The 57,671-nt window shown below is 35.6% G+C and carries 52 protein-coding genes (1 of these 52 running past the window's edge); 11 read left to right on the forward strand and 41 right to left on the reverse strand.

All coding sequences use genetic code 11. From position 1 onward, the window contains the following. Positions 1 to 108 precede the first annotated feature (108 nt). From HHU12_RS13470 to HHU12_RS13490, 5 genes are all read right to left on the reverse strand, one after another. Complete coding sequence (locus HHU12_RS13470; protein WP_169657266.1) at positions 109 to 924, reverse strand: transglycosylase SLT domain-containing protein; 816 nt, start codon at positions 922 to 924, stop codon at positions 109 to 111. A gap of 225 nt (positions 925 to 1,149) precedes the next feature. After that, the gene (locus HHU12_RS13475; protein ID WP_169657267.1) at positions 1,150 to 1,353 is read right to left on the reverse strand and encodes a hypothetical protein; all 204 of its coding nucleotides are present in this window, start codon (positions 1,351 to 1,353) and stop codon (positions 1,150 to 1,152) included. Between the two features lie 454 nt (positions 1,354 to 1,807). Further along, positions 1,808 to 3,886: a hypothetical protein gene (locus HHU12_RS13480; RefSeq protein ID WP_169657268.1), complete on the reverse strand. Its 2,079-nt coding sequence runs from the start codon at positions 3,884 to 3,886 to the stop codon at positions 1,808 to 1,810. 13 nt (positions 3,887 to 3,899) lie between these two features. Then, complete coding sequence (locus HHU12_RS13485; RefSeq protein ID WP_169657269.1) at positions 3,900 to 5,717, reverse strand: RagB/SusD family nutrient uptake outer membrane protein; 1,818 nt, start codon at positions 5,715 to 5,717, stop codon at positions 3,900 to 3,902. 15 nt (positions 5,718 to 5,732) lie between these two features. Continuing rightward, the gene (locus tag HHU12_RS13490) at positions 5,733 to 8,843 is read right to left on the reverse strand and encodes a SusC/RagA family TonB-linked outer membrane protein (RefSeq protein ID WP_169657270.1); all 3,111 of its coding nucleotides are present in this window, start codon (positions 8,841 to 8,843) and stop codon (positions 5,733 to 5,735) included. A 730-nt stretch (positions 8,844 to 9,573) separates the two neighbouring features. On the opposite strand from HHU12_RS13490, the gene HHU12_RS13495 reads away from it, so the two are divergent. Further along, on the forward strand, positions 9,574 to 13,725 hold the full coding sequence (locus tag HHU12_RS13495; protein WP_169657271.1) for a hybrid sensor histidine kinase/response regulator transcription factor: 4,152 nt from the start codon (positions 9,574 to 9,576) through the stop codon (positions 13,723 to 13,725). A gap of 98 nt (positions 13,726 to 13,823) precedes the next feature. Here the strand turns inward: HHU12_RS13495 and HHU12_RS13500 are convergent, their stop codons facing one another. From HHU12_RS13500 to HHU12_RS13635, 28 genes are all read right to left on the reverse strand, one after another. Continuing rightward, entirely contained in the window at positions 13,824 to 15,815 is a 1,992-nt protein-coding gene (locus tag HHU12_RS13500; RefSeq protein WP_169657272.1) for a TonB-dependent receptor plug domain-containing protein, read from the reverse strand. Further along, positions 15,816 to 16,682 (reverse strand): FixH family protein, encoded by an 867-nt coding sequence (locus HHU12_RS13505; RefSeq protein ID WP_169657273.1) that lies wholly within the window; start codon positions 16,680 to 16,682, stop codon positions 15,816 to 15,818. A 238-nt stretch (positions 16,683 to 16,920) separates the two neighbouring features. Further along, complete coding sequence (locus HHU12_RS13510; RefSeq protein ID WP_169657274.1) at positions 16,921 to 17,310, reverse strand: hypothetical protein; 390 nt, start codon at positions 17,308 to 17,310, stop codon at positions 16,921 to 16,923. 89 nt (positions 17,311 to 17,399) lie between these two features. Beyond that, positions 17,400 to 17,951, reverse strand: a complete 552-nt coding sequence (locus tag HHU12_RS13515; protein ID WP_169657275.1) for a hypothetical protein — start codon at positions 17,949 to 17,951, stop codon at positions 17,400 to 17,402. An 11-nt stretch (positions 17,952 to 17,962) separates the two neighbouring features. Beyond that, positions 17,963 to 18,472, reverse strand: coding sequence for an RNA polymerase sigma factor (locus HHU12_RS13520; protein ID WP_169657276.1), 510 nt, complete (start codon positions 18,470 to 18,472; stop codon positions 17,963 to 17,965). Positions 18,473 to 18,826: 354 nt separating this feature from the next. Then, positions 18,827 to 19,138: a hypothetical protein gene (locus HHU12_RS13525; protein WP_169657277.1), complete on the reverse strand. Its 312-nt coding sequence runs from the start codon at positions 19,136 to 19,138 to the stop codon at positions 18,827 to 18,829. 2 nt (positions 19,139 to 19,140) lie between these two features. Further along, positions 19,141 to 20,007 (reverse strand): 23S rRNA (adenine(1618)-N(6))-methyltransferase RlmF, encoded by an 867-nt coding sequence (gene rlmF, locus HHU12_RS13530; RefSeq protein WP_169657278.1) that lies wholly within the window; start codon positions 20,005 to 20,007, stop codon positions 19,141 to 19,143. A gap of 106 nt (positions 20,008 to 20,113) precedes the next feature. Then, positions 20,114 to 21,052 (reverse strand): manganese-dependent inorganic pyrophosphatase, encoded by a 939-nt coding sequence (locus HHU12_RS13535; protein ID WP_169657279.1) that lies wholly within the window; start codon positions 21,050 to 21,052, stop codon positions 20,114 to 20,116. Positions 21,053 to 21,304: 252 nt separating this feature from the next. After that, positions 21,305 to 23,578 carry a sulfatase-like hydrolase/transferase gene (locus HHU12_RS13540; RefSeq protein ID WP_169657280.1) on the reverse strand — a complete coding sequence of 758 codons (2,274 nt, stop codon included), beginning with the start codon at positions 23,576 to 23,578 and terminating at the stop codon, positions 21,305 to 21,307. A 220-nt stretch (positions 23,579 to 23,798) separates the two neighbouring features. Beyond that, entirely contained in the window at positions 23,799 to 28,820 is a 5,022-nt protein-coding gene (locus tag HHU12_RS13545; protein ID WP_169657281.1) for an Ig-like domain-containing protein, read from the reverse strand. 503 nt (positions 28,821 to 29,323) lie between these two features. Next, on the reverse strand, positions 29,324 to 32,104 hold the full coding sequence (locus HHU12_RS13550) for a fibronectin type III domain-containing protein (RefSeq protein WP_169657282.1): 2,781 nt from the start codon (positions 32,102 to 32,104) through the stop codon (positions 29,324 to 29,326). A gap of 19 nt (positions 32,105 to 32,123) precedes the next feature. Then, the gene (locus HHU12_RS13555) at positions 32,124 to 33,110 is read right to left on the reverse strand and encodes a hypothetical protein (RefSeq protein ID WP_169657283.1); all 987 of its coding nucleotides are present in this window, start codon (positions 33,108 to 33,110) and stop codon (positions 32,124 to 32,126) included. Positions 33,111 to 33,112: 2 nt separating this feature from the next. Next, complete coding sequence (locus tag HHU12_RS13560) at positions 33,113 to 33,598, reverse strand: hypothetical protein (protein ID WP_169657284.1); 486 nt, start codon at positions 33,596 to 33,598, stop codon at positions 33,113 to 33,115. Then, the gene (locus tag HHU12_RS13565) at positions 33,591 to 34,421 is read right to left on the reverse strand and encodes a hypothetical protein (RefSeq protein ID WP_169657285.1); all 831 of its coding nucleotides are present in this window, start codon (positions 34,419 to 34,421) and stop codon (positions 33,591 to 33,593) included. Before HHU12_RS13565 ends, HHU12_RS13560 begins: the two co-directional genes overlap by 8 nt. Further along, entirely contained in the window at positions 34,421 to 35,209 is a 789-nt protein-coding gene (locus HHU12_RS13570) for a DNA adenine methylase (protein WP_169657286.1), read from the reverse strand. Before HHU12_RS13570 ends, HHU12_RS13565 begins: the two co-directional genes overlap by 1 nt. Before the next feature lie 69 nt (positions 35,210 to 35,278). Further along, entirely contained in the window at positions 35,279 to 35,683 is a 405-nt protein-coding gene (locus HHU12_RS13575) for a DUF5675 family protein (RefSeq protein WP_169657287.1), read from the reverse strand. 1 nt (position 35,684) lies between these two features. Then, complete coding sequence (locus HHU12_RS13580) at positions 35,685 to 36,350, reverse strand: DUF6549 family protein (RefSeq protein WP_169657288.1); 666 nt, start codon at positions 36,348 to 36,350, stop codon at positions 35,685 to 35,687. After that, entirely contained in the window at positions 36,347 to 36,631 is a 285-nt protein-coding gene (locus HHU12_RS13585) for a hypothetical protein (protein WP_169657289.1), read from the reverse strand. Before HHU12_RS13585 ends, HHU12_RS13580 begins: the two co-directional genes overlap by 4 nt. A 1-nt stretch (position 36,632) precedes the next feature. After that, entirely contained in the window at positions 36,633 to 37,196 is a 564-nt protein-coding gene (locus HHU12_RS13590) for a hypothetical protein (protein WP_169657290.1), read from the reverse strand. Next, entirely contained in the window at positions 37,196 to 38,191 is a 996-nt protein-coding gene (locus HHU12_RS13595) for a hypothetical protein (protein WP_169657291.1), read from the reverse strand. Before HHU12_RS13595 ends, HHU12_RS13590 begins: the two co-directional genes overlap by 1 nt. Further along, entirely contained in the window at positions 38,188 to 38,784 is a 597-nt protein-coding gene (locus HHU12_RS13600) for a DUF6046 domain-containing protein (protein ID WP_169657292.1), read from the reverse strand. Before HHU12_RS13600 ends, HHU12_RS13595 begins: the two co-directional genes overlap by 4 nt. Further along, positions 38,777 to 40,795, reverse strand: coding sequence for a phage tail tape measure protein (locus tag HHU12_RS13605; protein ID WP_169657293.1), 2,019 nt, complete (start codon positions 40,793 to 40,795; stop codon positions 38,777 to 38,779). The genes HHU12_RS13600 and HHU12_RS13605 overlap by 8 nt, the downstream gene beginning before the upstream one ends. A gap of 178 nt (positions 40,796 to 40,973) precedes the next feature. Beyond that, complete coding sequence (locus HHU12_RS13610; protein ID WP_169657294.1) at positions 40,974 to 41,531, reverse strand: hypothetical protein; 558 nt, start codon at positions 41,529 to 41,531, stop codon at positions 40,974 to 40,976. A gap of 34 nt (positions 41,532 to 41,565) precedes the next feature. After that, positions 41,566 to 41,973 carry a hypothetical protein gene (locus tag HHU12_RS13615; RefSeq protein ID WP_169657295.1) on the reverse strand — a complete coding sequence of 136 codons (408 nt, stop codon included), beginning with the start codon at positions 41,971 to 41,973 and terminating at the stop codon, positions 41,566 to 41,568. A 7-nt stretch (positions 41,974 to 41,980) separates the two neighbouring features. Beyond that, positions 41,981 to 43,165, reverse strand: a complete 1,185-nt coding sequence (locus tag HHU12_RS13620; RefSeq protein ID WP_169657296.1) for a DUF2586 family protein — start codon at positions 43,163 to 43,165, stop codon at positions 41,981 to 41,983. Then, entirely contained in the window at positions 43,165 to 43,788 is a 624-nt protein-coding gene (locus tag HHU12_RS13625; RefSeq protein WP_169657297.1) for a hypothetical protein, read from the reverse strand. Before HHU12_RS13625 ends, HHU12_RS13620 begins: the two co-directional genes overlap by 1 nt. Continuing rightward, a complete protein-coding gene (locus HHU12_RS13630; RefSeq protein WP_169657298.1) occupies positions 43,789 to 44,766 on the reverse strand; it encodes a hypothetical protein in 978 nt (325 codons plus the stop codon). It abuts the gene before it with no gap. 23 nt (positions 44,767 to 44,789) lie between these two features. Further along, positions 44,790 to 46,064, reverse strand: a complete 1,275-nt coding sequence (locus HHU12_RS13635; protein ID WP_169657299.1) for a head maturation protease, ClpP-related — start codon at positions 46,062 to 46,064, stop codon at positions 44,790 to 44,792. A gap of 189 nt (positions 46,065 to 46,253) precedes the next feature. Between HHU12_RS13635 and HHU12_RS13640 the strand changes: the two genes are divergently transcribed. The 9 genes from HHU12_RS13640 (at position 46,254) to HHU12_RS13680 (ending at position 53,026) form a co-directional block, all read left to right on the forward strand. Continuing rightward, positions 46,254 to 46,730, forward strand: coding sequence for a terminase gpP N-terminus-related DNA-binding protein (locus tag HHU12_RS13640; RefSeq protein WP_169657300.1), 477 nt, complete (start codon positions 46,254 to 46,256; stop codon positions 46,728 to 46,730). Between the two features lie 153 nt (positions 46,731 to 46,883). Further along, entirely contained in the window at positions 46,884 to 48,500 is a 1,617-nt protein-coding gene (locus HHU12_RS13645) for a hypothetical protein (protein ID WP_169657301.1), read from the forward strand. Next, entirely contained in the window at positions 48,497 to 48,907 is a 411-nt protein-coding gene (locus HHU12_RS13650; RefSeq protein WP_169657302.1) for a phage protein Gp36 family protein, read from the forward strand. The genes HHU12_RS13645 and HHU12_RS13650 overlap by 4 nt, the downstream gene beginning before the upstream one ends. Before the next feature lie 35 nt (positions 48,908 to 48,942). Next, the gene (locus HHU12_RS13655; RefSeq protein WP_169657303.1) at positions 48,943 to 50,124 is read left to right on the forward strand and encodes a phage portal protein family protein; all 1,182 of its coding nucleotides are present in this window, start codon (positions 48,943 to 48,945) and stop codon (positions 50,122 to 50,124) included. Beyond that, a complete protein-coding gene (locus HHU12_RS13660) occupies positions 50,124 to 51,371 on the forward strand; it encodes a PBECR2 nuclease fold domain-containing protein (RefSeq protein WP_169657304.1) in 1,248 nt (415 codons plus the stop codon). Before HHU12_RS13655 ends, HHU12_RS13660 begins: the two co-directional genes overlap by 1 nt. A 110-nt stretch (positions 51,372 to 51,481) precedes the next feature. After that, on the forward strand, positions 51,482 to 51,922 hold the full coding sequence (locus HHU12_RS13665; RefSeq protein WP_169657305.1) for a phage virion morphogenesis protein: 441 nt from the start codon (positions 51,482 to 51,484) through the stop codon (positions 51,920 to 51,922). Between the two features lie 3 nt (positions 51,923 to 51,925). Then, positions 51,926 to 52,432, forward strand: a complete 507-nt coding sequence (locus HHU12_RS13670; protein ID WP_169657306.1) for a hypothetical protein — start codon at positions 51,926 to 51,928, stop codon at positions 52,430 to 52,432. Positions 52,433 to 52,476: 44 nt separating this feature from the next. Next, on the forward strand, positions 52,477 to 52,674 hold the full coding sequence (locus HHU12_RS13675) for a hypothetical protein (RefSeq protein ID WP_169657307.1): 198 nt from the start codon (positions 52,477 to 52,479) through the stop codon (positions 52,672 to 52,674). Between the two features lie 136 nt (positions 52,675 to 52,810). Further along, positions 52,811 to 53,026 (forward strand): hypothetical protein, encoded by a 216-nt coding sequence (locus tag HHU12_RS13680; RefSeq protein WP_169657308.1) that lies wholly within the window; start codon positions 52,811 to 52,813, stop codon positions 53,024 to 53,026. 60 nt (positions 53,027 to 53,086) lie between these two features. Here the strand turns inward: HHU12_RS13680 and HHU12_RS13685 are convergent, their stop codons facing one another. Beyond that, positions 53,087 to 53,914 carry a hypothetical protein gene (locus HHU12_RS13685; protein ID WP_169657309.1) on the reverse strand — a complete coding sequence of 276 codons (828 nt, stop codon included), beginning with the start codon at positions 53,912 to 53,914 and terminating at the stop codon, positions 53,087 to 53,089. Positions 53,915 to 53,960: 46 nt separating this feature from the next. Next, positions 53,961 to 54,848 carry a DUF488 domain-containing protein gene (locus tag HHU12_RS13690; RefSeq protein WP_169657310.1) on the reverse strand — a complete coding sequence of 296 codons (888 nt, stop codon included), beginning with the start codon at positions 54,846 to 54,848 and terminating at the stop codon, positions 53,961 to 53,963. Between the two features lie 193 nt (positions 54,849 to 55,041). Here HHU12_RS13690 and HHU12_RS13695 point away from each other — a divergent pair, with 193 nt between their 5' ends. After that, positions 55,042 to 55,431, forward strand: coding sequence for a hypothetical protein (locus HHU12_RS13695; RefSeq protein WP_169657311.1), 390 nt, complete (start codon positions 55,042 to 55,044; stop codon positions 55,429 to 55,431). A gap of 67 nt (positions 55,432 to 55,498) precedes the next feature. Here HHU12_RS13695 and HHU12_RS13700 read toward each other — a convergent pair whose 3' ends face one another. From HHU12_RS13700 to HHU12_RS13725, 6 genes are all read right to left on the reverse strand, one after another. After that, positions 55,499 to 55,813 (reverse strand): hypothetical protein, encoded by a 315-nt coding sequence (locus HHU12_RS13700; RefSeq protein ID WP_169657312.1) that lies wholly within the window; start codon positions 55,811 to 55,813, stop codon positions 55,499 to 55,501. 182 nt (positions 55,814 to 55,995) lie between these two features. Beyond that, positions 55,996 to 56,331, reverse strand: a complete 336-nt coding sequence (locus HHU12_RS13705; protein ID WP_169657313.1) for a hypothetical protein — start codon at positions 56,329 to 56,331, stop codon at positions 55,996 to 55,998. Between the two features lie 104 nt (positions 56,332 to 56,435). After that, on the reverse strand, positions 56,436 to 57,044 hold the full coding sequence (locus tag HHU12_RS13710; protein WP_169657314.1) for a hypothetical protein: 609 nt from the start codon (positions 57,042 to 57,044) through the stop codon (positions 56,436 to 56,438). Next, entirely contained in the window at positions 57,025 to 57,309 is a 285-nt protein-coding gene (locus HHU12_RS13715; RefSeq protein ID WP_169657315.1) for a hypothetical protein, read from the reverse strand. The genes HHU12_RS13710 and HHU12_RS13715 overlap by 20 nt, the downstream gene beginning before the upstream one ends. Further along, positions 57,294 to 57,632, reverse strand: coding sequence for a hypothetical protein (locus tag HHU12_RS13720; RefSeq protein ID WP_169657316.1), 339 nt, complete (start codon positions 57,630 to 57,632; stop codon positions 57,294 to 57,296). Before HHU12_RS13720 ends, HHU12_RS13715 begins: the two co-directional genes overlap by 16 nt. Further along, positions 57,616 to 57,671, reverse strand: partial view of a hypothetical protein gene (locus HHU12_RS13725; RefSeq protein WP_169657317.1) — the 3' end only. Its footprint extends 238 nt past the window's final position; 56 of the gene's 294 nt are visible here — the last part of the coding sequence; the start codon falls outside the window, past its right edge — the gene reads right to left on this strand; it ends in the stop codon at positions 57,616 to 57,618. The genes HHU12_RS13720 and HHU12_RS13725 overlap by 17 nt, the downstream gene beginning before the upstream one ends.

Here is a 57,671-nt window from a genome sequence, read left to right on the forward strand (position 1 = left end):
GCGAATCAATTTTGCATCGATAAATTTGAGGAACCCGCGGTAGCGAAAAGAAAAAAACTGAAGGTTACCCATAAAAAAAGACCCAATAATTCTTAAAATTATTGAGTCTTATATCGAAATTAATTCACTAAAAAAACTGTATCGTTTTTTCAGGACATTACAATATTTCTCAATAACTTTGACAAGCAAATTGATACTTTCATCATAGTTTTTAATTTTTCTTTGATTTAGTGCTTTATCATATTCTAGTTGAGCATTAGATATCTTTGTAATTGATTTTGGTTGTTTCTTTAAAACGTCCTTAAATGCAAAATAGTAACTGATAAAATGTATCACATACGGGTGAGTGTTTTCATCAATTACCACTTGAGAAAAATAATTAAGCTTATTTTTCTTAATGAAACTTTTAGCACCTGAAAGACCATCATGGTAGGAAATTAACGTGTAAAACCAACTGCTTAAATAATAATTATTCTTTGATAGATAAAGAGCTCCAGCCATAGAAGATTTTCGAATATCCTTTCTTTCATCAATTTTATTGTTAATAATCAACCCTTTATCTTCGGCTGTAAAACTTTTCAGTTGCCAAAAACCGACAGCTGGCGGAGTCGCATTTGACGTCGCTTCACCATCCAATTGGGATTCTAGTAAAGGTAAAAAGACAAATTCAGCGGGGACACCTTGTTTTTTAAGCTCACTCTCTATTGCTGGAAAATACTTTACGCATCTTGCTTTAAGAAGTCTATAATTGCTCTCATCTCTTTTCAATGAGTTGTATTTTAATAAAACCTTTGCTTTTCCTTTTGTTGTTAGCTCAACATTTGAACCTAAAAGCACAAAACTATTAGGTATCTGAGCAAAAGAAGCAATACTCTGAAATGTCAAAAGTAGGATGATTAGTAAAGAAGATAATTTAGTCTGCACGATGATCACTTTAATATTTTTTTAATTCAATATGCTAATTTATAACATTATGAAAACAAATTGTTATTTCCTCAATTTATATTAGAACTTACGATCTCAACAATAATGTTTATCCTGTATTTCATTCAATAAATACTCAGGCATAAACTGTTTTCCCAAAAATCCGTATAAAAAACAAGAGCAGAAGTTATATCAAAATAATAACTTCTGCTCCTTTCTCTCTTATTAAATAAGTAACATTTGCACATATAAACTATGCCCAAGTAATGCCTCTTCCCCACTTACTTCTTCTGATATGCTTATTACCCCATCTTTTCCAAAATTTCTTACTCTTGCTACTTGAATATCTTTTTTGTAATCTACAACTACTGCAAAGACATCCATGTGCTTTGTATTTTTTTGGTGGATAAAGATTGATAAAATCTTCATTTGATGACTTAAAGTCATTAAGCGTATCAAAATAAAATAGAGTGGCTTTGTCTATTTTCATCTTAGTGTATTTAGACGTTAGCAAAATCGCTAACTTAATACACTGCGTGTTTTCTAGTTCTCATATCTTTTTTTATTGCTATTATAAAAATAGACTTTTTTTAAATCTAATGAAAAGAAATGGAGATTGTTTTTGGAAAGTATTTGTACATTTTTAGCAAAACAAAAAACCACCCCTTCATCACAAAATTAGGGGTGGTTGGAACATATTACTACTTAAGTACAAATTCAAAATTATCTAATACTAATTCTATTTATTATTTTGCGATTACTTCCTTCAAAAAACTTTCAATAGAACCACTATTAATACGTTTTTTAGCGTTGTACTCATAAAAAATAAATTAGAATTAACTATGATTTATTTTTGACTTAGTACTTATTTAAAATCCTATTTCTAAGGTCTTGCTTCAATTGAGATACAGCTGAAGTTATCCAAATAGAACTCTAAAGCACCTGTGGCTGGTACTGGGTCCACAACTTTCAATACTAATTGTCTTCTTGCTCCTTGTTGATCGAAGCTTACAATTTGTTTGATTGTTACCCATTTACCTTTCTCCACATTGGAAAGGTCTGGAGTGTATTCGCTTTTATCTCCTCCTTCAAGGGATGTATCTTGGAAACCTGTGATCAGACCGCTTGTGAAAGCTACGCCTTCTGGGATAAAGATATCAAAGGTTAGTAAATAATCTCCTGGAGGGTTTTTCATACCATTTGCCCATGTTTTACCTGCGTGAATGTTGTGGATTGAGAATAAAGTGGAAGTCTCAATTGTACGGTCATCACTTATGAAAGACATACTTGCATCTCCGTGTGAAGCGTAAGTGGTAGATCTCAGCCATTTTTTCTTCTCAGTTTCTTGACCGCCATCTTGGTACCAGCCTAATGCATTGGCGTTACCTAATGATGTTGTCTCTAATTCTACACTGATCATATCTGGATCTTCAAACTCATTTTCAGAAAGGTTGTACATCACCACTTTTTCTTCTTCAAAAGCTTCTAGTTGATTACCTGATGCTGAAACAATGTCACCCATACCGTCATAAGCAATTGTGATTTCATCTGAATTGTAAGTCGTTTCACCTACTGTTAAGAAGATAATTTGACTGTTATTTGGATCAATCGCAATCGCTGAGATTGATGAAGGGCTGTTGTAACCGTTCGGGTTGGTGATATGTGCTGTGAAGTGACTTGTTGCGTCAGCTCCAACTGATGTAACTTGGATTGAAGTTTCAAAAGAGATGATTTTTGATGAGCCTTCAATTAATGCTGATGTTTTCAATAATGCCTCATCTACTGAAATCAATAGTGGTATTTTTACTTCAACCTCTGCATCTGGCATACCTGCAACTCCTTTACGGATTGACTTGAATGTACCTGCTTCAAATGCCATTGCAATTGTTGGGTATTGAGCTTCCGCTGATTCTGTTGTGTAGGTTTCTTCTACCGTGTTGTTCAAAGTCCAAACTTTTTCGTTTGTTAAACCTCTTTCCGTATTGTCTACGAACGTAAGTGATTCATTGACTTTGATGGAAATTTTTGTCCAATCAGCAGGATTGGAAGGAATTTCGTCTCCATCATTGTAAGCAAATAACAATGTTTCTCCTTTGTAAACTTCATATTGTGGTCTTACTTCAGGTGCTTTGATATTCAGCTTTAATGGAATTGTCTTTTGAACAGTTTGTGATAAAGCTTGAGAAGAACCTTGACGGATCGACTTCATCGCTCCAGCTCTACCCTGCCCCGTTTTCATTGGAACTACTTCAAAAGCTCTTTCTTTGCTTGTTTCCTCTAAGTAACTCAAAGTCCACTCTGTATCTGTTGGTTTACCTACTGTCGTTGTATCAACAAAAGTCAGTACGTCTTCACTTGCAATAAGGTCTAGTGTAGGCCATTCAGAATCATCCGCACCATCTACTTCTTGATCTGCTGACACAAAAAGTACTGTATCAGTATGGTTTTTCAATACGTAAAATGCAGGTTGAACATTCGCATATACTTCCACATTAAACGTTGTATCAATCACCCAAATACCTGGCTGATCTGCCATTTCTACCGCCTCTAGTTTTCTAAGTGCTCCATTATGTGTCACCTTCTTATCATAAGAATTGTATAATTTTACTTGATGAACACCAGCATTCGGGAAATAGACATGAACCGTAGCATCCTCTGTTTTTAAGCCTTTAGAAGTATCAATAAATGGAGTAAAATCTTCTTCTCCTTTACTGAAATCTCCTGTAAGGTAATTGGATTCCTCACCGATTGTCCACTCATGGAATAACACTCCTTGTGAAGCATCCATAAATGAAATATAATCGTTGATCGAAATTTCCAATGTGTCTTTGTGCTCCTCACTAATGGCCCAAGAGACTGCTCTTACTTTTTGATCGTCTGCAATTTCGTCCTCTTTCTGACATGATGTAAAACCAAGAATGCCAATTAAAAAGAGTGCAACTAATTTATATGTATCTTTCATGATTCTCTTCAGTTTAGCCTTTAACACCTGGATTCGTTGATAACTCTGATGTAGGAATTGGATAGAATTCATGCAATGAAGGAATGAAATTCATCAAAGCCGCTTCTCCATCTACAATCTTGTAATTTGGTCTTGCTGTAAACTCCTTATCTGGGAATGGGTGTGTATCTCCACCAGGGATAATACTACTGTTCCAAAGTGTTTTCTTAGAGTAAGTTCTAGCATCTTTGAAGTGGATTACCCAGTAGTTTTGACTCGAAATACGCTGGAAGTTTTCTTGAATAATTCCCCATCTTCTTAAGTCAATCCATCTTGTCATGTGTCCTTCTACAGATAGCTCTAATGGTTTTTCAACATACATCAAATGATCCATTAATGAAGTTGCATTGTAAGTCACACCATCGTATGTTTTTGAACCATCAACCGGTGAACCAATCAACTCCAAACCCCAACGTTCTCTCACTTTATTGATCAATGAAATGGCTTCATTCACTTGACCCATTTTGATTTTACATTCTGCCAAATTCAAATACGCTTCTGACAATCTGTTGATCACTACGTTTTTAGCCGATCTTTGATTACCTAATGGAAGGTTTCTCTCAGTATCTAAAATATCATAGTTACTGAACTGCTTGTAGTATGCAAATTCTGGAGAACGAGCACCACCTGCTCTAAACGGATCAGCTTCTGATACAGAACCATTTTGATAGTAAGGTGTAAGATCGTCTTCTGCCAATGCCATCATTGCTGAAGCTCTCATAGAAAGGTTTCTTTGATAAGTGGCACCTTCTATCTCAACCGTATTTCTACCGTCCTGTGGATCCGTTTTTTCCGTTTTATAAGCATAAGCAATCCAACCTACAGGAATAGCTTGTCTGTTTCCTCCAAATGTTTGAGGTGAAAAGATTGCTGCCCATCTGTTTTGTCCATTGATTTCGTCCCAGTTGTTAAGGTCTGTTCTTACCTCATTTGAATAAGCAACTTCAAGGATTGATTCTTTATTATAAGCACCTGCAGTGGTGAAGATTTTACTAATATCTGTCTCCAATGCATATCCATATTCCCCATTATAAATCACATCAGAATAATAATAAGCTGCAGAATCATAATTCGTTCCTTCTACAAAATCAAATAAGAAAGAATTGGCCAAAATCATTGCCGCTGTCCCTTTTGTAGCTCTTGCTGTACCGCTAATATCAGAAGCGTCATGCTTAGCAGGAAGGTTGGCATAAGCATAATGAAGGTCTTCTCTTACAAATTTCAGAACTGAATCTGCTGAAGAAACTTTCTTATACATATCATTGGCATCAACCCATGTATCTCTAATAATCACTTCACCATTGTTGAATGCTTGGTGTGCATAGAAATGGAATAATCCTCTAAAGAATCTCGCTTCAGCCATTTGTAAAGCCCAGCGTGGATCATCTCTAAACTCAGACATTGATTCAAATTGTAATCCATGGATCACCTGATTGGCTTTGAAAATACCATTGTAAAGGGCTGCCCATTTTTTATTGATCTCATCACTTGTTTCAGTATAAGTATGCTGATAATAAGTGAGTAATTTACTTGTGGGAGTTGGACGGTCCATACCAGGATAACCTAAGTCTGAACGGCACGCCTCCTCTCCAAAGTTCCACATATAGTGGTTCATCATAGAAGCGTAAACCGCAGTCAGACCTGCATCAGAATCATCCAAGCTTTTATAAAAGTCTTTGATTGTCGTTTCATTGGGGTTGATCTCTGTCAAATAATCATTACATGATGTTAGGCCAAAGAAACTAACTAATATTATTATACATCTTACGATGTTTTTTGATAAGTAATTCATAGTTGTCAGTGTTGTTTAGAATTTTAATTGGAAACCTGTTGAGTACAATGCAGTAATTGGATAATTACCTTTATCTAAACCTCTTGAAGACACACCGTTACCACCAACTTCAGGATCATAACCTGTGTAATTTGTGAATGTCAATGCGTTTTGTGCTCTCACGTAAATTCTGAATTGATCAATTTTAGCCTTCTTCATCAATCTTTTTGGAAGACTATAACCTAAAGTGATGTTTTTCAATCTTAAGTATGAACCATCCTCTACCCAAAGGTCTGTATCACCTCTAAAGTTGGTTGTACCTTGTTTCAAATCACCTCTGTAAGCAGGGATGTCAGACGTTGGGTTATCCGGTGACCAAGTATGAATTTGATCACGGTGTCTACCTTCTGAATACGCCATCAATTTACTACCGTTCATGATTTCGTGCCCGATTGCAGCGTACCAGTTCATCATAAAGTCCCAGTTTTTATAACGAAGGCTGACAATAAAACCAGTTTCAAACTGTGGCAAACCACTACCAGCATACACTTTATCTGCTTCAGTAATCTGACCATCACCGTTTGTATCACGAATCATTAAGTCGCCCATTTTAGCGGCAGGATTCACTTGTTGGTATTGATCTAATTGCTCTGCTGTTTTAATCACTCCATCCGTTTTATAAAGGAAGAATGCTCCAGCCTCATATCCTTTTGCAAATACAGTAGCTCTTGATTGGTTCACAGCACCCCAAATCAAACCTTGATCGGCAGTGTAAACAAAATCTTCTGTATTCATATTCGTGATCTCATTGTAGTTGCTAGAGAAAGTACCTGTTATATTCCAGTTCAAATTCTTCACTCTTCCTCTGTAACCCAATGCCAGTTCATAACCTTTATTGATCATGTTACCGACATTCAATGTCACCAATTTATCATTGTTTCCACCTGTTGCTGTACCTGCTGATGAAGGCACTTCAATTGGGAATAACATATCTTGTTTCGTAGTATGATAAACGTCAGCGTTGAATGTTAGGCGATTGCCCCAGAATGCCATGTCTACACCAATGTTGTTCTGAATAGAAGTTTCCCACTGTACATTAGGGTTGGCAAAAGCGGCTTGTGCTGCACCTGAGTAAATCTTTCCATTGAAATCATAATCATAACCTCTTCTGATCGTTGGCAAGTCTGAGTAAGGCCTGAATGACTGACCACCTACATTACCATGAGAAGCTCTGATTTTAAAGATATTCATTGTTTCTCTAGCCCCTTCAAAGAATCCTTCTTCTGCTACATTCCATGCTACTGAAGCTGATGGGAAAAACTTGAATTTATTATTTTCAGCAAACTTCGAGTTACCGTTGTAGTTACCACTTAACGATACCAAGTACTTTCCTTTGTAATCATACTGCAAACGACCAATTGTACCAATCAATTTGTACACATAATTGAAACCTGGAATTACTGAAGTCTCTAAAGTTGCTGATCCAAAACCGGGTTTATTGTTGTCTACAATACCTCTTCTTTGTACCGTATGACCTTGTCCACCATATTGCTCAACAGAACCACCTAATAAGGCAGAGAAGTTATGATCTCCCCATTTTTTATGGAAATAGAATCTACCATCCCAGCTAAAAGATGTACTGCGTTCTGTTTGTTCTGAGTAATAAGAGTTGTTAGGGTCAGAGAATTCTTTTCCTGTATTTTCATTTACAATTTTGAAATAAGGATTGAAGCGAGAGCGGTTTCTATTCAAAATATTACCACCACCGTTTGTTGTAAATGATAACCAGTCTGTGAATTCGTATTTTACACTTACGTTACCTGATAAACGATCTCTGTCTTCTATATCTTGGAAATACAAAGATTGGTATAAGAAGTTAGCTTGTACTGCCTCTTGATCAGATGCACCAGCGTATACGTCTTTGTTTGGATCTACAGGAGCCATGTAAGGCTTATAACGGATTGTCTGTGTAAGTAAGTTACCTGATGGTCTTTGTCTTTCTTCTGTAGAGATAGCAATTGAAGAAGTGATAGTCCATTTTTTTGACTTATAACTTGAACCACCACGTAAATTGAAACGATCAAAAGATGAGTTGATCACACTACCTTCTTGATTATAATAACCACCCGTAAGATTGTAAGTAAATCCAGAACTAGAACCACCAGTGATGTTTAAGTTGTATTGCTGTGTTGGTGCGTAATCTACAAATACAAGGTCATCTAGGTTATTATCATTCAAGAAATTGTTTTTATTTCTTTGGATAAACATGTTGATTTCATCATCTGAAATACCCGGATTCAAAGCTCTTTGCTCTAAGATATCAAAGTAAGCTTGCTGTTGAGAATTCATCACTGCCGTATTTGATGTGATTTGTCTCACACCATAATTACCATCCACAGACACTTTTAATTTACCTTGATTACCCGTCTTAGTAGTAATCAAGATCACACCATTTGCACCTCTTGTACCATAAACCGCACATGACGCTAAATCTTTTAAGATATCAATGGACGCAATTTCGTTAGGTGCTAATCGAGGATCTTCATTCTGAGGAATTCCGTCAACAACGTATAACGGTTGGTTGGCCCCTTCTACATTAGATACTGTACTCACACCCCTGATCTGAATCACTGACCCTTCACCAGGAGAACCTGAAGCTGAAGTGACACTTACACCAGCAATTTGACCTTGTAAGGCATCTCCAATATCTGAAGTTACAAAGTTTTCAAGCGTTTCGGATTTTACATGGGCTACAGCACCTGAAATCTCCTTTTTCTTTTGTTCTCCATAACCAATCTTCACTACCTCGTCAAGCAACTCTACATCACTTTCCATCAAAACTGTGACTGTCGATTCTGAATTCACATTGAATGTTTTAGGTTTCATTCCAATAAAAGAAAAAACCAAAACATCTCCCTCGTTGACCAAAATAGAGAATTTACCGTCAAAATCGGAGACGGTTCCCTGCTTGGTTCCTTGTACCATAATGTTCACGCCAGGCAAAGGCAGATTATCATCTGCACCTAACACTTTACCATTAAGTACTCTGTCCTGTGCTAAAGTATCATTAGTAATAATTAGGATAGACAGCAGTGCAATCAATAGTATACTCCTATCAGAGAATAAGTTAGACAAGTAAGTATTCATGTTACATTTCATTAATAAATTACTTTAAGTACCCGAACTACGTTCTTGTACCATAATTGTAAGATCTCTTATAGACTTTCAATTATTTTGTTACAATTCATTTCACCTTCGATTAGATACAATAAATAGAGCATTCTTTTTTTAACTAGTATATCTAAAAAATTTTGAGTTGGCCACATCAATTAGAATAACTCAATATTGTTTTTCTAACCTGTTGCCTTTACAAGCTACGTTTGAAGTTGAAAAATCAAACTAAAAATTCATGGCTTGTGCTAAACAACAACCTAAAGGTAGATAGAGAACAAAATTTGAAGGTGACTATCAATCAAAAAAATGTTTTTTGAAGTAAAACACATGAATAAACTACTGATAATGTTCGTTTTAATAAGTAAATATATTCCATATAAATAAAGTGGTTAAGCTAGATAATAATCGTTTAAAAAAAAGTATGTGTTAAAAAGTGATGTGATAATAGCACACAAGTATAAAAAAATACGACCTATTTTCACAATTATTAAGATTTATAATAAATGGGTAAATATTGTATTTATCTTATGTAATTTCATTTTCAAAAAAATGCAGTGATTTAAAAAAAATAAACGCTTAAAAGCTTTGGTAAAAATAATGTATTTTTTACATTTATGGTAGAGCATTTTTTAAACTTATCTAATTTTTTTTAATATGAGTTGGGTCATCTTTTAATAGATTTTGTCCCAATAAGACCGTACACATGAGAAAAATTTACATTATTCAACTGTTTTTACTACTAATATTTTCACATATAAACGTAAGGGCTCAAAAAACTAATACCTCCAATAACGGATTAATCAATTATAGTATTAATGATGGTGTTTCACATTACGGTGTGACCGCTTTACTAAAAGATCATAAAGGTCTAATATGGCTCGGTTCTTATAATGGATTGGACCGATATAATGGATATGAATTCCAAAATCATAGAAATTCTGATTTCAAGAAGATATTAAGCGACAATAAAATCAGGTCACTGTATCAGGATAAGAAAAATAATATCTGGGTAGGTACCGAAAATGGTCTCAATGTTTATTTTTATGATCAACAACGCTTTGAAACCATCCCGACGGATAAGATTTCAAATCACTCGGACCGACCTTGTGTAGTTGCTAAAATCATTCCTTTGAAAAACCACATTGTTTGTATCACAGAGTATGATGGTTTATTGTTTTTCAATAAAGAAAACTATCAGCTAGAAAGGGTGCATCATATAGAGGTAAAAGACAAATCATTCCGTTATGTTTTTGATGCAATGCCACTGGGCGAGGATGTTATTTTAGTTTCTACAGCTAAAGGGCTCATTGCCTATAATTCCATTACGGATGAACATGATTATATTCTAAAAGATAAAATTTCTTCTTCAAAAGGGATCACTATAGATGATAATAACAATATCTTTTTGGCTGAATATAATGGTATCAGTTTGATTAAAACGAACCTGATCAATGGGAAATATCAATTTCATTATATTAAAAAATTCTTTCAGAATGCACGTTTCCTTCACTTAGACATGGATGACAATAATAACCTTTGGTGTGGTTTGCTATCTAAAGGTTGTGCCTTAATTAAAAATCCAAGCCGTCTGAAAGAAAAAGCGAGGTTTAGAAGAAATAAAGCCATTCGTTACTTTGATATTGGTAGAGTGAGCGATATTCTTTCGAGTAATAATGATAACGAAATATGGATCAGTTCTTTGAGCAATGGTCTTTATTCATTTGATAAAATAGCTTCTCCTTTTAAATATGCCGACTTAAACACTGCTGAACTAAGAGGAAGACATTTTAATAATAAGATTTTAGAAGGATGTGTTTGGGATGAGGATCATATTTTATTGAGTTCCTATTTAAGAGGTCTTGTCTATTTCAACCTAAAAGAAGGAAAAATTGAAAAGCTACCTGAAGAATTTAATGAAATTCCAGTGCCTGAAACCTGGTCTGCTGTGGTGAAAGATAATCAAGGTGGTAAGTGGCTTAGATTTACAAAAGAGAGAGGAAGCTGGTTTTATCAATCTCCTGATGAGAAAAAGAAATGGCATCGTATACAGTCGGAAGAAATGCCACGACTTACTTACTCTAAGTTGATTCAAGTGAATATAGATGAAAATGGTTTTTATTGGGTTGCGACCAACAACGGTCTATTCCGCTTTAAAATGTCACCTAAAGGTATTATAAAAGGCGGTGATAAATTGGATAGCAATCCTAATATTCAGCTCTCTGAAGCCAATCAATTTAAAACTTTAATGATGGATTCGCTCAATAATACAGTTTGGGTAGGAACTACATTAAATGGTTTGCTAAGAATCGATAACCGCAAAGAACAATCTCTTGATGAAATGAATATCAGCCAATACAAACATGAAGCTGATGCCAAAAATTCATTGCCTTCTAATCACGTTTCCAATATCATTTTATTGCCAAACGGTTCTATCTGTGTTGGTTTAGAAGGTAAAGGTATTTGTATCATTAAGGATGTTTATAAAGACAACTTAAAATACGACTGCTATTCTGAGAAAGATGGTTTGGACAATAATATCGTCAAGAAAATCATTTATGATGCAAATGACAAGTTGTGGATAACGACGGATAAAGGTTTGAATCTTTTTGACATGAATACAAAAGTGTTCAAAAGGTTTACAGTCGAAGATGGTGTACGTGCCTATGCTTTTGAGAATGTAGGTTTCCTTCAAAATGAAAATACGATTGTATTTGCTGCAGGTAATGGTATTTGTTACTTCGATCCATCAAAAACAGAAATCGAAAAGCCAATTCCTCCTTTCAGTTTTGGGGATTTAGTATTGCTCAATACCACCGTTCATGTGAATGACACTATTGACAATCGAGTGATTTTAGACAAACCCTTAGATCAAAAAGAGAAAATTGTATTACAGTATGATGAGAATATATTCTCAATAGAATTATTATTGTTGCACTACTCTAGTTATCCTTCAAGTTATAAATTAAAGTACCGTTTACTTCCTCAGGATGATGAATGGTTAGAAACAACTTCGGCTTTCAAAAACATCTCTTTCAATGGTTTAGCACCCGGTAAATATACGTTAGAGGCAATGGCATCTAACTCAAAAAACCGATGGACCGAACCTATGAAACTGAAAATTGAGATCAAGCCTCCACTTTGGAAAACATCGGTTGCCTATTTCCTATACTTCGTTATTCTTTGTATTACTGTTTACATTGTAATACGTTTTATGCTGAATCACACCCACTTAAAACATGAGCTGGAACTAGAGCATATTGAACGTTTGCGTGTAGATGAACTCAACAAAACGAAGGAGAGAATTTTCATGAATATTTCACATGAATTCAGAACACCAATCACTCTAATAACTGGCCCTATACAAATGCTTCTTAAAATGTTTGCTTCAAACAAAGATGCCTTTGTACACCTTGACCTAATCAACAGACAATCTAATAAGATGCTGCAGTTGGTCAATCAGGTACAGGACTTCCATAAAGCAGAACAGTCTATTTTAAAACTCAAATCCAAAAATTTTGATTTCACTGCTTTGATCATGGATATCAAAAAGGATTTCGAGTCTCTGGCAGAAAAACAAGAAAAACAATTGGAGATCGAAGGAGATGCTAATCAGCTGTTTATCACTGCAGATCGCTATAAAATAGAAATCGTTCTCAACAATTTATTGAACAATGCATTTAAGTTCACGAAGAAAGGTGACACCATCAAAATCAAATACGGTTATGATGAAACTTCATTGTTCTTTAAAGTAATTGATTCGGGTATCGGTATTGAAGAAGCTCAAATCCCTTATGTTTTTGACCGCTATTATCAATCTGAAAATTCAAACACCTACTCTATTGGGTCAGGTATTGGTTTAGCATTCTCTAAGCGTCTGGTAGAAATGCATTTTGGTAAAATCAGTATTGAAAGTGAATTGAATGAGGGGACCACTTTCTCTGTTTCATTACCTGTGGAAGTCAATGCTAAAGATGCCTTGAATGAAAACAGAATTCAGGATATTTTGAGTAATGAAACAGACGAAGAAAAACAAAAAATCCTTCCAACTACTTTAGAACTTCCAAGTTATTTACTGGATGAAAGTCTGAAAGAACTGAACGTTTTCTATGTAGAAGACAATGAAGAACTTCGCACGTTTGTAAGCGATGTACTCTCAGAATATTTCAATGTAACATGTTTTGTAAATGGTAAAGAATGCCTAGAAAAACTTGAAAATGAGTGGCCTGACCTGATTATCAGTGATATTTTAATGCCTGAATTAAATGGCCTGGAACTTTGTATGAAATTAAAAACCGACATCAGAACAAGTCATATCCCTATCATTCTTCTTACCTCAAGATCTTCGATAGATGATCAGGTAAAAGGACTAGAAGTGGGTGCAGATTTCTATATCTCTAAACCTTTCGATATGAAACATTTGATCGCTTCAAGTCAGATGTTATTGAAAAATAGAAAGCAACTGAGAGAGCGTTTTCAGATTGATTTCCCTGTGGAAGTAGAGAAGAAAAATACGAATAAGGACGATGCCATTTTCATTGAGAAATTCTATGAACTGATTGAGGAAAACCTTGAAAATGAAGATATTGACATGAATGTTTTCGCAAAAGGTCTCTACCTTAATAGAACGACCTTCTTCCAGAAAGTGAAAGCCATCACCAACTACACTCCTTATGAGTTATTGAAAGTATACCGACTGAAAAAAGCGGCTGAATTTTTAGTTCAAGAAAACCTTCCTGTGGCTGAAGTTTGTGTTAGAACGGGCTTTAAAAACCGTACGCACTTCAGTAGAATGTTTAAGGAATACTATGGGGTTTCGCCAAGTAAATATGGGAAAAGTTTGGAAGAGAAGTCTTAGTTTATAACACCGCTTTTTTCCTATTCATAAAGAAGGTACGAATATAATATGAGATATTACATTCGTGCCTTCTTATTTATAAAGAAACTGTTGAAACATTAAATTATAAATCGAATACTCGTCTTTATATTCCTGCCACTATTTGGAATCCCGTTCCAAGCGAATGGATCTATATAATATGAATTCAAAAGATTATGTACACCAAGTTCTAAGAACAAATGACTATTTTTCAACTCAATAGGATAAGAAAAATCAAGATTGATTAAGTGATAAGGATCTGTTTTCTGTTCCCCTAAAGCTTCACTCGGTGACTGCATCCCTAAGCTGTGTTCATAATAAAAAGAAGAAGTCAGTTTATGAAACTGATAATTCAATTTATTCTTGAGAGTCAATGGTCTTTGGTAAGGCATAGGCGAATGAATGGCATCAATATAGCCGTTTTCATACACCAAATTGAAATTATAATCCAGCTGTTTTGATAGTGAAACTCCTGCAAATAATTCTAGATGTGAAGTAGTAGCACTTTCAACATTTTGAAATCTTTTTACACCCAAAGCACCAATGGTCATCGGGTCATAATCTTCATCAATTATTCCCACTATATAATCATCAATAAAGCTCGCTTTCCCTCTAAAACCTATTTGCCAACTTTCCTTATGATACCTCAATGAAAAATCTAAAGATGTCGCTTTTTCATTTTTCAAATCAGGTGTTCCTACATAATCAAACCTATCATTGGCATTGAACAAGTAGAAACCATAAAGCTCACTTGCTGAAGGCATTCGTGATGTATAAGAAACCCCAAATTTTGATTCAATTGAAGAAGTCAACTTATATTTGAATAAGGCTGATAATGAGCCTGATAAATCACTTCTCGGACCATCTATAAAGTGATTTAGAGTTTCAAACTGCTTTCTTGCCATTTCATTTTGAAGATCAGTCGACGACCACTCTACTCTTGCATTGGTCAAAAGTGTCAGTCGCGGGTCCAATTTCCATTCATCTTGAAGATTAAAAGCAAAAGAGTTTCTTTGTATATCACCCCAAGTCAGCATGTACATGTTCACACCTCCTGTTGGAGAATACATGGTCATATCTGCAAAAAGGTGATTACTATAAAAGTCTCCTTTTAAACTTAATTGATGATTCTCCATTTGTTTCTTGACCAAAGCCCAAGCACCAAAAGTTTTACTTCTACCCGGCATATCCATATGCATTGCCACGTTTTCCCTTTTGGTATCATCCATCACGTGCGTGATATCATTGTAATAGACTTTAGCCTCAAAGTGATTGATAAAACCTTCATGATAATGTTTCGCATAACCTACATTTCCCATCACAGCTTTGGCAGAACTTACATCCATATTTAAAGCAGGATAACCAATATCCTTACCATGATCGTACATCAATAATGCAGTTAGTTTCTCATCAGAAGAAATTTTGTAAGTGGAAGTAAAAGTATGATTCATTTTTTCATACTGCGTATACCTTACCAACTCATTATTTCCGTCTGTATAACTATCATGCTTTCTGTAAGCTCCCGAATAACGAACGGCCCATTTCTTAGTAATACCTTTTTCTACGTAAACATTCCCATCAAAACCATTTGAATTACTGCTGTAAGCGGTTTGAACACCCACTTCCAACGGTTTTTTGAAATCAGGGTATTTCATTTCCGCCATCAAAGTACCTCCCAAAGCAGTGCCATACATCTGGGATTCATTTTCTTTCAGAACGGAAAGTTGTTTTAGGTTAACAGGTTCGAGATAGGAAGTTGCAGGGTCCATTTTGTCCGTACAAGCTCCAAAAACACGCATTCCATCAATAGAGACGGCAATTTGTCCATCCGTAAAACCTTCAATAATAGGCTCAAATGCAAATCCTCCTCTTTTTACTACTTGAAGATCATTTCTCTGATTCATATAATCATCTACTGAAAGTAAATAATTATCAGAGGGAATTGTATCAAAATTGATCGTGACCTCCTCTAGTTCATAAGTGGTGATTTCCTTGTCCTGTCCGAAGGTTTGAAACGTAATCAGCATACAAACTAAAAAAGCCTGTATGCTGATTATTTTATAACTTCTCATTTAGAATTCGAAGTAAAAAGTCTGTCCTTCTTCATCCAAATATGTTTGCTCTCCTTCAGAGACATTCAACATTAATTGCCAGTCACCTGTCATTGTGAAGTTGGCAATTCCAACATATTTACCATCTGAAGAGTGTTTTGGATCCGTATTATTTGAAGATCCATGGCCCATTGAAGGCATATATGGAGTCGATGTAATTGTCAATTCGTTTAAAGGCTCATAGGTTTCTAAGTGACCATGTCCCATTGAAGGTTTTCTTCTAAAAGCTAATACTTCATATTCATTACTTCCCATTGCAGGAGCTCCAGCAGTGAAATTATAACCCATCACTAAACGATCATCAGTTCCTTCAATTGGTGTCATAATCACCGTTTTGAAAGTTGGATCTTCCGTTAAAAACTTAATCGCATCCACTTGAATTTCAAACATCCAATTCGCTACAATTTCATCATTTAACAGGTAACTCACTTCTAAAGTCCACTCTCCCATTTCTACAGTAGGCATCACAAAAAGAATCTGTCCAATACCTGTCGATTTGTAGTCAGCATCCGAAAAACCAAGGAAAGGTGTAGAGTGCATATGCGTCATGCCTTCCATTTGCATGTGCATTTTTGGAAGTATTTTCCACTCACCACCAGCAGGTAATGTATCACCTTCTGTTACAAAAGCTACGTTGTTTACCCCTTCATGCAAGTTTACTTTACTTGAACGTAAATTCAAGCTATACACGTTTGCCTCATCCTTTACCGTTGCTATAGAATACTCTAAAATTGGTTCTTCAGGTTTTGGTGCTTCTTGAGATGAATTGTTATCGTTACAAGAAAATAAAACGATTGATAATAGGATAGATAAAAATATATTTTTCATTTGAATTATAGTTTAGACGTAAGCCATCAGCCATTTTTCAGAATAGTGTTAGAGCCATTTGAGTCTCAATCACTTTCTTTTAATGCGATGTACTTCAGTACTTATCTTTGATAAAAAAATTAAGATGTGGAGTTTAATATTCTCCCAAAAAAGACATAAAAAAGAGGGAACAAGATTGAATTGTTCTACAAAAAATATGTCATAAAAAGATAATGTGAAATTGACCTTTAGTGGTCTTCTAAACTATAGGAGGGCGAAATAGCTGTCCAACATCATCGAGGGGTTTTAACAAGCCAGTGTAGGCAAATGATGATGTGACTTGATCGACAAAACAAATCTCTTCAGGAAGAATCAATTCAGAGTGCATCGGTAAGTCTAGAACGACCTCTTTTTGCAATGTTTCTGAAGTTTCCTGTTGTTTCTCGGACTCTTTCTTGAGTTCCTTGTTGATAAAACACTGTCCGTGACAAGACATTTTAGCTTTGTCTTTATTGATACAGAATACCTCTGCTATAAAATCTCTTTGCATTTCGAGATCTAATTTTAATAAAGACACAGAAAATGCATTGAATAGGATTACTCCTGCACAGATCATGTTTAAGACAATATGTAAGCGTTCTGTTTTCAATACATCGATATTTGTTTCGATGCAAAACTAGGCTTTGATCTTATTAAAAACAAGCAATTTGACACAAAAGTATGACATTTGTCACTATTTTATTTCTGAGATATATTCCTTGAATACTGCTCTCCTTCTTGATCATAAAAATTTCGAACTTGAATAATATGGTATTTCATACAGAATTTATAATCAAGTTTACTATGATACAGATGATCGTCTTGTGCGTTTATTTTAGTGAGATACTGCTCTGATGTTTCAAAATCTTTTAAGCCTAATGAGGTTAAAGAAATAAACCAATCTTTATGGTGAGAGTGAGGCAACTCGTTTAAAATTTCTCTTGCTCCGCTATAATTCCCTTGTTTCAACTCTAAAGCAACACTTTCCAATGAATAAGTAATCAAACGTGATTTTTCATTCGATCGCATATTAATATATGCTTTGTTAACTTCTTCAGTAATAAATTGATGGACCTGAAGAGAGTTAGCTAAATGAAAACAAGCTAAGAGTATTACAATAGACAATGACTTTAGGGAAAAAGAGAGTAATTGTTTTGTATTATTTTCTCTATGAAGCTGCCTTTTAACTTTCTCTACAACTTCCTTATTTCTTTCTATTTTTACTCTGTTTATTACTTCATTAATTTCCATAGCCTAAAAAATTAAATAATTAGTTTTGATATAACAGAATTCAAATAATCAGAAAGCTTTTGAAGACTTTCTTCACTTTCTACATCAATTGGGGTATTTGATGCATATGCTTCCGAAAATTCACGATGAATGTACAGATCATCATCTTCAAACATAAATTCTTCTAACAATTGAGGATTAAAGTTTTCATGATAAGAATCTGAAGTATAATAAGTATAATTATTTTTCTTTTTCAATGTATTTACCCAAAGCGTTCTGGAAAAAGTATAAATATAAGTTTTCAATTCTATTTCTTCATCAATCTTCCCTTCTTGAATCAGCCATAATACTTTTGACAGAGAATACTTGAATACATCTTCTGCATCAGATTTTGAACCGTTCATTTTAAGCACCATCGTTTCTATCAGTTCAAAATTATCTCTGTATAGAAAAGCAACGCATTTTTCAAGGTTATTACCTTGTGAAATGAATTGAATTATATCTTTTGTTTTTAATTGTGACTGTGTAGTTAAAATAAACATGTTCTTTATCAGTTAGTCAGATTTAGTAGAATTTTAATCATCTTGGTTATAAAAATGAATGTTCTAATGTTTTTGAAAGTAATAAACAATTCGAGATGAGAACATTAGCAATCGTTGTAATTTTATCCGAAACCAATATACAGTATTTTAACGAAGTACTCAAACAAAAATAACCAATAGTAGTCACATTGTATTATTTACAACTTGCTGTTTTAATATCTTTTTCAGTAATTATTGTGGCTTTTCACATGAAAAACAATGTTCAAACATTTAAAAACAGGAATGAAAAGGCTTATTTAGAAGTATTATATATTTCTATCAAATTATCAATTACAATAAATAATTCTGAACTCTTCACTGATTTTCAAAGGTATTTTCAATCAAATCTTTCGCCATAACAGAAGGATCTTCTTCCTCTAAGTTCCTTAATTTTAATACCCCTCTGTAATATTCACCACCATCTTCCAGAAAACCCTGCCCTTTTGGTGTAAATACAGGAAAATTATCTGGAGTCGACACCTCATACCTTCCATCTTCAGCCACTGTCAGTGTGGTAGTGACCTGAAAATAAAACGCCTTTGTTCGTGTATACATATTTAACAACGCATTAGAGATGTTTCTCAATTGCTCCTCTAATAAATAATTTTTTAATTCTTCTTTTGTCATGATTACATAAATGTCCAAGCGATCAATCTACTTTTCTTTTGCCCCTGCCCCATATCAATGATTTTATGCGACGTTGGCTTTACTTTCTTGAGGTGCTTTAATAAAGGCACAACATTTTCTTGCTTTGAAATTAATGAGGTAAACCACACAACGTTACGTTTGTAGTCTACACTTTCATCCATCATCGTTTTAATGAATTGAATCTCACCTCCTTCACACCAAAGTTCATTGCTTTTCCCTCCAAAATTCAGCTTCACCTCACTTTTCCCTGTCAGGTTTTTGGCTTTTCGCATACTCCCTTTTTGTGCTTCTTCAGCACTTCTATGAAACGGAGGGTTACACATGCTAAAAGCATATCTTTCGTTTTCCCGAATAATTCCCTTGAAGATATTCTTGTCAGAGTTTTGCTTACGGATTCCTATTTTCTTAAGACTGATCTTATTCTTCTTTAAAATCTCCACCGCGTTATCAATAGACGCTTCTTCAATTTCAGAACCTACGAAATCCCATCCGAAAAGGCTATTCCCCAATAAAGGGTAAATGATATTGGCTCCTGAACCTACATCTAATCCTTTAATCTGACTGTCTCTTAGATTGGTATTTTCTGACAATAAATCTTTGATCTCTAAAATATAATCAGCCCTGCCAGGAACTGGCGGACAAAGATACCCTTGTGGCAAATCCCAATAATTTACATTATAATAGGCCTTCAGCAATGCTTTATTTAAGGCAATAACTGCTTTGGCATCAGCAAAATTTATAGTATCCTCTCCCACTTTATTTTTAATAACAAAAGCAGTAAGTGGCGGATAAGCCTTGATTAACTTGGGAAAAGAATAACCGTTTTTATGTAAATTATTTTTATGCATAGGAGGGGAAAAAGAAAGGTGGAACAACACTATGATTATTCCACCTGTATTTATATGTATGTCTTAAACTATAAGTACTTGGCTCTAAACATACACTAATTTATTTTTAGCTATTGTAATGCGCTGAAACTGGAGGAATGAAATCATTCTTACGAGAAATTTTTCCTTCCAAGCTTACACCCAAATCGCCTTTAGCAATACCAAATGCTTTTTCTAATACAGCGTAATCAGCATCATCTGCACCAATAACAACTGAATTGTTTGTTGTCAAATCAACATAAGCGAAGAAAATAGCCTCATAACCATTTTTCTTATTCTCTTGCATTGCAGCAGTAATTTCATCGTGCTTCGCAATTACTTTGTCGATCAATAAAGATTCACAAACACCAAAACCGATTTTGATATCACCGAAAATGAAGTCTTTATAGTCAAGGTTTAAGATCTCAGCCGCAGTGTATTTTGATAAGTCAGACTTTGCGATCAACATCTCTTGAGCAAATGCTTCGATATCTTCAACACCAGCAATTTTCGCTAATTTTGCTGCTACTTCTCTGTCAATATCAGTAGTGTGAGGAACTGTAAGACCCAAAGTATCAGATAAAATACCGCCTAACATCACACCTGCCATTTGAGCAGTGATCTCCACGTTCATATCCGCATAGTAATCCGCGATGATTGTACAGCAAGAAGCTACCGTACGCATGTCGATATGGATTGGTCCTTTTTGGAAGAAGAAGTTATCTTGAACTGCGTGGTGATCAATAATAGATAAGATATTTGCTTCAACAACTGAAGCTGCCGATTGAGTTGTTTGATTGTGGTCTACAATAACAACATCTTTTCCTGCGAAATTGTCCTCAAATGCTGGTTTTTCAACATTAAAATGCTTGAGTACGAATTCAGTTTCAGGGTTTAATTCACCTTGTACAATTGGAGTACCACCCCAAAGATTTGCTGCCGCAATAGCAGAACATGTACAATCTGTATCAGGGTTTTTATGCCCTACAAATAAAGCGTTACTTGGAAAAGATAGTTGAACACTCATTATCTTTTTTTAATTTTTGTTGATGTTAATTTTTAAAACACGCTAAAATAAAGGTTGAAAATAAGGTATCAAACTATTCTAATTGTTTTTTTGATAAGGAATGTTTTTACCGGTCGTTTTTTAAATGGAGGATGAAGAGTGAAAAATGAAGGTTGCTTATATATTCGCACTTGCAATACTTTGTATCTCAGATCAACTGCTCCTAAATTATTAAGAATACATATTGAGCATTTCATTTTTCACTCTCCATTCTTAATTCAAAATAAGTTTTCCAATCTCAGTACTACCATGATATTTTACTGTAATAAAATAGACACCTTTTGGCTGATGAAGCTGAAATTCTATTCGCTTTTCCGATACCAACATGTCTTGATAAACAATATCACCCATTGCATTATGAATTGTCACTTCTCTTCTTCCATCAGTTTCAAATTCAATATTGACAAGACCTTTACTTGGATTGGGATATAATTCCATTTCGGATATAACACCCAAATCATCAGAAATACTTGTGACAACTTTTGTGAATTTTGCGAATAACACTAAGTTTCCTGTTGTCCCTTTTGTGATGGTTTTGATCTCCTCCGTAAAGTTTTCATCAATAAACCAACCTTCAAAAATAAACCCTTCCTGATGTGCAGGTGCTAATATTATATCATCATCAGTCTTCTGGTAAGTGGAAGGATTTTCCAATGCATTCTCACCTTCTCCTACTTCATATTCGATGGTATAAAAACCGAAGTTGATAGAAAGGGTTTGATCTGGAATTACTTCCCCACCATAAGAGTCATTGATTTCGAAATTAAAGCGATCAGGTAAATTATGATCTGCAGTATACGTGTATTTTATCAGCCCAAGATTGACCTCTTCTTGAGTGAAATAATCACCTGTTGAAAGCTTTTTTCCTTCTAAATATAGATCTCCATACTGGGGTAATTCTGATAAAACATAATTGATCAGATTGGGTCCGTTCAAAGCATCTTGATAATCTATTATGGATGAAGATAGATAAAAGTCTTCAGTAGAAGTTAAGTTCACTTCCTCATGTTTCACCATTGTCAAACGGTTTCTAGCTTGGAAATATTCATACTTACTCCTTAATGAATCACAGATACTTCCCCCTCCACAAATACGTTTTAAAATATAAGATTTCCCTATCCACGACGGCATTTCCAAAGTTTCATACCATTGTTCATAGGCTTCAACTAAAGGGGCAACCTCCGCTTTATTGTCAACGTATACGTCATTCTTTTCAGAAATATCATTGGCTAAGTTATACATTATCGTGTCGTATTGCTGATTGACTAATAGTTCTTTTCCTGCATCAAAAATGATTTTATTTGTACCATCCGAAACTACCCCCCAAGTGAATTCTTTTCTCCAGAACAATGCATCATGAATGGGGTTATTTAAATTGTTGGCAGCAGTCACTAAATCTTGACCGTCTAATTCCTGATACTTTCGATCTTTTAAATCACCTCCTGCTGCTTTGATAAATGTAGTCAGCAAATCAAGAGAAATGACCTGATGATCGTATTTTTGATTTGATGGCACTCCTTGTTTCCAAGTTACAAAAAAGGGTACTCTTAGTCCTCCTTCATACTGACTACTTTTATTGCCTCTTAAAGCACCATTATTGGTCAATGACACACCACCATTGTCACTAAGGAAAACGAAAAGGGTATTTTCATATTCTCCTTTCTCCTTCAGCATTTCAACAATTCTTCCTACATTATCATCCACATTTTTACACATGCCATAGTAGTTCTTCTGGTTTTCTGATAATGCGGTGCCATTGGGTTTTAATACATTCTCAAAAATGGCTTTATCTTCAGGTTTCGCCTGGAATGGACCGTGTGGTGCCGTGTAAGACATAAATGCTAAGAATGGATTTCCTGCTGTAATTTCTCTTTCCATATACACCAAAGCACTATCCGTCAGCAAATCTGTAAGGTAAAAATTATTATCTTTTGGCTCCGCCAATGTCTTGTTATAATGCAACACTTTATCGTGGGAAGTTTCTCTTACATTATAATTTCTTGATCCTCCATATAAACCATAAAAGTGATCAAATCCTCTATTCTCCGGCAAGTGATGTTCTTCTTCACCAATGTGCCATTTCCCGAATAAAGAAGTGGAGTAACCTAACTCTTTCAAATAGTTACCCATTGTAGGTACATGAGCGTTTAAGCCGACATCATTATGGTCATGCCCAGGAGCATTGACATAAGTAACGATATTATGATCAAAACCTAGTTTTTCTTGGTATTGACCTGATAACATCCCTGCCCTTGAAGGAGCACAAACTGATTGGGTCACATAACCTTGTGTGAAAATTGTACCTTCTCCTGCTAACTGGTCTAAGGAAGGAGAATAATTGGCCATAATTTGAGAGCCTTGAAAACCCCAGTCATTATTTCCTGCATCATCTACTAAGATGACTACAATATTAGGTTTTTCTGTGGCATAGATGGAGCTTGTGAAAAATAAGGATAGCAGGAATAGCACACTTATAGAATTTTTCATATTTGTATTTTTTTTGGTGGTTGCCCAAAACTGAAATTGTGGGCTTATGGGAAGACATCCTATTTTCAACTTTCATTATAAACTTGATATGTATCAACGGTTTAAAGGTTTAAATACCGTTAAGCTAAATATTATAATCTAAAGTTGATAAATGAGTTATCTCCCCAAAAGCCCATAATTTCAATTATGGGTCTACGAAACACCCATTTTCTGTCTTATATTATTGCACTACAAATCGTTTTGTGACCAATGTGTCTTTGTACTCAATTGTCATAAAGTACATGCCCGTCGGTATTGAAACCGTTTCAATTTGTTTGTTTGTTGCATCCGTCACATTCTCAACATGCATCATTACACCTTGAGCATTAAAAACGGAAACTTTATATCCTTCAGAGATCTGACCCGACTGTATAACAAGATTCAATTTGTCACCTCTTACCACTGGATTAGGATAAACTGATACTGATTGGTTTTCTACATCATCAATGCTGGTAATATCATTTTGTTTGACGTAAACATAAATGAACATGCTTACAGTGTGTTCTCCATCATCAGCAGTCACTTCTACGATATAACTATTGTTTTGATTAGAATCTGTAGGATTACTCAATGATGGTGGATTGATAAATGAAAGTTGATCTCCTTCAAGCTTAAAATGATCCATATCAGATCCTCCAGTAATTGAATAAGTAACTTCAGAAATCAAATCCAAATCTGTTGTCTCTAATATCACAACAAACGTTTCTCCTTCAATAACATCAATTTCACTTTCGGTTGTAAATACAGGCGGATGTTCATTTGGATTGTCAATGACTATCACTTCAATAATTTGAGTGGTCATGTGTACACCATCATTAGCTGTCACCTCCACAATATATACATTATCGCCATTGGCATCTGAAGGGTTTTCAAAATCTACCGGAGCTTTAAAAACTAGTCGATCACCTGAAATTGCGAAAAAGGCAGCATCTTCACCTCCTGATATAGAGTAACTCACACTTCCTTCTCCATCGGCATCGGTAGTTACCAATTGTAAGACTTCAAGTACGCCTTCCATTACAGTTGCTGTGTTTGGAGATGTAAATACTGGAGGGTTTTCATTGAGAGATTCAACCAATATTTCAATTTTATCAATCAGCATTCCTGAGAGAGTAATTGTATTCTCACCGTTCTTGAAACTTTGAGTGAAATGATATTGGGCAGGAACACCTTCATCACACATACCACTTCCGCGTGTCATTAATATTTCTTCCGCTTCACCACCATTAATAGAATGTGTAAGAGCTTGCATTGTAGAAGATAAATAGTATACCTTCACAAGGTATTCCCCTTCCTCTTCTGGTGTAAATGTGAAAGTAAGATCAGAAGCATTGACTGCTTTTGAATTGGAGCTTGAAGTACATTCGATTACTGTAGAATTATTTAAAGTAGCCTCTTCAGCTTCAAAAACTTGAGGGAACAATGTCTTCGTAGAACCCGCTCCATTATAAGCTCCAATATTTGATGTTCCTGTTAAATCCACAGGGTTTCCATAATAATCGTTGGTTGCTTTTGATGTGACATCAGCAAAAATACCTTGCCCCGCTAATGGGAATTCTGGTTCTTCAAACGAAGTTGCAGTTCCAAGTGCTGGGCTATTTGCCGTAAGTACATAACCTGATCCATTTTGTGTACCGGCATTCAAGAATAATGGATTGGACTCGATTATTGTTTGATCCAATGCAAGGAAATCAGGATGAATTGTTCCCCCATAGAAAATATTTTTCTTGAAGTCTGATTGATCTATATTCTCCTCATATTCTACTATACCCATTTTAGCATCGGCTTCAAGATTGATGATGTTATTATAAAAATGGATATCTACTACTTCAATTTGCACACGACTATCTGACACTTCATTTTTCTGATCTGTGCCACTGTGAATGGTATTGTTGTAAATATAAACACCTTCACTCTTCAGATCTTTTTGAGAATACTTATTGATAAAGAATAATTTATTTTTACCACCACGATCTGTATCAGCATCATTTACACTAATGTTGTAGCGCCAGATTACATTTCTATTATCTCCAAGAATTTCACAGAATCCACCTGCTGCATCTTCAGAATAATTGTACTGGAATAAAATATTATCGTTGCCATAATCAACGTGCATACCACTCGAATCTCCATTACCTCTAGCATGCTTAGAAACGTTGTATTGAGCCACTACATCTTTACAACTGAAAACCCACATTCCACTTCCTCTTTTGGCCATTCTATCATCGCTATCCGAACCATTAAACAACATCAGGTTGTGCTCATACATCACTCTTCTTGAGTTAGAAAAAATCGCACCTGAACCGCCAATATCTGTAAACTCATTGTTTCTCACAATTACATCTGTTAGCCATTTTCTCATCCAAACCCCTACACGCTGAATGTTTGTGAAATAAGAGTTTTCGATAATAACATCAGAAACCAATGCTTCTTCAAAATAAATCCCCGATGTTCTTACAGCATTAAAATCAACTCCGTCAATACCCAATGAATAAACATTATCTACATATAAATTTCTCATATGGATATGCTTTGATAATTCTGCTTCTTCAAAATCACCCTCAATTGTTTTATTTGAAGTATATAAAATTCCGAATGCCATATCATCAGGAGCACCTGCAAAAGCATCAAAACGTTCATTCTGAATTCTTAAGTTTTCAAACTCCAAATAAGACTGATCCACAATATCAATCGTACTTAATGGATCTGGTACTCCGTCATTTCCTGTACTTGCCGTTAATAATGCTTTTTCACCATTGCCATAAGTAGTGTATAAAATAGCATTTCCTTCTTCACCAGAATATCTACATTTCAATTGTCCTACAAATCGATCTCCGTTTTTAAATAACACTTTATCTCCAGGAATCAAACGAATACCATTCAAGGCATTAATAGTTTGTAGAGGTGTCACTTCTGATAAACCATCATTTTTATCATCACCTTCTGAACTACTGATATAGATAGTTTGTCCTTCAGTAAGCACACTAATTTCACCTGAATCCTCACCATTCAAATACACACCTGATGATGGATTCTTGATCTTGATTTGACCACTTCCAGCATTTGCTAAGGCTGTAAATTCAACCTTACCTGTCTTTTGTCCTTTTGGAATGATGATAGAAGTTGATGATAAAGTATAATCGCTTTGAGCAAGTCCTGTCACTTCTAATTCCACTGATTCCTCTTCAAGAACTGGATGATCTACAGATACAATAATTTCAGAGACTTCACCTGATCTCAGTCTTAGCTTTTTCGTCACTAAAGCCACCTCATCAAGCTTTACTTCCACCAATTCAAAATTATCTAATAATGGAGCAGATAGGCCTTCCACAGGTGAAAAGCTTACTTGATTTGTTCCAGCTGTTAATTCTACTGCAAAATCAGCCATCTCACTTGCTCCTTCATAACACCATCTTCCTTTAGGAAAGGATACTTCAGAAGCTGAACCATTTACCGTCAACTTAGCGGTAGACTCTAGAGCATTATAAAAATAGGTTCTTAATCTATATTTACCTGCCTTCTCCACATCAATACTTAATGTCACACTATTTGCAGAATCATCAAATAATCTCACAAATTTACCTCCTGAAGCTGATTCACAGGCATCTCTAACTTCAGCAGTTGGGCCACTTAATGCACCCGTTTCAAATTCACCTACTAAAATAATTCCTGTATCTGCAGGATCATCTGCTAATACCGTAATATCTTTTGAGCCCGTTACGCCTGAACCATCTTTTGCCATAGCTTGTATAGTGACCGAACCTTCTGTAAGGCCTACTAAATTTCCAGATTCACTTATCACTGCACTACCTGTACCATTGATCACAGTCCATTCCACAGATTTATTCGTAGCCTCTAACGGTAATACAGAAGCGGTAAACTCCATTGCCTTTTGAATGCCTATTTCCTCCCCACTAGATTCCACAACAATACTTTCCACTGCCGTTGAAGAGGAAACGATTGAAACCTCAAACTCTGCCGTTATTCCAGAAGCATCATTAGCGGTTGCTTTTACTACAACTGTTCCTAAAGCCGTCGCAGAAAGAAGTCCTTGCTGATCAATTGTAGCTGTTCCAGTTTGATTTACAACTGACCAAGTGATGGCTGAATTTGTAGCTTCAGCTGGAAGTACAATAGCATTAAGTTGTAGATCATTCCCTACTTTAATTACATTCGAATTCGTTGCACTAGCAATTTGAATTTCTGTTACCAATTGGATAGCTTTCTCTATCGTTAAATCAAAAGTTCCTTCAACGCCTGACCCATCATTTGCTTTCGCTTTTACAGTCACTGTACCAAATTGTACTGCTGTAAGATTCCCTGATGCATCAATTGTCGCTTTTCCTGTCCCATTTACTACAGACCAAGTCACTGATTTATCATCAGCGTCTAATGGCAATACTTCAGTAGAAAGCTGTAATTCTTCCCCTTCTTTGATCATTTGCACATCATTTGCAGAAGAAACTGTAATGCTTTCTACCAACCCTTTTGGAGCCGTTACATCAAATAAATCAATCTGTGGCTCTGGTCCTTCTTTACCACTGTTTTTGAATATTATCGTATTGAATCCTTGCTTCAAAGCCACAACAACACTTTTCTTTGCTGAAGGTCCATCTGCACAAAGTCCCACATTTTCAAAATCTAAAGTAGTTGGATTTTCTAAGGCAATATCATTGATATATAAATTGATTTTCACTGGATTTTCAAGTGCTGAAAAATAGGTGATATTCAAATCATAATTACCGTCTGCTGGCACATACACATACTCATGCGTAGATTTAGAGGCGTTACTTTGGAAATAAGTCACCACGCCCAAACCTGATTTATTGACACAATCCGTCTGACCAACCACAGCACCCTCTAGCTTACCGAACTCTATTTCTGTTCTATAATATAATCCTTCCTCAGTATTGGCATCAATTGTAATTACTTTTTCACCAAACACCGCAGAACCATCATTGGTCACCGCTTTCACCTTTACAGTTCCTGCTTGATGTCCCACTACTACACCACTTTTAGTAATGGTAGCTATACCTGTTTCATTTGTTACTTCCCAAGTGATGGATTTATCCGAAGCATTACTAGGTAAGACTTCCGCCTCCATTTGTAAGTGATCGAAAGCTGTTATGGTAGAAACATCTCCTGCTCCTTTTAAAGTAACCGAACTTACAGGCACATTAGAATCGTATAAACGGCAAATCAATTTGTATACATAAATCTAATTGATTTGTACATTCAAATTAATTACAAAAAAATATTTTTTTATACAGAGTTTGGTAATATAACTATCACCTTCGATTCCTAGAAAGAGATAAGAGTATAAAAAAGCCACCCCTTAAAAAAGGGGTGGCAATATCTAAACGAATCAATTATCTTTTATAAACACCAAGACAAAAACTCAAGAAAAGCGTGTTTTATTACTGTCTTAATTATCCAATCAATATTCTTTTTTTGCTTAAAAAAGTTGTTGAAAATTTCAACTATTTTCTTTCTCATAGATTTTTTGATTTAAATTTTAAAAAAAAGTCATCTATTCAATCAAAAATCTTTTTCAATCCGTAAAGGGATTAATCAAATAACTGGTAAAACTAAAGATTTCTCCATCTAAATAATTGATTCAAATTTACCTAAATAAATAATAAAACCAATAAATGTTAAAGAATTAATTATAATATTACACATTTTCTTTACTATATATTTAGTAAATTATAGAGTTATAACAGGTTCTTCATCTGTGAAATTTATGGTCCCTTTTTCTCTCCAAATTTTAGTTATTAATACCCCGTCAATTGTTGTATTTAGGGACCTACTTGTATATTTCCAAAACTCTCTGCCACTTGGATCGCGTCTAACGTAATGCAATACAGTCCAAGGTGAAAAGCCTAGATTTGCAGGGTCTACATCATCATTAGGTGTAAAATACACCGCCCATTTTTTAGCTGTAACGGCGGAAAAATCTGTATTGTAAGGTTGATAACTATTTCTGTTTTGTCTACTCCCTATCCAACCATCACTAGAATCCCAAATATACAATTGCTTAACTATTGCTGAATTGTTTTGAGATGCATCATTGATAATATTTTGAATGAAATTTTCAGTAGGGACTACACTGTAAGCACCACCCAATATCCCACTAAAATACGCAAATTGCATATTTGGTTGTTTTAAAAATTCTATACCATGTTCATAGCCTCTGCATAAATTAATTCTTACCTGTTCAATCGTAGTTGGAAAAATAAAGTTGTAATCAATTTCCTTACCTGTCGCACCTCTCCAATAGTTAATAAAAGCTCTCTTTAATCCTGTGTTTACTAGTATACAGTCACCACCGTCACAACTAGCTAAGTTTAATCTTCCAAGAGAGTCGATTTCCGACGTTCTAGGGAAATACTCAAAAGAAGGTAGGCTTACATTCTGTTTGACCCTAAGATTGGCATCAATATATTGTAATTGTGGTTGATCTGCTGTTATTTCTAATTTACTAGAAAAAGTACCTCTTCCTATAGTATAATTACTATGTGTGAGGTATTTCAGGTTATTGTAAGTTCTTGCTAGACTCATTTGTGGACCGCTTACCCACATTAAACTCATTTGTACCCTTTCGATGTTATTAGGAAGATTGTTTTGTAACAAATCAACGTTACTACCATTAGAGATCAATTGTGTAAATACATTATCCTTAAAATCTGGTAATACATAAGATGCTGAACTAGGCGTGAACGTTAATCTTGTTTCAATAGAATTGAGTTGCAGTATCTTATTAGGTGATACTTTATTGGTAATACGTGCGTTCACATAAGACTTTAAAGAATCACAAAACCTTTGCAGAATAGTAAAATCTTTAACAGGAATATTAGTTACACCTAATAATCTATATTCGTTAGTTCCAGCAATCACTCGATCATAGTTAAGTTCTAATATTCTAACCTTTCCCACGCTCATGAAAGGTGCTCCGCCACCCGTTGACCAAATAGTATTCGTTGTATCTTCAATGAACTTAGGGTACGGATAACCTAATGATCTGTAATAAGTTGTTGTATTATGTGCGTAATCCTCGTCATTAATAAACTCAGCGTACGGCAATAATACTAAAATACCCGTATCTTGATAAAGTTGAATGCAATTATTGAAATTATCATTGTTTAATTCCTCAAAGAAATCAAACTTTTGAATTTTCATACTTCCACTAATTACCGTTATCTCTTGCAAAATTTGAGAAGAGAGAACTTGATTAAAGTTCAATTCAACTGTAATCGATGATTCTTGTAAAATTTCTGAAGGTGAAAATTTGCTTATTGAACACGAATTTAAATTAATTAAACTCGTGTTCAATACACTGCTATGATACAATTCCACAATATCCCCATTTTCCAACTGTATATCACCAACAACCCTACGTGAGTTCACAAACCACAACTCAGCCCCACTATTAGCAGTTACACGGTTAGAAAAATCAACATAAGTTCGTTCCCCAATTGTAGCCGACAGTAACTTATAATTCACAATTTTAATAGTCCAACCCAAAACAGTCAAAGCATCAATTCTTCCTTGCATAGTAGGATTATCATCCAAATCCACAAGCACAATCCCAGCATTAAAAGTCCTGCCAGAAATTACAATATTAGGATCATTCACTCGCTCTATTTCCGCAAGCATTCTTTCAAAATCACTCGGCTCATAAAAAGCGTTTTCAACATCTAAAGTTACACCTGTTTGATTCACCCAATTACCTAATCTTATATCAGGGTTTAAAGCGTTTTTAAAGCAGATATAAACGAGGTTTAACCAATTGTTAGAGCTTAGATCAATCACACCATTTACACCAGCATCACAAGCTGAAATACTATTAATCTTATCTTTTCCTGATAGAGCAAATAAATAAGAAATACCTGCTCTATGATCCCATACAAAGTTAGTTCCTGTAGCTACTAATTTTGATGAATTAGTATTTCTAATTTCAAGGTCAGCTTTGGGCGTTGTTGCTTCTGCTATATTGGAGAATTCAACAGCTCCAGCGAATCCTTTTACACGCACTTTGTACTCGTAAGTTGTGCCGTGATCAAGGTTGTCATTTCGCCAAGTTGTTTCTCCAATTTCACTTTCATAAACTAGAAGAAAATCCAATGCTCCTTTCTTTCTTCTCCAAATTTCAAAGGCATATAATCCTTGACTGTTATCGTACCAATTTAATGTTATTGACCCAATTTCACTAGGTGTAGGAATAGCAGAAAGACCACTAGGAGGAGAAGGAATTTCTATATCTCCAGTGTTCACTCTGATATTTCTTGAACTTAAATAATTCACCACTTCAGCACGTTCTTGATTTTCTGTATCAAGTATAACTTCTGTTCCAGCTGGCACTAATCCGTTAGGATTAATATGTGGGTTACGATCTAAGAAGAAGGGTAATCCTTCAATACTCCCTTCTACAGTGAGAACAAGGTCTAAAATATTTTGACCTTCTGAAGTTGTGAACTTTCTTTTCATTTTTACAGAGTTGTTTAGGTTAAAGCTTCATTAAGTACAACATAATTCTCGCAGGTGGTCTGATATCAATATCATCACCTGATCCAGTGGGGTCAATAGAAATACCTGTTGAACTTTTATTTGTTGAATTGTATGATGTGTTGCTGACCGAAAAATCACCAGAGCTACCGCCTGCTACTTGAATACTTCCAAAGGTTGAAAAAAGGTCACCTGAACCTCCTACAGTATGAGTATGTTCAGGGTCTGTTACTCCATGACTATGTGAAGGTAACTGCCCTTCTACAAGGTTAATTTTCGAATTGCCTGTTATCTCATTAAGGTGCTCAACAGAATCTAACTCTGAATCGTTTGCATTAGGATTCCCTTGTGCAGGATTTCCATCTGTAGCCCCAACTATCATCATTCCTCTCAAGTCTGGAGTGCCGTTCCTTCCATTACAAATAGCATAACCAATCAAATCGTCTACTCCTAAACCTGTAGCACTGAATTTAGCTTGCCAATTTTGGTTATAATAAGGCACAATCATCCCTGAAACTAACCCTTGAAGGTCTGCAATTACCTCAGAATTTCTTTTCACGGGATGTTTAATGATAGCATTATAATCAAAAAGTCCTGTTCCTGAAGCTCCAAATTCAAGCTTCAATTTTTCCTCTGTACAAATATCAAACGTACCTACTTTGTTATAACCTTCCAACAGATCATGAGGTTCATGAGCAAGTTTTGTATTGTCAAGATTAAACACTGGAATCTGAGTACCTGTCGCTGTTCCAGAAAAAGGCTCAACTTTATAGAAAGTGTTTTGATAAAGTAACCAACCTTCAGTACACTCAAAGGTTTTATTATTATTTGTGATAGTAAATTCTACTCCAGAAATACGAACTGGAGAAGTATTTTCAGTTAATACAGACGCAAGTGCTTCGGTAATATCTTTTGTTACATTATATAGATGCTCGAAGTCTTTTGTATTGATGACAACCCCTTTTGAGGGAGTATTAAAATTTTTCATTTCTATATGTATTTGATTTCGTAGATGATTCCGATATGGAGATATTTTTTTAAGAAAACATGAATTGAATTTTCTTGGCTTTGCAGTGAAATTGGCACCTCTACAATTAATTGTGTTCGTTGTAGATTAACCTCATCTTCAGGTGTTCTTACTACTGTTGTTGCACTTTCAGGAGTACCCACAAAAGGTATTGTTGCTGAAAACTCTGGAGGAAACACTAAGAACTCTACATTCTCTACAATCTGAGTAATCAGATTAATTGAAGGGTGATTAAAACGTTCTCTAATCAACGTTTCGACGGCTAGCTTAGAACGTCCCCAAATGATTTGATCTTTGGCATAATTTGCGAAAGCTCTCTTTTCTTCATTGACTTTTTTTGAGTGAAAACAAAGTAATTTTACCCAAGCAGTATGAAAATTATCCCTTAAGAAAGATGGAATACATCTATAAGAAAGTATATCTGTATCGAGTAATGAAAACTTAGACATCGGCTATTGAGGTTATTTGATATGTTTCTAATTCCATCCAACCACTGGAAGGATAATAACGAGCTTCCACGTCTTCGAAAACGGTTCCTATGTCTGGGCGAGCCTTTAAAACAGTAATGTAAAAATCACTTACCCCTTCTGTTTGCTTGACGAAATCTACCAAATCTGAAACCTGAAGTGTTCCATCAAAAGGTAAGTTTTTGATATAATCGGCTACTGCTCCTTGTACTTCAGTCTCTACTTGCAGGCGGTCGTGTTCAGGTTCATAATATAAATCTGCATGCAAGATTAATTTATCGGAGTCTAAATTGACAACTCCCATTTGTGCCCCTGGTTCTTGAATTTCTCTTAGATAGGCTTCTACTCCAGAGGCTTCCGATTCTGAAAGTTTTCCATTATTACCACGGACTTTCACAAGAGCAAAACCACGCCCAGAGACTGCTACAGATTTTACAATCTGTTTTGAAAGGTCTACAACTTCATAAAAAGGTTGCTTAGTCTCTGTATGAAGCAAAATGGGATCACCGTGTTGATATTCTAGTATTCGTTCTGCATACCAATCTGCTGTATGTACTTTTGAAGAAGCAATTAGAGCTTCGACCTCATTTTTATGAACATCCAAAAGCACTGAGATAATATGACTTACAAACGAAGTAATATACAGCCACAAATTCCACATCGCTACTTTGGAAGTGCTCGTCACGTCACCCAAGTCTTTCAACGCATCAGCAAGTTCCTTTTCATCCAAAAGAGTGTCCAGTTCTTGGATTCGTAACTTTTCATTAACTAATTCTTGGTATAGCTCTGCTCTTGATTTTGCCATTATTTTATAAAGTAATTAGCGGTTAAAACTTCAGTTTTCTTTTTTCGATTACCTCCTTTATTATTGACAGTAACTTCCTGTTCAATTTTAATTTGGCTCCACTTGTTTCTCTTTTTGTATTCCTCAAGAATCGGTGAGGGATAACTTGATAAAAGAAACTTTCCTTCTATTGCTTCAAGTTTTTTTAGAAGCATTTCAAAATCTTCAATGGTGTACCCATCATAGTGCCCACAATTAGAATTGAAATAAGGTGGATCACAATAAAAGAAGGCTTGTGGAGTATCTCTTGAAGTAATTATTCGAAGAGCATCCGTACATTCAATTTGAACATCCTGCAAACGAATAGCATAATCCAAAGTGAAGCCTTCTCTCTTATTTTGGACTTTTTTAGAGGTAGTATTTTTCTTTTTGTCATACCCCCATGAACCATCAATCTTTGAAGCAAACCCTTGAGACGAAAGCACCCAAACAGCCCAAGCTCTTTTTAGCTCAGAGAACATATCGGGATTGTTGTAAATAACACTTGCTTTACGATACATATCTCTTGAATGAAGTGAGATTTGAATTTCTTTTTCGAGCGATGTAAAATCCTGTTGTACTATTTTGTAGAAGTTCATCATTTCTCTATTAGTATCATTGATGACTTCCACACCACTTTTTTCTTTTTCAAAAAAGACTGCTCCACCTCCAAAGAATGGTTCACTATAAAGATTATGCTCAGGTATCAAAGCAATAATTCTTGATGCCAGCTTTTGTTTTCCACCATAATAGGTGATTGGTGTTTTCATTATTGTATTATTAAAGTGATTGAAATATTCTTTAGTAATACATTCTTTTATTGGGGATAAGTAAAGAGTTTAGATAATCGTTAATTGGAAGCTTCTGCGACCGATCATATACTTCATTTTCTTAAAGGTGTCTTTTGAAGAAGTCACATCTTTATAACCATCTCTGTTGATGTCATAAAACTGCTTCCCAACCAATACACACCCTTTTATATCCGTATAGAAATTTCCCCAATGAAAGAGAATCAAATCACGATTAGGAACACCAGTAATATGATAATGATGACCGTATTTTTGAGAGTAGCGAGGTACACAGGTATAAGTACCTTTTGGTATGCAGGAAATAAAGTTTTGATTACCCTTATCCGCTAACTCTAAAGTTTTACACTCAAAAGCCTTATTGAGACCTTTGAAAACGGAAAGAATTCCCAGCGTCTGTTTTTGATCCTGCTGTAATCTTGCGATAATAACTTTCATGTTACTTCTTTTTTATGATGATTGAATTCACTCCATTTACTTTGATCGAGGGGTTAGGAGAAAGTACTTCCACCTTCCAGTGCTTTTTCCCTAAGAACCAGTTCCGCTCCCAATAAGCAACAACCTCAATAGGAACTTTTACTTCATACTCCAGAGAAGCGAAATTACTTTCTGTCACATAAGCATCTATAAAAGCGTAGTCATCATACCAATAAAAAGCTTTCGCAAATTCCTCTCGTTCCACCTCATCAATGATGATATTTACCGTAGTGTCTACCACTATGATATTATCAACTTTTGCACTGGCATTAAGTGAGACCTGATACGCCGACTCAAGGTTTCTATACTTCTTTTGCAAGCCTTTATACTTACTAAGCCATTCAAACTTTTCTTGTTCATAAACCTCTTTTAAAGTGCTTTTAGAAAGAGCCAAACCATCAGCTTTAGCGACCTCTTGATTGTACTTGTTTTTATAGCTTTCAATATCTTGGGTGTAGCTTTCAGACAAATCTTTCAACTCTCCAATCTCCTTGTTTTTAGAACAGGTAGTGAAAGTCAATGACCCTGTAATCACTGCCAGAATCAAAATCACAACTTGTTTATAAAACTTCAAGAAGAGGTGTTTGGCATAAGGGAATGTCATCCCTGCAAATAGTGTCGTTATCATTTTCGTTTTGTTTTTAGATTGATATTTCCGTTTTCGTAAATGTCCAGCTCTCGGATTTCCTTTTCATCCAGCTCCATATTCTCAATGATCAGCTTATACAATTCACCAAGATCACTATCCACAAAAGAGCTTATTCCTACACCCAAATCAGGAAACTCTCTATAATCACCTTTATGAGCAATCAAGATTAATTTCTCCTCTTGATTAAGTGAATCATCTATTGTAAAATCACCTTTTGTGATTTTCAATGTATTGTCATCATTGAGAATGAAATCTTTCATATCAGTGTTTGATTTTAGTATTTTCTACTTTTGAGAAATCACTTATTTCAAAGCTTTTTAATGTTGAATTTAATACCTGTTGAAAAGCACTTGGAGAACCATTACCTAATTCATTTACAGGAGTACTCAGTACGTTTAGAAATGCTTCCAATAATCTATTATTCTTTTCCAACTCCTCAACCAAAGTTGGTGTAATCAAAAGTCCTCCATTGTTTCCTTCATTGAAGATGATTCCATTTTGATCTACTTCTATAGTTGTTTCCCCAATGACCGTTTTTTGCTTTTCAGGTTCATTAACCATGACCACAAAAGCATCAATTTGAGAAGTACCAATCATAGCAACCATCACTATACTTTCCACTTTTGGGAAAACTACCGTGTAGTTACTTCCATTATCCAAGGAGGCTTTCAAACGAACATCTGGAAGTTCTACTTCCTCGTGTAAAGGCAATGCAACGATAGAGGTACTTTCCTCATTAACCGAGATTACCTTTGCAGGAAAAAGTACAGGTGGCTTTTCAACAATTCGCCGTAATAAATCCGATATATCTTCTTCGTACCCCATTAGGTGAGCTTTTTACCTAATTCAATTTCTTTTCTACCTCCATTACTGGAGAAGGTGGTGGTGACTTTATCAATATTAAAAGCACCATTCTTGGAGGGGTTCTCCTCATCAACCACATTGGCGGTCATCCCAAACGTGGCATAGGGAAATAGAAAGGTCTTCACACCCCCTTCATATCGACCTAACCGTAATCGCTCCATTTCTTCTTCTGCCTGTACTTTCAATTCAGCTTTGGTTCGAGCGGTATATGAAGTAAACTTCTTCTGAATTCCATCAGGTTCACCGACTGTCACCTCCAGTACAGTATTATCAGGTTGAATTCCTTTGCCTTTTACTTCTATTGCTTCATCTACAAAATCTCGATAGGTAAGGTTTTCAGAGATAATATTCCGATTGAAATTATAATCAACTTCACCCACATTCTCCACCAAACTCAGTCCTGCATATAGTGTCTTCCCTCTGAAATATGCTGTTAATCCAAACTCCTCTTTGATCTTTTTCAAAGCTTCAAAAGCATTAATATTTGAAACCCTGAACTTGTCCAATTCTACATTTGGTACATCCTCAGAAAGCACTATTTCGGTATCACTGACGAGGTGGTTTAAAACAGTTTTAAGATCGGTTTTAACCCACACTTTATTGACTCTTTTCAGCTTTAGCAAAAAGGCATAATCCTCTAATTCAATCTTAATAGGTTTGGTTTGGTGAAAGCGTGTAACGAAACCTGTAAACTCTTGATTAAGGTATTCCTGTCCATCGAAGTAATACCCCAATTCAATATTGAATTTCGTCCCTCTCTTCATTACCTGTCCTAAACTTTTATCTACCTCATCTGAAACAGATGGAAGTTTCAAGACAGCAGTATCTGCAAGTGTTGTCCATGATTTCTCAATCTTGACTTCATTCACACAAGGCAGTTGAACAGTATCAGCGATAGTGATTTTATGTATCATTAATAGCATAATGACGAGTAGTTTCATTGCAAAATTTTTCATTTTAATTGTTTTATTATTTCAGAATAGATGTTTTCAGTACTACTCCCTTGATCCGAATATCCTTTAATAGTGTAAGCCTGTCTGTCAGGTGTTCCTTTTTGACCAGGGAAGCTATACGTTTCAATTGCGATATATTCTATATTCAATAATGAAGTGACCATTGATTCAATTTTCACAGCCTGCTGTTTTTCACAAATGGCTCTTAATGTCTTGAAGCTTTGTTCTGGAAACCTTTTACTCATGACCTTGTAAGCAGGCTCAAAACCTGAGTTGGTATTATCCATCAAAAGACCTTGAATACTGATCACATAATCATCCTCCATAAACAGCTCCTTTACCGTACCTCGTTTTTTTGATCGATTGATACCAGTACGCTTTATCACCTTTCTAGAGCTGATCGTGATGATGGGCTCCAAGGGTAAATCCTCACCATCCAACTTGACGGGCATATAGAGTTCTGTATCAAAAATCTCACTGATACGGGTTTCTCCATTCTTAACACGGGTTAGAAGGTTTACCGATTCCTCTGCTGACTTTTTTGCAAAAGTAGGATATAAACCACCTGTCAGATTATTGATATTAAAATCAGCCATTTTGATAATTTGCAGTTGAGGTTAATAATCTATAAATCACTTCCTGTACTTTCTCCTCAATTTCCTCAATACCTTCCGATACCTCTTGAGCTTCAATCTTAATCATCTCAATCATGTTGCCCATAGAAATATTAATGGTAGTTTGTCTAGCTCCACCTTTTGAAATGGAATTAACTCCATTTTTATTGTCGTCAGATTTCGTTGGAGCTTCAGCACTTAAAAGAGAATTAGCAGAAGAGCTTACGGGTTGAGTCGTTGGAGAAACACTCACTTTGTGATTGAGTTTTTCCAGTTTCGCCGATTTCATTTCAGCATTATATCCCTTAGTAAATGCCCCTGCAAGGTTGGAACCGTACTTCATAGCAAAACCGACTGGAGTTGCTGAAACCAAACCTTTACCCAATGCTTTTGCACCTGCTTTGATCTGATCTACATTACCGTTAAACACTCCTGCGATCATATCACCAATGCCACCCAAAATATTAACAGCAACATCTTTGATTGAAACAAAAGCCTCTTTAAATGCTTCCCATAAGCCCCAAACACCACCACGGAACCAATCAAACTTTTGATATGCGTAATACATCGCACCCACCAAAGCTCCAATAGCTACAATCACCAAACCAATAGGATTGGCTGACATCACCGCATTAAGAATCATCTGTCCTTTTGCCATTGCAAGCGTTGCAATCTGACTGATATTCATTGCCACTGAATACGCTTTTGAGACTATCGTAAGTACTCCCCAAGCAGTTGCTGAAGCCATCAAACCGACACCTAAAGCTTTGAGTACAGGAATATACGTTTCAGTATTTTCTCTTAACCAGACAATTGTACTACCAACTCCATCCAACACTACTGCAAGGTGTGGTAAGATCATTTGTCCTAATTCCATCAAGACAATATTCAAACGGTTTTGAACTATACCTGAAAGTGTATTAAAATCACCTTGAGTATTTTTTAAAGCAGAGGACAAATCAAACTTTGAACTGTCGAAATTATTCAGTGTTTGAAGGACATCATCTCCAGAAGTTTTGAGTGAATTGAATAGAGACTGTAAACCTTCAGGACCACCTATTGAGTTTCTAAGAGTAGTGAATTGCTGATCACTCATTCCTTGTAATTTCGGCACTAGCTCACGAATCACTTCATCCAAGTTCCTTGTCTGACCGCTGGCATCATACATGCTGATACCAATCGACTCTAAACCTTTAATAGTATTTGTTGCCGTCAATCCCTGTAAAGCAGATTTTGTAGCCGTTGCCGCCGTTGCACTGTCTTTGGAAATAGCAGTCATGGAAGCAAAGATTTTATTGGCAGTATCCACGCTTTGACCTGCCGAACTTGCCACCCCTGCATACTCGGTTTGCACCTTCGCTAGTTCATCAAAAGTAGTAATACCCACCTGTACCGTTTTGGCACTTGAAGCGAGATAATTATCCAAGTCATCTGCTGACAGCCCGAAAGCTTTCATTGCTTTTGTTGTAGAGTTGATCGACTCCGTCATATCGGCTTTTGTCGCCATAGAGAAGTTCGCCACTTTACTTACAATCTTGTCTACTTCCTCCCCGTATAATCCCGTTGCGGATTGCACATCATAAAAAGCTTTTGAAATCACTTTTGGATCCATTCCTTTTTCGAAAGCCATGTTTCGAATAGTACTGTCTAGCTGTTCAATTTGTCCTTGGGTCTTATCCAAGTTCAAATTTTTCAATTCCAAAAACTCGTTATTGTATTCACTCGCATTTTTCACACCTACAGTCACTGCTCCAGTCAGAGCAGTAACACCAGCCGTAGCAAGTACAAAAGGATTACCAATGGCATTCATCGCACTTTCGAGTACTGGAATATCTTTGTAAGCTGTTTGCTTTAACTTAGAAGCATAACGCCCAAGACTATTATTCAGCTGATCCATTTTGGTGTTCATGCCACTTGCCACTTTTACCGCTCTTTTCAGAGCTGGAGAGGCACTGTCAGACACCTTCAATATGTACTCGTAGACTTTCGCCATTACTTTGGTTTAGGAGTATTGTGTTTTGCTTCTTCGTTTCTAGCCCAAACCAACGACTCGTAAGCATACGCCCACTCGTCGTCAGTAAGTGCTCTGGGGTTTGAAATGCCTAAATGATACATGAGCAGTGCATCACCTTTTCTGAAAAAGTCACTTTGTTTTGTGACTTTCGCAGAGCTTAAAGCTTTTTTACAGCGGACTTAGCCTCCTCTCTAAGTTCAGAGACTACTGTCAATATTGACATATAGAGTTTAGGATCTTTTTTAAGTTCATCCAATTTCTTTACAGGGTCAGCCCAGTTTTTCTCAAGCAGGAACATTTGCTCTTCAAATGGCTTGCGTTGAGGATTATTTCTTTTAGCTGATTCTTCATCACTTCTATGAATCGGATTGACCTTACAAGTGTAACCCACTTTGTTAACTTGAATCTCAAAAACATTCCCTTTTTTCTCAAAAGTAGGATCAAATAAATCTAACAGCTCTTTGAGCTGATAAGCCAAACCTGCGAAATATTTATCTTGTTTGATGGTTTCATCACCTTCAATCCAACAGTTATTAAGAATCGTTTCAGTCATCGCATAGTCTGAGACATTCATCATCGACAACACTTGTTGAAGCACCTTAAAGTTTTCGGTAGGCAACCAGATTAAAGCGGATTTTCTATCCACTGTTTCTATCAAAGCAATTTGTCCATATTGCTCTTTGTACTCCTTAATTTTTTCTTCAGTTAAATCCATTTTAAACCCCAGTTAAAAGTATTTTAAAAATTGATTAAGAACGCTTAATGCCCAAGCAGATAGCGGGAAACGTCACTTCCATGCTTGTGTCTCCCTGTTCAAAGGCTTCTGCATCTTCTGTGATCTCAACACTTTTGAAATAGCGGAACGCCTGTTTACCCGTTTGCTCTTTTGCGTAAGCTAATGAGACATCAAAGCTCACATCTAAAAGAGAATTCACACCTAATGATTTTTCAAGAGCAAGCTTTTCACCCAAGGTCATTTTCAGTTCAATACTGGGTTCTTTATTACCTTTCCCAATACCGATTGGTTCATCTCCCTTTCCGTAAATAAACTCTTTCACTTGTGATTCTTTCCAGCTTACACCTCGAATACCTCCGACATCTTTACCACCAACAATAACGGTCAAGTCTTTCCACGCAAATTCATCTGTACTAGCCATAATTCAATTAATTTGATAGCCCTAAATTCACATCAATATATTTAGGATAGCCTTTTGGTCTTATCCCAATTTTCTCAATCACTAACTGATCGGTTTGCACTACATTTTGATTCGTAGGCATTACTAGTTTCACTCCAGATGCTGAACCTGTCGTTACCAAAGCAGAGTTTAATGCTTCTTCTACTGAGCCTTCAATATCTTTGATTATCGCAGGCTCCACCGTACCATCTTCATTCGTCTCCAGATCATTATCAATCTGATTGATCAATGAATCATACGCTACTCTCAATCCACGGTCAATTACTCTCCCTCTTTGGATTTCTGAAAAATCATCGGCAGGATCACAAGCAGAAAGGAAACCCGTAAAGTAAAAACCATCGCGGTTTGCAAATTTTCTAAATGAGATATAACGCTTGTTATAAATCATGTCTTCAGCAGGATCATTGACTTTTATCTTACCTCCAGCAGAAGTGTAAGCATTGCCCAGCGTAAAGACAGCACCATTTTGTACTTTAGAAATTGCTTCATGAATTTCATATTCTGCAGAGATACCCAATGCTAGTGCTACAGCAGGATAACCGTCTGATTGAGCCGAGCCAATAACAACACCAACACCATTAGTAGCGTCTTTAGAAAAATCATGAAGATCTCCTGCAACACCAGTATAGGCTCTTCCTCCAACTAAAATCCTAAGAGGTGTTCTAAAACTTTGAGCTTCTTCAATTAACTCCTGAGCTTTTGCAACAGCCGTGATCACATCAGGATCAATCCCGTTATCAATAGTAGGGTTATAGGTGTCATTTGGTATCACATTAATACCTGCCATTGTGATTGCTCCACCAGCATCAGATAATGCTTTCTTGACAATTGCTCCAGTCTTATCCAAAGCATCTGTCATTGTTGTATCCTCACTGATCAGCAAAACCCAAAGAGGAGTTCCCTTTCCTGCGGTGTCAAAGAAAGTGGAAATATCTGCATGCACATTGACACTATTTGCAGTGTCATAGTCTGTATCCAAGCCCAGAGCTTCTGCTTCCTCAATGCTTGTAATACGATGCACTTCATTCAATGCGATTTTTCCTGCAACCGCAATTCCTGTCAAAACCAACAAGTATTCTTCCGAGTTGGTCACATCTCTACCCAATTGATTATTGAGAATAGAGATGTTTACATTAGGTAAACCTTGTGACATTACTTCGGCTTTTTAACAGTGGTCGTTTTCTTTTCAGGAATAGTTTTCACATCTTCCTTTTTTACCTCCTTTGCAGAAACGGCATTTTCTGCCTCTTCTGCTTTTGAAGTAGCTTCTGTCATTTTATCTGCAACAGCACCATTTACATCCGTAGTTTCCTTTTCCGCTTTTGATTCTTCTTTTTTGGGTGTATCAGCAGAAACGGCACTTTTTGCCTCTTCTGCATTTTCCTCAAAATAGGAACGCTCGAAGCTTATCGGTTCACTTTTATAGTAGAGAGAATATTCGTCAGCATAAGACTTTGAAGCTTCAGAGAAGAGCATTCCATCACCAAAAACAAATACCTTATTTACTTTCGGGTTGTTTTTGAAGAATACTTGAGCTTTTTCTATGACTTTATCCTCAGAGATTTTATTCAGTACTTTTTCCATTTTGTTTCTGGTTATCATATACTCGTTGAAGATTTTTAATGTGAGCCACAATACCGAAAGCATTGTACTGACATTAGTAAGTATTTGCCATACTGGGAACGGATCAGCATAAATCATAGAGAGTATATTTCCCTGTATCATATTAAATATGAACGCACCGCCCCCAATACGATCAAATACCCCGTTGTTCATCTATGAGTAGGTTTTAGTAGAATAGTAAACTGTTTCTTCAGGTTTAGCTACGTTGGTATCCAAAGTGAACATCGCTTTCATAAACCATTTCTCTGAGTTGTTTGCAACACGGTCAATACGCAGTGAGTTTTCTTCATCTGCCATATTACAACCGTACCAAAGATTACCTCCAACACCATCTTTCATGATTGTACCGATAATCGTGTCATCGGCAAGTCCACCTATCTCTACAAGATCTTTTCCTCCAAAAGTACTTTTACCTTCTTCAGTGAAATCTACTCCTTTATTAGTTTGCTCTTTTTGAGCATCACCATAAATATCCATAGTGTTAGAACTCACTACTAACTTGAAGTCTTTATTCTTCCAGATTTTTTTAGGAATAGATGCTTTAATTCTTCCTAGTTCTCCAACAATGTTTGCCTTCGTCAAAACGACTGGAGTAGCTACTTTTTTAACACCAGGAGCTAAGAAGATTCTCTTCATTAAACCATCAAAGAAAATCAGATTATTATCTCCATCTCCAAGACCATTTGCAAGTGCATCTGCAATAGCTACAGAGTCCAGTTCCGATTGCCAAATTGCTTCATCCATCCATTCCGCATTTTCAGCAACAAGTGCTTGAATAATTGCCGACTCAACAGATTTAGGAAGCATAGCATCCAGTAACGCTGGATTCATTTCAACTTCAGTCCAATAGTCATTAAAGTCCAATGGATCAAACTCCAAATAGATCAGGACTTGCTGAGGCTCTAAATGCCGAGCATCAATATCCACTTTACCCGAATGTTGAGGAATACCTGAAGTCGGAGCTTGAATAGCATTTTTCAATTTTAAGCGTGGAATTTTCAGCTTTGACTTAATTCCCGTTTTTCTTGCAATCAGTCCTTTTTCTGAGGTCTCAAAATTAGCGGCAATAAAAAGTAGAAAAGCTTTTAAATAAATCCCATCATAGGAAGTATCGTTAATATTAATAGCCATTGTATCGTCTTTTTAAAATGTGATTATTTTCTTTTCTTCATTGCCTGCAACTTGAAGTACGCAGACATTTGCTCAATAGAGACTTCTTCCTCACCATCTAGGTCAGGAACACCTACTGCGTTCGGAGGTGTATCTTTTGGTTTAGGATCTTCCTCTTTTGATGCTTTGTGCTTTTTGATGATCTCAGAAACTCTCTCCGAATCACCACCCGATGACTTTTCCGCTTTATGCTCATTGACCAATTTGAAGAAGGATTCAGGGTCAACATTTGCAAGTTTCGTATAAGAGGCTTCGTTCTTTTCTGTTACAAGACCCTTTTCTTTACCCAATGCGATATAAGCATTGACTAAATCTTCATGTTGCTCCTCATTGTGCTCTGATACTTCAAAAGCAGAAGCCACAATGTTCATGGTCTCTTCAAAATCAACAGATGCAAACTTTTCCATAGAAGCTCTATTGGAGTCGTCTACTTCCTGAAGTTTTTCACCTAGACTCATCAGTGAAGCAATAGCAGTTTGTTTCCAATTTACTAGAGTATTCACCGCTTCTAAGATTTGCTCATCTGTTGCATTTTCAGACAAGCCCAAAGCTTTAGCCAATTCTTTGTTCATTGTATTTTCGTTTTTTTCAGTTTCGGTAATTGGTTCTATTTCCTCCATTACTTGATTGGAGAAAGCGTCCAAATCAAAATCATCTTCATCAAAGCAAGCGGTTGCCATAAGTTTAGAGCCTACACGACCATCATAAATATCACCTGCCATATTAGCATCCACTGCCTCTTGAGCTGAGAACCAAGTGTCCTTTCCATCACGCATCCACTTCTTCTGGATTTCCTTTTTGTCCTTTCCAGTGTATTCAGCGTATTGGTTCAAAATGATATTATTGAGATCATCAATCTCTTTGGCAACCTCACGCAAATCATTAGCCGAACCACGAGCACCACCACGTACTTGATGTGTCATCAATCTTGCGTTTTTTGCAATGTGAACTCTTTCTTGAGGAACCGCAGTCTGTATATAAGTCATCATAGAAGCAGAAATCCCTTCGATATAGATATGTATCTCAGCCTTAGAAGCACGGATGGCATTGAAGATTCTTAAACCTTCATACACGATTCCACCGGGGGAATGAACACGTAAATTGATTCGCTTGTATTTATTCCCAAGCTCAGCGAGCGACAACACAAATACAGTAGCATTCAAATTGCCCCAACCTCCAACAGACCCAAATAAGATCCAGTCTACTTCAGAAGCTGACTTTGCGATAACTCTATTTAATGGTAATTCATTTTTTGACATTTGATTTCGTGTGATTTTGATTTTTTCTAATCGAGTACCCAAATCAACATACATAGCTTAAAGGGTGCAAAGGGTGTTTTAGTCTAACTGTCATACCGTTTGGTTTAACTTCAAAAATTCGCAGTTAAACCAAAAGTCACGTTGAAAAGAGCCACCTAAAAAGCGTGATTTAGGAAAAAATTAAATGTTATGAATAAAAAGAAAGCAGGGTGGCTCTTGTATAAGGAAGGGTACACTGATCAAGAGATTGCAGATGCTTTTCAACTGACTTCAAGAACCGTGAGAAGTTGGATATCATCAGAGAATTGGAAAGAGAAGAAAGAGAAACTGGAAGCGATACAGGAAAACCTAGAAGAAGGACTTTTGGAACTGATAGAATATCAGCAGACAGTATTACTCCTAAAGAAGGAAGAAAGGAGAAAAGATATAGAGGCAGTAAAGAAAGGGAATAAAAAAGCAGAGGCTCTCACGCTAATAGATAAAGGAGAAATCGACGCTCTTCAAAAGATGTATTCATCTGTAAAAGGTAAACCTCGTACATGGTCTAATTATGTGGAGATCACCAACGAGTTTTTATCCTTCATGAAAGAAGTGGACTTACAAATTGCTCAAAAAATTGTGGAGCCAATGCAGATCTTTCTCAACGAAAAAAGAGCAAACCTTTAAGCAACACCCTTGTGCTCCCTTTGTAAGATGAACTCCATAAATCAAAATACCTTTAAAACGTTTTAAACCACCCTAATTTAAGACGATCATAAGATTTATATCTAATCATACCACTAAGGAAGCAAAGGGCGTTAAAACGCAAATTATAACGCCATGAATCCGAAGCAGAGTTTAACGCAATCTGAAAAGAAAATATACGAGGCTTTCTTGATGCAGTGTAAACAGGTCAAAGAAGCTACAGCAATTACTGAAGTAGAATCTCCCACTGATAAGCTGAAGCGCATTAACCGTTTTAAATGTGAAGAAAATTTTGAGGAAGCTATAAAATATTACTTCCCTCATTACTGTTCAGCTCCTTTTGGGTGGTTCCATACAAAAGCATGGAAAGATATATTTCTTTATAAAAAGAGAATCAACATTTGGGAATGGTCTCGTGAATCAGCGAAATCTGTTTTTGCTGATGTCTTTATTCCTATTTACATGTTGATTACCGATCATCTGGACGGGATGATCCTTGCTTCTGAAAATGAAGGAAAGGCTAAAATACTACTCAAAGATATTGAGGCGGAACTAAGCACGAATAACAGACTGATTGCTGACTTTGGTGATTTTGGATTGATAGGCTCTTTTCAACAAGGCTATTTTTCCACAAAAACAGGAATTGGCTTTTGGGCTTTTGGTTTAGGGCAAAACCCTGCTGGTGTTCGTGAAGGACACAAGAGACCTAACTATGGTGTAGTGGATGATGCTGATAATAAAGATGTAGCTAAAAATCAGGAACGAACACAAGAACGTATTGACTGGATCAGAGGTGAGTTTATGGGCTGTTTATCTACAAAGCAAAGAACATTTGTTTTTGCGAACAACCGTGTAGCACGTAATGGGCTTACAGCTCACATGGTCGGAGATATAGAAGAGGACGATCCAATTGATGAAAATATCAATCATATCAAAGTCTACTTTACAGAAGATCCAGAAACCCATGAAATGTTGAAACTTGAAGACGGTGGAGTTCCAGCTTGGAAAGAAAACTTCACTATAGTAGAGGCTAAGGGAAAGATTGCGGATATGAAAGATAATGCTGATCGTCAACTTTATCATAAGGATATTCCAAAAGGTAAAGTTTTCAAACGGGCATTGACAACATGGGTACAACCTTTACCTATACATCAATACGATTACCTTATTGCTTACAATGACCCTTCCTTTTCGGGAAGTAAAAAAGCTGATACTAAAGCCATTGTATTAATGGGCAGGAAAGGGAAATACATTGATGTGCTTTGGGCTTGGGTACGAAAAGCGGAGCTGATGAATATGATTCAAGCTTATTGTTATCTCGATGAATGTATCCGTGAACTTCAGTTAGAGATTATCTATGGTGAAAATCAACCAAAACTTAAAGGGGTTAACTATAGAGCCTACAGTGAAGGGAACTTTGCTCAAAAACTCATACTAAAAAAAGAGTTTTTGAACTACGAAGACTCTATGTTCATTCCCATCTTCGATATGCGATCCAAACCCGATAAAACGGGACGTATTGAAGTGTTAAGCTCTCCCTTCAATTTTGGTTTACTCCGCTTCAACGAAAACCTCCGCAAAGATAAAGACATGCTTGCCCTCTTGCATCAGTTCTTCCAATTCCCCGCAGGTCATGATGATGGACCCGATGCAGTAGAAGGAGGTTATTATTATCTCCAAAAAAAGAAGCCTAAAGGAGATGGAAAGGCAAAGAAAAGATATGGTAAAATCAAAAAATCTAAAGGAAGATGATTACTCAAGATGACTTAAAAGTAAATATCCGAACAGAACGTTTGGATCAAATTATAGACGAAGATCAAGCTGTTTTGAATGATGCTATCCTAGATGCGGAAGCAACTGTACATGATGCATTATTTGATAAATACGATACCGTTGAAATATTCAGCAAGGTAGATGCTGAAAGAAGTAGAACCGTAATGCGTTGGCTTAAATACCTCTGTATTTATTATATCTATGACCGTATTCCCGATCACATGGTGCCTGAGCGTGTTATTAAAAACTATGATGATACCAAAGAGGAATTGGATAGAGTCAATGATGGTAAACTTTCTGTCAACCTTCCAAGATTATTCACTGAAGATGGCTCCAAACCTAAAACCAACACCCGTTGGAGTTCTGCTAAAAAGAGAAGCCTTTAAAAGGAGTTTAAACCACATTTAAAATAATTTTAATCATGGGATTATTCAGCAATATGTTTGGCTCTTCAAAACAACTCAAAAAAGAAGAACCCAAAAAGAGAGGGAAAAGTAAAAAGCGATATTCTAAGCTAATCCGTAAACAGCATAAAACAAAAGTGGAGTTAGGGCAGAATAAATTAGATGAAGCTATTTATTCTGCCACTGATCCGTATTATCCTAACCGTGACGGATTGTATGAAATTTACGAGCAAACAGTTCGTGATGCTCATATCCGCAGAGAAATGAGAACAGCAGGGATTAAAGTTTCGGGTGAACCCTTTTATATCAAAAATAAGCAGTCAGGACAAGAGAGCGAAGATCTGCTTCGTTTACTCAAACGTCCTTGGATGAGAAAATATCTGAAGCTAATGCTTGATGCTGAATGGTGGGGACATAGCGTGGTAGAGTTTCAGCAAATGAAAGAAACGGAAATAGGTTTAGAGTTTTGTGATGTAAAACTTTTCCCCCGTGAGCATATCAACCCCGTAAAAGGTGAGATTTTAATTCATCCTCATTCCCCTTCAGGTATTCCTTACCGTGGTGTTCCAGAGGTTGAAAAGTGGCTTATTGAATCGGATGATTCAGAAGACTTGGGATTACTGGAACTTGCTTCAAAAGAATTTATTTGGAAGAACTTCTCACGTACCGACTGGGCTACTCGTTCTGAACGTTATGGAATGCCAATGCTTTCTATTTTGACGGATGAAACCGACGAAAAAGAACTGGACACCAAACAGGCAATGGGTGAGAATATAGGTTCTAATGGTGTTTATGTAGGTGATAAGGACGATGAGATCAATTATTTGGAAGCCAAAAGTACTGGAGGACATGAGATTTATGAAAAGCTTTGCCGATACTGCGACGAGCAAAATTCAAAGTTGATCAATGGGGTTGTGATTGGTGAAAATACTTCGGGAGGCTCCAGAGCCAAAGAAGAAGTAGGTGAAAGATTACTTGGGGAATATACTGAAGATCGCCTTCGAGCAATGGAAGGGCATTTGAATGAGAAGTTAATTCCTTTTCTAATCAGGCACGGCTACCCTTTGGAAGGGTATGAACTGAAATATTACGAACTAGAAAAAATTGATCAGCGACGTATTGCCAAAAAGGAAGAGGAAACCTCTCCAGTAAAACAAGCTGAAGCAATCACCAACTTATACAACGACAAATGTTGCTAATGGAAAAGCTATTTGAAGAAATGCTCAAAGCCTTGTATGAAGGTAAGATTCCAAAAAATGTACTGTTTTCAGGTTTCTCTTTGAAAGTTGCTCAATTGCTTATGAGTAACTGGAAGAAAAACTACAAGCGAAAAGTCACCTATGATATTCCTGACAACAATTACAATGTGGTCATTGAAAACAATCTATTCGCCTTTGCTCATGCCAAGACCTACACGGAGCTACAGCAATTGAAGCTGATGTTAGAAGAAGAAGGTAAAGCGATTTCTTTCTCTCAGTTCAAAAAGAAAGTAGCAGGTCTGCATCAAAAGTTCAATGAAACCTATTTGCAAGCTGAATTTCAGAATGTGAAATCATCTGCTATTATGGGTAGTAAGTGGATGGAGATTGAAGCAACAAAAAGACGCTTTCCTTACCTAAAGTATACTACCGAAGGAGACGACCGAGTTCGCCCAGAGCATGACGCTATGAATGGAATTGTACTACCAATTGATGATACTTTTTGGAATTCTTACTATCCACCCAATGGTTGGCGTTGCCGTTGTACCGTACAAAGGCTTTCTAAACGGTCTATTAAGAATGGTAAGTTCAAAGTAACGGATTCAAATGAAGCAGGTAAGATTGGAGGACAAAATGTAAAGGACAAATACTGGAGAAAGAATATAGGGAAGACAGTAGTATTTGAAGAAAATAAACACCCTTACTTTCAAGCTGTGCCTAATAAGAAACCTCAGGAATTAAAAGCGGTTCAACACTATAATATGAAAAAGCCTTCTCAAATATATGCCGATCCTGAAAAACTCAATTCCTATAAAGGGAGCATAAAAAGTGAAGAGGATTTTCATAAATGGAAAGAAAGCATGCTTAAAAAGCATGGTCGTAACGGACTGAAAAATGCTTTTGTACTGAAAGACCGTTCGGGACAGGAAGTGTTATTTGATCAATCTTTTTTGGCTCATCCATTTGATCATCCAAGACGGAAAGCCAAAAAAAGGTGGTTGTTTTATGATGAACTGGAGGAGGTTTTTCACAACCCTGATGAGGTATGGAGTTTTACAACAGGGGTTAGAAAAAAGGATGGTGTAAAAACTAAATCCTATATCAAATATTACAAAGACTATCCTTTGCTTTTGACATGTGAAATAAATGGAAACGAATTGAAAGGTGTCACATTTTATAAGTACGATACTGATAATATAGATAACCTTGAAAGCAAAAGGAAAGGTGTTTTGATACACAAAAAATAAAGCAATAAAAAAAGGTTGCTCCCCTGGCGACTTTCGGTCGCATAGCTGTACTGCTCTTTTTTTATTGCTTCTATACAAATATACGTTTTTGCACTGAAAATGATACGAGTATGAAAGAAAAAATACACGATAAGCTCCAAAGAGTTCAAAGAGAAATCAAAGAGCTTCAAGAAGACTTACCGCAGATTATGGGCGTAGTGGCTGTTGAGAAGTTTAAGCTCAATTTTGAAAAGGAAGGATTGATCAAAGGTGGGAGGATCAGTAAGTGGAAGCCTAGAAAAGAAAAACGAAACGACAGGAAAATACTTTCAGATACCAATCAGCTTGAAAACGCCATTCGCTTTCGAATAGTCAGTAAATCGGAAGTAGCCGTGGGCGTGGATCTCAATAAAGTTCCCTATGCTCAAATTCATAATGAAGGCGGAACCATTAAAACAAAACATGCCTCAATAGATATGCCTGCACGACCATTTATGGAAATCACCCCTGATATTGATAAGTCAATAGAAAGGGTAATCAATAGTTTTATGGATGACATTTTTAATAGTTAGAATATGTTTTACTACCCTTATTTAATTGTAAAGAAGAAGCTCAAGGAAATAACAGGTTTAAAAGAAATAGACTGGTATGCTGGGCAGGACAACGTTGGAACCAGAGGAAGAAGTAAACTTTGTGCCACACCAAGTGCTTTTATTGTTTTTCCAGAAATGAACCCCGAGGATTATGGCAAAGGAGAACAAAGGGCTGAATCCTCTTTTACTATCCGTTTAGTCACAAACCACTTAGACCGTGGAGGAGCAGGAATAGAAGAGCACCTTCAGTTTTTTAATGCCATTTTCATAAAACTAGAGGGAAAATCAGGCTATGGCAATGAAATTGGGTTAGACGATAATACCTACTTCAATACATTGAGCAGAACCAACGTCACACCCCCAAATCAAAATGATGATTTCTTAATTTCTACTCAAACTTTTAGCGCTCAATTTTTTGATTACACTGCTAAAAAGAGAGTAATTTCAACAAACCCGAACCCAGTAGTAGAAAAAATCCTAGAAGAATAATTGATTTAGTAACTTTGTTAAAAAACTAATCAATTTATATTCAGATGACACAAAGAGGAAGTGCAACAAGGAGGGCAAACACCCTAAAGCGATACAAAAAAATCCAACAACGATTTAACGATATATACCATTCCGCTCCAAACGGTTTAAAATATGATATACACTCTATTGCTGAAGCTCTTGCTGATGAGTTTGCTTGTGCTAAATCTACTATTATGCATGCTTTGAAGGTAAAATGTTAGAATGTATTTTTTTGTTATATTTTTTCTAACTGATAATCAACTAAATATGATAAAAATCATATTTAGCCTCAACTTTCTATTATTTGTTAACGTGTATCTAGTTATATATATTTGTTAACCTTTAAAACCTTAAAAAATGGGAGAAGCGGCTGATTCAAGAGGAGATATCCTTGCAACTGTTATCGATAGAATAGGTGATTATCACACATTCGATTCTATCGATCCAAGTACAGAAAGCTCTATTTATTCTGATATCAATGCATTTGATGAAGAAGGAGCTATTGATGACATTGACAAAAGAATTGCAAATGGCGATTTTGTGGTAAAGGGCGGTGTGTTATATGAGAAATAGCCATATATCAGTCTAGAAAAAGAGGCTATCTAAATTAAATTTAGATAGCCTCTTTTTTAATCAAAATAACTTCAGTTGATGTTCAAATTTAGGTGTAAAGGTTCCTATTATTACAAAAGGATTTTTAGCTGTATAATGATGTAATTTCGTTGTTCCCAAGTAAAGATGTATATCCTTCTTTTTTGCAAAGTCATCATAATACTTCTGCCTAACTTTTTCTATTGCAATACTTTCACTACCTCCATTATCTTTTAATGTACGCCAATACAAAGCACCTATTTCCCAATCTTCAATCATCATTGTACTTATTTTCCCTTTTTCATCTTCAATTTTATAAGAAAATTTATAGGGTAGTTTATTAACAACTTCAAATGGGTCTTCGATATGTTGCTCAAACAAAGATAATTGCTCTCTTGAACTTCTAATTTTTTCCAACTTCTTAGAGTCCCATTCTCTATCAACGGGCTTACAAATAAATTGCAATATTTTGCAAGGCTTGAAAACAGCTAAGGATGTTGTTATGTTTGGGTTTTTAGCTTCTTTGATTAATAAACTTAAATCACTATAAACTTTTTGTAAACAAATTTTTTTTCTTAAACTCCAATTGTCAGCTGTGTTTATTTTGTCAAGGACATTTATTTTTACAGGGAACCTAACTGGCTTATAACTTTCAGGACGAGAATCAGACTTGTTTTTTTCAAGTTCAACTTCAATCCATTGATATTTGGAATACCTATTTTCGAAATCAATCTTCCTAAAAGGAATAGGATAAATACGGATAAACTTCCCTTCTTCAGTAAAGCCAGCTGTACATACAAGTTCATCATATTTTGCAGATAGTGTGGGATAAGTCTTTACTGTGATCAGTACTTTTGTCAGTTTTCGCATGGAATACAATTATTAATGCGTTTTAATTTAGCATTAACAATTTATACTATATATGTTTCAAAGTCAAATCTGGTCTCATATCTATCAATGATTTTGCCAAATGTAATCTATGACACTGACAAATATCAGCTTCAAAACATGTTAGAGCAATTCTATTATGCTCATCTAAAAGGCTTAGAATTTCGTCTTTACTTTTTGATTCTGTTTTTAATACAGTTTGTTTATAGTTTTCGAATAGAAGGTCATAATCTTTTTGATTATCTAGTTTCTGCCTTTTTTCTGATACAATTCCAACATCAGGAATATGTATATACTGGATGTCTAGATTACTACAATACTTTTTCAATAATGTTTTACTAAACCCAAATTTCATGCTTAACGGGTTTTTTCTCACATCCACTAATAATTTGACATTATTTTTCAAAAGTCTTAATAAATATTCTTCTAATGATATTCCTTCATATCCAATTGTAAATAAGATTGTATCATTATCTTTTGGTTTACTTTCTAAAATTCTTTCGTAATATTTATCAGGCAAAATATCTTTAGCAATTATGCTATTAATTGCATAGAATGGGTAATTCATATAAGTATATTTAACAACATTTTCAGTTTTTGAATTACCAAATAGTTTTATAACCTCCTTTAAAATTCTTTGATCTTCTTTTTTCAGTTGATTAAAGTAGTTTGTTTGATCCAACTTTATATAAGATTTATCATCAACTTCACTAATAAACTCTTTTTTTATCATTGTTTGTATATCAGCATGAGCTGAAAATGAATAGCAACCAAATTGAAAAGGCACAAAATCGTAAACCTTATTTTTTGATTTTCTTTCATTAAAGATGAATAGTAGCTTTTGTAGCTTTAATTTATCCACCTTACCATTTAATGATTCAATAATAGCGAGTATAACTTTTCTTCTGTAAAACATGTTACAAATGTAATTAAAATTGACATTGGGTTAGTCTTTTGCTAATATTTTAATATTTTTTCACCTCAGTAAAAATATGCGAAATATTAAAAAAGCTGTAAACCAGTTAGTTATTATTTTTTCACCCGTAAAACCCTAACTCAAGCTAATTGTTAACGTATATATTTTCAAACAAATTCTAACATTAATCAATATGAATTCAGAGCAAAGAAACTTAGCATGGGGAAAACTTCGTAGTGTACCTGGTAAACACCCTTTTTTTTGGAGAACGGATCCATGTGGAGCCCTAATATTTAGATTTTCTTATGGTAATAGAAAATCTCAATGGGGTTGGGAGGTAGATCACGTTTACCCAATCAGTCTTCAAGATAACATTACAGAAAGACCTGTAGATGGTATCCATAATAAACACAATTTAAGAGCTATGCACTGGAGAAATAATAAATCTAAAGATAATTATTATCCTTCTTACGATAGTGCAGTTACATACGATAGTCAAAAAGGTATAAATGTAAAAAGTAATAAGCGTTTCTATGTTAATAAACTAACTCAAGCTATTTTGAAGTCGAAGTTTGGATTATAAAAAAATCAAAAAAGGTTACCTCTTATAAAAAGGTAACCTTTTTTACTATTATCGAACTTTACATCTATTAATTAAAAACCACATCCACATCAGCACCAATCTCCAAGTCTACTCTTTCAGAATAAGGGCTAAACATTCCTTGTTTTACTTTCCATTCCTTCAGCTCTTTATTTCCCCTTTTGAGATTATGGGTGATGTACCATTTTGTTTTATTGTTATCGACTCTTTTGGTGGTACACATTACAGTACAACTTAGTTCTTCACTGTTAAACTCAATTGTACCTTCTTTTACAATATCCTGTACTTTTCTACTCCCAGCAGGAGTTTTAAAAATCAGTTCTCCAGTAGAAGAGCCATAAATTCTTATTTTCTTTTTTTTCATGATTTAAGAGGGATTAGTTCTGTAATAATCTAGTTGACTTAAAAAGAGCTTTCTTTGTCGTTTCAAAAATGCAATCTCTGATTTCAGCTCTTTTTGTCTGCCTTTTGAAGTCGAGATCTGAACGAACCAATTGGCTCGTTCTAATCTCTTGTCTATTCTTGCGATTTCTTTTTGTTCAAAAGTCATGAGAACGGATGATAATATTGTAAGCTTTTGTACTGATCCAACTCTCTTTCTAAGTTGTGTTTCTTATCTAAGAGCTTTGTGTAATTCTTGTGCTGAAGATGAAATTTTCGTTCATACAAATCTTGCTTATTTCTCAAATCAAAAAGCTTATCTTCTTGTTCCTTTATCTTTTTTAGCGTTTTGGGGGTCGGTGACTCTAAAAGCTCAATTACCTCCATCGTTACTTCTAGTTTTAAAGCGAGATAATCAGTATCTATTTCATCATTAACCTTTTGAAGTACCTTCTCACATCGCTTGATAGAATCTTGAACAACCTTCAGAAAAATTTTCATACCGTTCTAAATTTATTTGCTAAAACATTCATTTGTCGTTGTACCCTTTCTTCCTGCTCTGGTGAAGTTTGAGTTTGCTCTGAAATCATGGATGAAGCCTGTACCTATTTCTTTTTACCCGAATCCATTACAACTCTAAAACCCAAACTTCTTAAATGCTTCCAGTACTCTTTCATCTCGCTCATTTTTAATTCGCTTTCAAAAGAAGCGTCGTAATAATCAAGGAAACGGTTATTAGTTGAAACTCCTTGAGCAATCAGCCTTCTGATAGTGTTGAGGACTTCACCTCTGCAAAACTCAGTGACGGTTTTCGCTTTCATATTCCATTCAGAGGAATTGAGGTAGGCTTCTATTTCTTCAGAAGTAGCTTGAATGCCTTTGAGTTGCCCGATTTCCTTTGGAGTCATTTTATAAGCTACTTGAAATTTGTTTTTGTAGAGCTTCGTCCAAGTTGCCACCTTTTTAGCAGTGGTAGTATCAAGATCTTCTTTTGGGTCAGCGAGTTTTTTCACTTTAAAACGAGTATTATTTGCTACTTCGCTCAGTGTAATTGGAAGAGTAGAAAGTAAGGCTTTCATTTGATCTTTATTGAAATACTTGCCTTTATGTTTGAAAGTAACCGAAATGCTGTACAGCTCCCCAGTCTCTCGAAATTCCATCACGGCTCTTCCCGTACTCTTTGAGGTTTTAAATTCAAATTTGTGACGTTTCATATTTGTCAGCTAGATAAGGACTGAAAACAGCAATTGCTTTTTTAGGTTGGTTCAGACTAATTAGATTAACGGCTTCAACTAGTTGTTCTTTATTAGCATTAAAAATCATAGTCTGTAGTTTTGAAAAGAGGGAAAAGTGAAGCTTGTATCTGAAAAACTTTTCTACCTTTCTTTGATTGAGATATTCTTTTAAATCAACCTTTTTGGATTTTCGATCAATCTTACCACATGAAGCTCCCCACTCATTAACTATGCTGTTTTCCATTCTGATTGATATTTTACACCTTCATTGAAGATGATCGTTTGTAATTGATTAAACCAGTTGAGTATTTCTACTTTCGCTCCATCATCAAGAAAGTGTAGTCTTGTATACATCTTTGACACTACCTCTTTGAGTGCAATCACCTCAGATAGTTTTAGAGCAATGATTGGCTTATCGGGAAAAATAATCTTATTCAAGACACTTCTTTGATACCATTCTACCACCACTACATCTTCAAGGTTGAATTGAAAACTGGAGATATACTTTTCTACTACTTCTTTTAAAAGAAGAGCGTTATTCACTTCTAATCTAAATGCTCTTTTCATCGGTCTGCTTTTTATACATGGATTGAAATTGAGAAATAA

This window comes from Flammeovirga aprica JL-4 (assembly GCF_012844305.1).
Lineage (GTDB): Bacteria > Bacteroidota > Bacteroidia > Cytophagales > Flammeovirgaceae > Flammeovirga > Flammeovirga aprica.

What these genes read in the sequence shown, in the direction of transcription:
- HHU12_RS13475 (WP_169657267.1), bottom strand. Translation starts at nt 1,353, where the DNA reads ATGAAGATTTTATCAATCTTTATCCACCAAAAAAATACAAAGCACATG.
- HHU12_RS13480 (WP_169657268.1), bottom strand. Translation starts at nt 3,886, where the DNA reads ATGAAAGATACATATAAATTAGTTGCACTCTTTTTAATTGGCATTCTT.
- HHU12_RS13485 (WP_169657269.1), bottom strand. Translation starts at nt 5,717, where the DNA reads ATGAATTACTTATCAAAAAACATCGTAAGATGTATAATAATATTAGTT.
- HHU12_RS13490 (WP_169657270.1), bottom strand. Translation starts at nt 8,843, where the DNA reads ATGAATACTTACTTGTCTAACTTATTCTCTGATAGGAGTATACTATTG.
- HHU12_RS13495 (WP_169657271.1), top strand. Translation starts at nt 9,574, where the DNA reads ATGAGAAAAATTTACATTATTCAACTGTTTTTACTACTAATATTTTCA.
- HHU12_RS13500 (WP_169657272.1), bottom strand. Translation starts at nt 15,815, where the DNA reads ATGAGAAGTTATAAAATAATCAGCATACAGGCTTTTTTAGTTTGTATG.
- HHU12_RS13505 (WP_169657273.1), bottom strand. Translation starts at nt 16,682, where the DNA reads ATGAAAAATATATTTTTATCTATCCTATTATCAATCGTTTTATTTTCT.
- HHU12_RS13515 (WP_169657275.1), bottom strand. Translation starts at nt 17,951, where the DNA reads ATGGAAATTAATGAAGTAATAAACAGAGTAAAAATAGAAAGAAATAAG.
- HHU12_RS13520 (WP_169657276.1), bottom strand. Translation starts at nt 18,472, where the DNA reads ATGTTTATTTTAACTACACAGTCACAATTAAAAACAAAAGATATAATT.
- HHU12_RS13525 (WP_169657277.1), bottom strand. Translation starts at nt 19,138, where the DNA reads ATGACAAAAGAAGAATTAAAAAATTATTTATTAGAGGAGCAATTGAGA.
- rlmF (WP_169657278.1), bottom strand. Translation starts at nt 20,007, where the DNA reads ATGCATAAAAATAATTTACATAAAAACGGTTATTCTTTTCCCAAGTTA.
- HHU12_RS13535 (WP_169657279.1), bottom strand. Translation starts at nt 21,052, where the DNA reads ATGAGTGTTCAACTATCTTTTCCAAGTAACGCTTTATTTGTAGGGCAT.
- HHU12_RS13540 (WP_169657280.1), bottom strand. Translation starts at nt 23,578, where the DNA reads ATGAAAAATTCTATAAGTGTGCTATTCCTGCTATCCTTATTTTTCACA.
- HHU12_RS13550 (WP_169657282.1), bottom strand. Translation starts at nt 32,104, where the DNA reads ATGAAAAGAAAGTTCACAACTTCAGAAGGTCAAAATATTTTAGACCTT.
- HHU12_RS13555 (WP_169657283.1), bottom strand. Translation starts at nt 33,110, where the DNA reads ATGAAAAATTTTAATACTCCCTCAAAAGGGGTTGTCATCAATACAAAA.
- HHU12_RS13560 (WP_169657284.1), bottom strand. Translation starts at nt 33,598, where the DNA reads ATGTCTAAGTTTTCATTACTCGATACAGATATACTTTCTTATAGATGT.
- HHU12_RS13565 (WP_169657285.1), bottom strand. Translation starts at nt 34,421, where the DNA reads ATGGCAAAATCAAGAGCAGAGCTATACCAAGAATTAGTTAATGAAAAG.
- HHU12_RS13570 (WP_169657286.1), bottom strand. Translation starts at nt 35,209, where the DNA reads ATGAAAACACCAATCACCTATTATGGTGGAAAACAAAAGCTGGCATCA.
- HHU12_RS13575 (WP_169657287.1), bottom strand. Translation starts at nt 35,683, where the DNA reads ATGAAAGTTATTATCGCAAGATTACAGCAGGATCAAAAACAGACGCTG.
- HHU12_RS13580 (WP_169657288.1), bottom strand. Translation starts at nt 36,350, where the DNA reads ATGATAACGACACTATTTGCAGGGATGACATTCCCTTATGCCAAACAC.
- HHU12_RS13585 (WP_169657289.1), bottom strand. Translation starts at nt 36,631, where the DNA reads ATGAAAGATTTCATTCTCAATGATGACAATACATTGAAAATCACAAAA.
- HHU12_RS13590 (WP_169657290.1), bottom strand. Translation starts at nt 37,196, where the DNA reads ATGGGGTACGAAGAAGATATATCGGATTTATTACGGCGAATTGTTGAA.
- HHU12_RS13595 (WP_169657291.1), bottom strand. Translation starts at nt 38,191, where the DNA reads ATGAAAAATTTTGCAATGAAACTACTCGTCATTATGCTATTAATGATA.
- HHU12_RS13600 (WP_169657292.1), bottom strand. Translation starts at nt 38,784, where the DNA reads ATGGCTGATTTTAATATCAATAATCTGACAGGTGGTTTATATCCTACT.
- HHU12_RS13605 (WP_169657293.1), bottom strand. Translation starts at nt 40,795, where the DNA reads ATGGCGAAAGTCTACGAGTACATATTGAAGGTGTCTGACAGTGCCTCT.
- HHU12_RS13610 (WP_169657294.1), bottom strand. Translation starts at nt 41,531, where the DNA reads ATGGATTTAACTGAAGAAAAAATTAAGGAGTACAAAGAGCAATATGGA.
- HHU12_RS13615 (WP_169657295.1), bottom strand. Translation starts at nt 41,973, where the DNA reads ATGGCTAGTACAGATGAATTTGCGTGGAAAGACTTGACCGTTATTGTT.
- HHU12_RS13620 (WP_169657296.1), bottom strand. Translation starts at nt 43,165, where the DNA reads ATGTCACAAGGTTTACCTAATGTAAACATCTCTATTCTCAATAATCAA.
- HHU12_RS13625 (WP_169657297.1), bottom strand. Translation starts at nt 43,788, where the DNA reads ATGAACAACGGGGTATTTGATCGTATTGGGGGCGGTGCGTTCATATTT.
- HHU12_RS13630 (WP_169657298.1), bottom strand. Translation starts at nt 44,766, where the DNA reads ATGGCTATTAATATTAACGATACTTCCTATGATGGGATTTATTTAAAA.
- HHU12_RS13635 (WP_169657299.1), bottom strand. Translation starts at nt 46,064, where the DNA reads ATGTCAAAAAATGAATTACCATTAAATAGAGTTATCGCAAAGTCAGCT.
- HHU12_RS13640 (WP_169657300.1), top strand. Translation starts at nt 46,254, where the DNA reads ATGAATAAAAAGAAAGCAGGGTGGCTCTTGTATAAGGAAGGGTACACT.
- HHU12_RS13645 (WP_169657301.1), top strand. Translation starts at nt 46,884, where the DNA reads ATGAATCCGAAGCAGAGTTTAACGCAATCTGAAAAGAAAATATACGAG.
- HHU12_RS13650 (WP_169657302.1), top strand. Translation starts at nt 48,497, where the DNA reads ATGATTACTCAAGATGACTTAAAAGTAAATATCCGAACAGAACGTTTG.
- HHU12_RS13655 (WP_169657303.1), top strand. Translation starts at nt 48,943, where the DNA reads ATGGGATTATTCAGCAATATGTTTGGCTCTTCAAAACAACTCAAAAAA.
- HHU12_RS13660 (WP_169657304.1), top strand. Translation starts at nt 50,124, where the DNA reads ATGGAAAAGCTATTTGAAGAAATGCTCAAAGCCTTGTATGAAGGTAAG.
- HHU12_RS13665 (WP_169657305.1), top strand. Translation starts at nt 51,482, where the DNA reads ATGAAAGAAAAAATACACGATAAGCTCCAAAGAGTTCAAAGAGAAATC.
- HHU12_RS13670 (WP_169657306.1), top strand. Translation starts at nt 51,926, where the DNA reads ATGTTTTACTACCCTTATTTAATTGTAAAGAAGAAGCTCAAGGAAATA.
- HHU12_RS13675 (WP_169657307.1), top strand. Translation starts at nt 52,477, where the DNA reads ATGACACAAAGAGGAAGTGCAACAAGGAGGGCAAACACCCTAAAGCGA.
- HHU12_RS13680 (WP_169657308.1), top strand. Translation starts at nt 52,811, where the DNA reads ATGGGAGAAGCGGCTGATTCAAGAGGAGATATCCTTGCAACTGTTATC.
- HHU12_RS13685 (WP_169657309.1), bottom strand. Translation starts at nt 53,914, where the DNA reads ATGCGAAAACTGACAAAAGTACTGATCACAGTAAAGACTTATCCCACA.
- HHU12_RS13690 (WP_169657310.1), bottom strand. Translation starts at nt 54,848, where the DNA reads ATGTTTTACAGAAGAAAAGTTATACTCGCTATTATTGAATCATTAAAT.
- HHU12_RS13695 (WP_169657311.1), top strand. Translation starts at nt 55,042, where the DNA reads ATGAATTCAGAGCAAAGAAACTTAGCATGGGGAAAACTTCGTAGTGTA.
- HHU12_RS13700 (WP_169657312.1), bottom strand. Translation starts at nt 55,813, where the DNA reads ATGAAAAAAAAGAAAATAAGAATTTATGGCTCTTCTACTGGAGAACTG.
- HHU12_RS13705 (WP_169657313.1), bottom strand. Translation starts at nt 56,331, where the DNA reads ATGAAAATTTTTCTGAAGGTTGTTCAAGATTCTATCAAGCGATGTGAG.
- HHU12_RS13710 (WP_169657314.1), bottom strand. Translation starts at nt 57,044, where the DNA reads ATGAAACGTCACAAATTTGAATTTAAAACCTCAAAGAGTACGGGAAGA.
- HHU12_RS13715 (WP_169657315.1), bottom strand. Translation starts at nt 57,309, where the DNA reads ATGGAAAACAGCATAGTTAATGAGTGGGGAGCTTCATGTGGTAAGATT.
- HHU12_RS13720 (WP_169657316.1), bottom strand. Translation starts at nt 57,632, where the DNA reads ATGAAAAGAGCATTTAGATTAGAAGTGAATAACGCTCTTCTTTTAAAA.